This is a genomic window from Alistipes sp. An66 (assembly GCF_002161445.1).
Classification (GTDB): Bacteria; Bacteroidota; Bacteroidia; order Bacteroidales; family Rikenellaceae; genus Alistipes; species Alistipes cottocaccae.
On the sequence record NZ_NFHT01000007.1, the window covers coordinates 1 to 57,671 of the forward strand.

Consider the following 57,671-nt stretch of genomic DNA (forward strand, 5'->3'; position numbering starts at 1 on the left):
TAACACAAAAAGAAGAACAACACGCCGCGGCGTGTTGTTCTGAAACCAAGAATCGCTATATTTGCATATCTGAAGAATCTGAAGGCACCTCCCCAGACACACTTTTTGAAACACTACCCATTCTCTGGCAGTGGAATAGGTCTCTTCACTCCCGACAGGAACATGCAATGTAACATTATAACAACTTTCAAATGCCACTGCACTCTGTGGTGGAGTGGTTGGTTTGCAATAAATATCGGTAAAACCGGAACAACGGTAAAATGCAGTCTTTTCAATAGTTGTTAAACTTTCCGGGAGAACCAAACATCCAGTCAAACCGGTACAACCGTAAAAAGCACTTTCTTCGATAGTTGTTACACCTTCTGGAATAATCAAATCGCCGGTCAATCCAGAGCAAAGGAGGAATGCCCAACTTTTGATTATTTTCAAGGTTCTTGGGAATTTAACCGTCGTTAGTATTTTATTACTGTTAAATCCACCCAACTCCTCCAAATTGACCTGCTCCATATCCAATACCGAAAGGTTGGGCAAGCCATTCAAAGTACTAATATCACGATTATCCAAATTCCCGACAACTGTCAGTTCCGTAATGGTAGTCTTGTCGTAATCGGCCAGCAGGTCGGCCAGCGTTCCGGGTTCAGCAACAGAGATTGTTGTACCATCGAATTCCTCCTTGCCCGAAACCGAAATGGCAGTCATAATGGTCTGCGTGCCGTCGGAAACCGAAACGATTACCCGGTTGACGGTCGGAATGGCCGCCGCAATCTCGATCGTGCCTTGCGTGGCATCGGTCGGGGTGGTGCGGAGCGTATAGCCGCCGTCGAGGTTCTGCAACTCGGCCTTCACCACATTCTCCGACGTCCCGCCCGTAATGGTGTAGTGTACTGTCTTCGTCTCGTCGACGTCGAATTCCAAGACATTGCCCTCGGTGAATGCGACGGAGAGTGCCTGCCGGCGCGGAATCGTGATGGTCGTCTCGCCGTCGGCCAGCGTGAAGATCACCGCATCGTCCGTCTCCTCCACGCTGGCGAAGATCGAATCGCCGCCCGGGATGCCCGGATCGCCCTTGTCACCCGTAGCCTGCCCCAGCTGCTGCCAGCTCTCACCGTCGTTATAGGAGACATGCCAATAGCCGCCCTCGATTTTGAACTGCGGCGTCGCGCCGGGAGCTCCGTCGTGAGCCGACGCGGGAATCCGGTTGCCGTCGCCGTCGGTCAGCGGTTTGCCGTCGACCGTCCAATAGTAGATTCCGTCAATCTCCTCAACCCCCATCACGGGCGTGGCACCCTTGTCGCCCTGCTCACCCTTCTCTCCGTGATAGATCGTCACGGGCTCGCTCTTGGTAAACGAAATGGTGTAGCCCACCGTTTCGCCGCCCTGCATGACGGGAACAACGCCCGTTACATAGTCGTTCTGCTGCAAGGCCTCCACGAGGGTTTGCAGCGACGAAATGTTGGTGTTCATCCGTTGGCACAGCTCTTCAAGCTGTTCGATCCGATCTTCGAGACCGTCAACACGACCACGCAGGGCCGAATCATCGTAGTCGTCGCCACACGACCCCATCCAAACGACCGCTGCCAGCAGGAAAAAAAGTTTCTTCATACCTTTTTGAAACAGATTTGCCGCCATTCGGCTCCGGATGACGTTTCCGCAAAAAGAAAGTGTGGAGCCGATTTCGCCTATCTTGTTGAAGGTTGTGGAAGGACCCAAGCGAAAATAGACGATGCAATACCCCACACTCGGATAGATATGGGGTATGGGCACCACGTATGGTGCCAACCGCATGATCTAAACAAGCAATGAAGTGCCGTTCGTCGTCCTTTCGCTTTCGAAAACTTCCACATTTTCAACAAAGGACAGTGCGAAAACACTTTCTATGTAAATGCCGGTTGCCCGACACGGCAAAGATAGAAAATAAATTCCACTCGACGAACGGCTTCCACAGGGTACTGCCGAAAAAATTATCGCTTTTTGCTTATCTTTGCCCCATGAAGTTTTCCAGAAAACAAACCATAGGCGAAAACCTCCTCTACGTGATGGTCTGGGCTGCCATCATCCTGGTCCCCGTGCTCAACTCCCAGATGATGTCCGAAATGCACGTCAATCTGGAAAACGTACTCATCGCCTGGCGGCAGATCGCACCCTACCTCATCATCTTCGTCATCCACAACACCGTGCTCGCACCCCGCTACATGCTCCGCCGCAAGTACGGAAAATACCTGTTGAGCGACCTGGCCCTCATCATCGGCGTCTTCTGGCTGGTCCAGATCTACGAGGAACACCTCGCCGACAACCTCGTCGCACAGGCCGACCCGCAACTCTCCGAAGCATACCGACAGGCCTCGTTCTCCAATCTGGAAATCTACTGGAACATCGTCCTCGGATTCTTCATGACCGGAGCCAACACGGGCATCAAGCTCATCTACCAGTCCATGCGCGACGAACAGAAGATGGAGGCCCTCAAACGACAGAACCTCCAGGCCGAAATGGACTACCTGAAATACCAGATCAACCCGCACTTCTTCATGAACACGCTCAACAACATCCACGCGCTGATCGACATCGACGCGGAGTCGGCCAAAAGCGCCGTGATCGAGCTCTCGAAGATGATGCGCTACGTCCTCTACGAATCGGGCCGCGAGCTCATCTCGCTCAACCGCGACGTGCAGTTCCTGCGGAACTACATCGAACTGATGCGCATCCGCTACACCGACGACGTGGACATCCGCGTGGAGTACCCGGGCAATCTGCCCGAACAGGTCACGATCCCGCCGCTGCTGCTGATCGTCTTCGTCGAAAACGCCTTCAAGCACGGCGTGAGCTACAACCACCCGTCGTTCATCCGCATCCGCATCGACTACGCCGACGGAAAGGTTGCGGCAACCATCGAGAACAGCCGCCACGCCGCTCCCGACAAACGCCACGAAGCCGGAATCGGTCTCGAAAACGTCCGCAAACGACTCGCCCTGATCTACGGCGAAAAGGGGTTCTCGATGGAGATCCTCGAAGCCGAAAAGACCTATACCGTGAAACTCGAAATCCCGACACTCCATGCTTAAATGTATCGCCGTCGACGACGAACCGCTGGCCCTGCGACAGATCGCGGGCTACATCGGCAAGATCCCCTATCTGGAACTCGCCGCGCGATTCAACAATGCCCTCGATGCGCAGCAATGGCTCGCCGCAGAGAAGGCCGACCTGATCTTCGTGGACATCAACATGCCCGACCTGAACGGTGTGGATTTCGTCCGCGGACTGGTCGACCGGCCGATGGTCGTCTTCACGACCGCCTACTCGGAGTACGCCGTCGATGGATTCAAACTCGACGCCGTGGACTACCTGCTCAAACCGTTCAGCTTCGCGGATTTCAGCCGCGCGGCCGCCAAGGCCAACTCGCTCTACGAACTGCGCCACAACCAGCGCGTCCAGGAGCCCGAATCGGAGGCCCTGCCCCGCGACCGGGAGTACCTCTCGGTGAAGGCCGACTACAAGGTCTCGCTCGTGAAGATCGCCGACATCGTCTACATCGAAAGCGAAGGGGAGTACGTGCGGCTGCACCTCGCCGACGGATCGGCCATCACCACGCTCTTCCGGCTCAAAAACATGGAGACGGCCCTGCCCGCGGACTCCTTCATGCGCGTACACCGCTCCTATATCGTCAACCTGCGCGCCATACGATCCTACATCAAGGGGCGCATCTATCTGAACGACACGGAGTACGTGCCGATCGGAGAAATGTACAAGGAGGCGTTTCTCTCCTACATCAAAAAGAATTTCCGCAATCTTTGAGGTCGGGGAAGCCCGGAAGCCGGCGGTAGGCGCCGTCGCGGTATTCGCAGCAATAGTGGCACAGGCCGTTGGTCAGCACAACGTAGCGCGCCCCCACCACCGAGTTGTAACGCACGGCCTGCGCCAGCGTCTTCGCGTCGATCCGGACAGCCGGGGCCTTGCATTCGGCGATCAGCAGCGGTCGGGCCCGGTCGTCCACGACCACCACGTCGGCACGCTGTGGCTGCCCGTTGAGCGGCACGGCGTACTCCTGCACGATGCGCGTGGGGTGCGCCCCGCAGCGGGAGATCAGACACGCGATCAGATGCTGCCGAACCCACTCCTCGGGCGTCAGCACGAGGTAGATGCCCCGCAGCGCATCCCACACCTCGACGCTCCCCTCCCGGCGGCGGGCCCGGAGGTGAATGGGCGGAAAATTGAGTTTGGGCAGCTCATTCATCGCAGAGTCGAAAAAAATCTCTATCTTTACCGGGTACAAATATACGAACTTATGCGGACGATCCTTTCAACGATAGCGCTTTTTTCCCTCTGCGGACTCTGGGCGCAGGAGTACACCCCCTCGTACGGGCGGGAGCTCCCGCGGGGCGAAATCCTCGCCTGCCCCTCGGCCGAAGCCGCCGCAGCCGCCGACGGCGGCGACCACCGCTACTTCACACGGCTGACGGAGTGGACGCTCGACGGAAACAGCTTCTCGACGCCCTTCACCGTGCCGTTCGCCTGGGCCAACCGCCAGGTGCTGCTGCACGTGGGACAGGCTTCGGGCGACTACGAGGTGCTGATCAACGGCGAGCCGAAAGCCTATGTCGCCGACGGGAACGCCCCCGCGGAGTTCAACATCACGCGGGAGGTCCGCGAAGGCCGCAATACGGTCGAGATCCGGGTCGCAACGCCCGCTCCGACCGCGGCGCTCGAAAGCTGGAAGGAGGCCCCGGCGCCGATGCTCGGCAGAGTATGGCTCCAAAGCCAGCCGACGCTGCGGCTCCGGGACGTGCTGGTCACGACGCGGCTCAACGAGAACGGGAATGGCATGGCCGAAGTGGCGCTGGTCATCAAGAGCGAGGCGCTCAATCCGCGGACCTCGCGCATCCACTACCAGCTGCTCACCCCGGCGGGCGAAGATGCCGCAGCCGGGCACAAGGAGATCACGCTGTCCATGCGCGGTGAGGATACGCTGCGCTTTCTGGCCCGGATTCCGGCCAACATGCTGTGGAGCCCCGAACTGCCCACCCGCTACACGCTGCGGGTCAGAACCCAGCACGAGGGGCGCTACGTGGAGTACGAAGAGTTGCGGGTGGGGTTCCGCGCAGTGGAGATGCGGGGCGACACGCTGCTGCTGAACGGGCGTCCGATGCAGCTCCGGGTCCGGGAGGTTCCCGCCACCATCCCGGAGAACGAAATCGCCCTGCTGCGCGAACAGGGGTACAATACGTTGAAACTCCTGCCGGGACCCGTCGGGGAATCGGTTCTGAATTTCTGCGACGGGCAGGGGCTCTGCGTCATCGCGCAGGCTCCGATCGACACGCGGCGCAGCGGCGATTCACGGCGTCGGGGCGGGAATCCGTCGAACGACCCGGCGTGGCTGGAGGCCTATATCGAACGCACGGAGAACAGTTACCACACGACCAAACGCCATCCGTCGGTGATCGCCTTTTCGCTGGCCCGTCAATCGGCAAACGGGATCAATCTGTACGAGAGCTATCTGCACATGAAGCGTTTCGGGGATTCGCGCCCGTTCATCTACCCGGAAGCGGCGGGAGAATGGAACAGCGACGCCCTGCGGCTGGAATAGCCGGCCGGAGCAGGCGCGCACGAGAGGGGGGGGGTAAATAAAAAAATTCACTTTTTTTGAAATATTTTTTGGAATTACGGAAATTATCGCTATCTTTGCACTCGCAATCGGATAAAGATTGATGCCTCTTTAGCTCAGTTGGTAGAGCACGACACTCTTAATGTTGGGGTCCAGGGTTCGAGCCCCTGAGGGGGTACAGAAGCGAGAATCGGAAGGTTCTCGCTTTTTTGTTGTAACTCACCAAGTTTTGTTTTCTCCTATCGACAATCTAAAATCAAAAAATCAAAAGGATACGTCCGTAACAAATCTTTTTGCTTACTTTTGTAAGTAATATTCAAACCGACTCATGAACGCTTCAAAATCACACGGGCGCATCTATACTCCGGACTATTTGGTCAAAACCATATTGGATTATGCGGGATACAATACACCCGAAAATATTCTCTCCAAACATGTAATTGATAACAGTTGCGGAGACGGCGCATTCTTGACCGAGATTGTCAAACGATATGCAGAAGCCTTCGCCCAAAGCCCCATCCCTTCCACCGAAACGCTGAAACAACATCTGGAAACATATATACACGGAATCGAAATCGACAGACAGGAGTGTTTGAAATGTCGGGAAAACCTCGATCAACTGGTTGCACAATTCGGTATTGACAAGGTTAAATGGGACATCATTTGCGCAAATACGCTGACGGTCCATAGATTCGACGGAAAAATCGACTATATTGTCGGCAATCCGCCCTATGTTCGCGTGCACAATCTGGACCAAAATTACAACGCCGTCAAGCAGTTCAGATTTGCCCAAGGAGGGATGACCGATCTATATGTCGTCTTCTTTGAAATTGGATTCAGAATGATGGCTCCAAACGCCGTCATGTGTCTTATTACACCCAGCTCTTGGTTGTCAAGTGTTGCAGGAGGCGTTTTGCGAAAATACATTTTGACCAAACAATGCCTCAATGGAGTAATTGACTTGGCACATTTTCAACCCTTCAAAGCCACGACATACACACTGATTTCACGTTTTGCAAATCGCAGAAGTGAAGAAATAGAATACAACACATTCAACCAAACAACTCTTTCAAGCGTTTTCAAGTGCAATATTCCTTTTACAGAGATAGCCATTGGTAAAGCGTTTTATCTGGCCGACAGACAAACGCTTAACAGTCTCCGAAAAATCAGGACGGAAGCCTGCCCTCAAAGGGTCCGGGTCAAAAACGGATTCGCAACATTAGCCGACAGCATCTTCATAGGCAACTGGAATTTCAGCGGAATGACTATCGATGTCGTCAAATCATCAACGGGAAAATGGTACAAATGTATTTTCCCCTACAACTCCCATGCAAAGCCCATACCTCTGGAAACAATCGAAAAAGAATATCCTGACGTATATGCTTATTATCGGAAACACGAATCCGCTCTACGCAAAGAAGATTCGAGCAAAATTGGATCAAAACGCCACGACCAGAGTATAGAAAATAATTCATGGTATCTTTTCGGTCGATCACAAGCCATCAAGGATGTTTGGAATGACAAAATAGCAATCAATGCCGTCATCAAAGACGTAAACAGTATCAAACTTACTCCAGCAACAAAAGGAACAGGAGTATATGGAGGTCTCTACATACTTACCAACGTCGACTACCCAAAAATTGAGGAAATCATCCGGAGCCAAGAATACGTGTCATACATCGCCACACTTAAGAATTACAAAAGCGGAGGATACTACACATGCTCGGCAAAGGACATCGAACTGTATATCAACTATAAACTCGCCCAGAACAATGACTAATGACGAACTGCTGGCCACGTTGAAACAGGCCTTTGATACCTTCCTGCGAACCGGATCCCGCAGCAACCAGAAATTGAAAGTGCTCCATCCGAAAATTGCCAATGACATCCTCTCTCTGTTAGGAGAGGAATATTCCGTACAATCGCTAGGGATCAGAGACGGACGAGAAGCACAGATGCCCGGGAGATACTTCGACAAAAAAGTCGACATCACATTCTACAAGGGAGACCAACCCGTAGCAGGACTCGGCGTCAAAATGGTCATGCAGAATTATGCACAGAATGCCAACAATTACTTCGAGAACATGCTAGGTGAGACGGCCAATCTGAGAAGCAACACTATCCCCTACTTTCAGTTATTTGCCATACCGGACAGACTCCCCCACTACAACAACAAAAATCACATCATCGGATGGGAGGTCATGGACGAGCACTACATAAACAAATATTTCATTATGTCCCAGGATGATCCGGGAAGTTTCATGCACACCCCCACGAAGACCCTGCTTTTCGTGTACCACATACCGGATGCGCCTGTCGAGCCGACCACCAAGCAGGAATATCAGGACTACTATTTGCAGCATCTTCCGAATCTGGATCTGACATTGAGTCCGCAGCGCCATGCCGCATTCGGTTCCACGGTGATTTTCAATGATTACCGGGCCTTTATCGAAAAAGTCGCCCACTACATCCTGTCTATCTGACCACACCGCCAAAGGCTCCATCCGTTCCCGTTGGCAATCTACGGCCAACAACCAATGCATAACTCACAAAACCGAAGGCAACTTATATCCAATCACAAACCCGATTGTTACATTTCAGTGTCATTGTCCCCCGAAATGTCGTTCCAATCAAAATTTTTCCTATCTTTGTTATTATTTTTCCCAACAGATCTTTCCCGTGAACACCGAAGCAAAACTCCTGACCCGGCTCTCACAAGGCGAGAAAAATGCCTTCGAAGAGATATTCCGCCGCTATTACGGGAAGGTGTTCCGATTCATCCGCGCCATTCTCCACGGCCACGGCATCGCCGAAGATCTTACCCAGAACGTCTTTCTCAAACTTTGGAGCAGCCGCCGTTCCCTCGCCGAAATCAGATCTCTCGACGCCTTCCTCTTCACCGTCGCCCGCAACGAGACCTGCGACTACCTCCGCCGCAAACAAACCGGACTGAAATACCGAGTCGCCGAACTTGAACGGCAAAATCGAGGCTATGACATGCCGTACAGCTGCGATACCGAACGAATCGAACGGATCATCGCGGAAACAATCGACCAAATGCCCGCCCAACGGCAACTCGTCTACAAACTCAGCCGCGAAGAGCATCTCTCCAATCCGGAGATCGCTGAACGCCTCAACCTCTCGAAACGAACCGTCGAACGACATCTTTCACTCGCACTCAACGATATCAGACAGGCCATCGCCCCGCTGGTGTCGGGATTGACACTTTTTTTCTTCTCCCATTGGGTGTGAAACCCCGCGCATGCGTCTATTCTAAAAACGCACACGCAAAATGGACAATCCGAAATACGACCGAATCCGGGAATACCTCAATGGCAAAAGAGATCCCAAAACCGATGAGGAGATCCGTGAATGGCTCTGCCGGGAACCTCTGCATGACGAAGCCGAACAGGCTCTGCGCGATTTCTGGAAGCAACTCCCCGAAGAGAGCGACCTGCCGCAAAGCCGGGCCGCATTCGATGACTTCTGCCGGAACATAGGCAGTTTCGGAGAGCCGCGCAGGCCCTGGGCGATCCGCTGGGGACGCCGTGTGCGGAACATCGCCGCCATGCTGCTCATTCCGGCAGCCGCACTCTGCGTGTTGCTGTTACAACGGCCGGCCGCATCCAATGTCGAGTGGTGCGAATTCGCCGTTGCACAAGGGCACACCGATTCGCTGACCCTGCCCGACAACAGCCGGGTATGGCTCAACGCCGGATCGCATCTGATCTATCCCCGCAGTTTCGACGGCCGCATCCGCAAGGTTTTTCTCTCCGGCGAAGCCTATTTCGACGTCGCCAAAGATGCGGGCCACCCGTTCATCATCAAAGCCGGCGATGTCCAGGTCCGGGTATTGGGGACCCAATTCAACGTCACCTCCTACGAGAACATGGAATCCGTATCCGTCTGTCTGGTCGAAGGCTCCGTCAGTATGGACATCGATGGCGACGGGCTGAAACGGAACATCCTGCTGATCCCGGGTGATGTCGTACGCTATGACAAAATATCCGGGGCGGTCGAGCAGCGCCGCTCTCCGGTCGAAGCCTATCTCTCGTGGCGCAACGGTGGGTTCTATTTCAACAATCAGCCTCTGAACGAGATCGCCGCGCAGTTCGAACGTGTTTTCAACGTGAAGATCTTCATCGCGGACCCCCAGGCGGGCGAGACCCCCTACACGCTGGCCTTCGTCAACGGTGAAAGCCTCGACCGCATGCTCGAGGCCATCGCCGGCAACGATCTGCGCATAAACCGTGAGGAGAACATGATCGTAATCCGCAAAAAATAAAACAAGACTTTGCCTATGAAGAAAAACCAACCTGCATGAAAAACGAATCGGAGAGTTGCGACCTCCCCGATTCTCAGTTTAGCCCATTAAATCGAATCTTAATAACCTAAACTTCACAAAAGTATGAAAAGTGATCCTATTTCAAAATTTATCAAGCAATTTTTTGAGGGATCGACCTTGCTGTTGCTGGTTTTCACGCTGCTGATCGAACCGGCAACTGCCCGAACACCCGACGACGGAGGGGACCAACCGATCACCCTCTCCCTGAAAAACGTCCCGATCGAACAGATCATCGAACATCTTCGCAGCCAATACGGCTATTCGTTCGTTTACAAGCCCCAGGAGGTGGACGTACAACGCCGCGTGACGGTCGAGGTCCAGCAGCAGCCCATCGATCGGATTCTCGACATCATTTTGGCCGCCCAACCCGTCAGCTACGAGGTGAAGAACAAAATCATCCACATCAACCGACAGCAGGCCGTCGCTGAAAATGCCGAAACCGGCAGATACGTCGACGGTGTGGTCGTCGACGAAAACGGAGTGCCGATCGTCGGGGCCGCCGTGATCGTCAAGGGAACCTCACGAGGCGTCAGTTCCGGCGTGAACGGTGATTTCCGAATCGGAGAGCTTCCCGAAAAAGCCGTATTGAGCATTTCCGCACTGGGGTATGCCGCTGCCGACATCCCCGTCGGGAGCCGCACCTCGCTGCGTATTGTTCTCAAAGAGGACGCACAGACGCTGGACGACGTAGTGATCGTCGGCTACGGCTCGCAGAAGAAAGTCAACCTCACGGGAGCCGTCGAAAGCGTCTCTTCGGATGTCTTCGAGAACCGGCCCGTGGCCAACGTCACCCAGATGTTGCAGGGCGCCGTCCCCAACCTCAACATCTCGCTGGCCGACGGAAAGCCGAACAGGTCAGCCTCCTACAACATCCGCGGCACCACCTCGATCGGTGCGGGCGGCAGCGCCCTGGTGCTCATCGACGGCGTGGAGGGCGATCCGGCCATGCTCAACCCCAACGACATCGAAAGCGTATCGGTGCTGAAAGACGCCGCGTCGGCCGCCATCTACGGATCCCGTGCGCCCTACGGCGTGGTGCTCATCACCACCAAGGATCCCGCCAAGCAGAAGGAATCTTTCACGATCAACTACACCGGAAACTTCTCGATCGAACGACCCTTCGCCGTTCCCGACATCGTCAGTGACGGATACGTGTACGCCTACATGGCCCGGCAGGCCGACATCAGCCACCGCGGAACGGACACGTTCAACAAACTCAACAAATCCCAGGATTTCACCGCCTATCCGGGCGGCATGCAGGGATGGCTTGAGGATTTCCGGGTACGCAACAACGGCGGGAAGGGGAATCCGCTGGAAACCGTCGTCGACCAGAACGGTAACTACATCTACTTCGGAAACACGGACTATTACGACGCACTCTACAAGGATACAACCTTCGCCCAATCACACAACATATCCATCAGCGGCTCGAACGGAAAGATCAGCCACTACCTCTCGGGACGTATCTACGACTACGACGGTCTGTTCAACTACTCGCCCGACACCTACCGCACGATGAATCTCCGTTCGAAGGTCGCCGCGCAGGTGCTCCGATGGCTGAAAGTCAGCAACAACTTCGAGTACACGTACGACAAGTACCACATGCCGTCGAGCGGCAAGAACTCCGACGGCGGAGGCACCAACGGCGACGGCGTCGTATGGCGCGGCATCAACGGCGAGGGACACCCCTCCTCCCCGATCTTCAATCCCGACGGAACGCTGACCCTCTCGGCCGCCTATTCGCTCGGCGGCCTGCTGACCGGCAACAACTGGCTCGACCAGACGACCAAAACCCTGAAAAACACCACCACGGTCAACCTGTCGTTCTTCGAGAACAAGCTCCGCCTGACCGGCGACTTCACGTTCCGCACCAAAGACTACATCCAGGACAAGAAGGACACCGCAATCCCGTACAGCACGAAGGAGGGCGAGATCAACTACCTGGGAATCCCCGAAACAGGCGACTACATCGCCACGACCACCCAGTCGACGACCTATCTGGCCACCAACGCCTACGCCGAATACGAGAATACCTTTGCCGAAAAACACCATATCAAACTCCTGGGCGGCTACAACTACGAACAGCAAGACTACCGGGCCCTCACGGCCCAGAGCTACGGACTGCTGATGCCCGACCTGGACAACATCGCCTTCGCACAGGCCGACGAAGGAAAATCGATATCCAGTTCCGCCAATCGCTGGCGTTATGTCGGCGCCTTCTTCCGGATCAATTACAGTTACGACGACCGCTATCTCTTTGAGATCAACGGCCGCTACGACGGCTCCTCGAAATTCCCCAACAACTCCCAGTGGGGCTTCTTTCCCTCGGCATCAGCCGCCTGGCGCGTCTCCGAGGAGCCCTTCTGGAACGTGAATCCCAAAGCGATCTCGAACCTGAAAATCCGCGCCTCGTACGGTGCCCTGGGCAACAGCAACGTCAGCCCCTACACCTATCTCGAAAAATTCTCGCTGAACAACCACTACTCCAAAGGCGTGGGCGGAGGAAGCAACCGCTATCTCAACGGCCAACCCCTCACCTCCTACGTGTCGAGTCCCAACCAGATCCCCGACAACATCGGCTGGGAGACATCGAAGACCATCGACGGAGGCATCGATATCGGCTTCTGGGAAAACCGGATCCAGCTGACCGCAGACTACTACCTGCGCCGTACGATGGACATGTACACCGTCGGGCCGACACTGCCCAGCACCTACGGAACTTCGGCACCGAAGGGAAACTATGCCGACATGAGCACCTACGGATACGAGATTTCGCTCTCCTACAACGACTCGTTCAAGGTCGGCGGCAAACCCTTCAACTTCGGCATCAAGGCCACGCTTGCCGACTACTACTCGGTCATCGACCGCTACAACAACCCCACGCGCAAACTCTCCGACTACTACGAAGGGCAGCGCATCGGCGAAATCTGGGGTTACGTCTGCACGGGACTCTTCCAGTCGACCGAGGAGATCGCCACCGCATTCAACGGGCAGCCCTACAAGAACTCGCTGATGGAGATCCCCAAGGACCACAACGCCCGACCGGGCGACATGCGCTTCGCCGACCTGAACAACAACGGAGACATCGATAACGGCGGAGATACGGTAGACAACCCCGGCGACCGGAAAATCATCGGAAACTCCGAACCGCGCTACATGTACACCATCTCACTCAATGCCGACTGGAACGGGATCTTTCTCTCCGCCATGTTCGACGGCGTGGGTAAGCAGGACTGGTATCCCAGTGCGGAGAGCACTTTCTGGGGACAATACAACCGTCCCTACAACCAACTCCCGACCTGGCACATCGGAAACTACTGGACCGAGGAGAACCGCGGAGCCTATCTGCCGCGCTACACGGCCTACTATCCGCCCTTCTACAAGGGGCTGGCCAACACGCGCTACCTGCAGGATGTCTCCTATATCCGGCTGAAAAACTTCCAGATCGGCTACAACCTGCCCAAAAAGTGGATTTCGAAACTCGGGCTCTCGAAGGTCTCCGTCTACTTCTCGGGCGAGAACCTCTGGTCCTGGTCGCCGCTCTACCGCCACACGACCGACTACGACGTATTGACCGCCTCCAAAGGCTCCGATACGGATCTTTCGGGCTCGAACGTGAACAAGGGTGACGCCATGAACTACCCGACGATGCGGATTCTCAGTTTCGGAATTTCCATTACCTATTAAAACGACACGACCATGAAGACTCAAAATATCCTGTTACGCATCCTGTTGTTCGGCTGTTTGAGTGCCGCCGCGAGCAGTTGCGACCTGACGGAAAGCATGCAGACCGAAGCCGACCGCACGATTATCTTCGGCAAAGAGTCGGGACTGGAACTCTATGCCAACTCCTTCTACAAGAACCTGCCCACACTCACCAGCGTCTACCAGCAGGATGCCATGTGCGACATTGCCGCCGTACAGGGGGTCAACCAGTTTCTCACCAGCGGATACTCGGCCGAAACCTCGACCAGTTGGAGCTGGGGCACGCTGCGCAACATCAACTATTTCATCGACGGCTGCTACTCGGACGACTGCACGGTGGAGACCTCGGCCCGCGACCACTACGTCGGCATCGCCCGCTGGTTCCGCGCCTGGTTCTACTACACGAAACTGCGCCAGTACGGCGGCGTGCCCTGGTTCGAGCACCAGTTGCAACCCGACGAAAAGGACCTCATGTACAAGGACCGCGATTCGCGCGACGTGATCATCCGCAACATCATCGCCGACCTCGATTTCGCCTACGAGCACATCTCGACCACCTCCTCGATCGGGAACTCACTGGTCTCGAAGTATGCCGCCGCGGCGTTGAAATCCCGGATCTGCCTCTTCGAGGCGTCGTTCCGCAAATACCACGCCGATGAACCGGAGATCGCCGCCCTGAAAGAGTACACGCCCGAGGATCTCTACACGGAGGCCGCCAACGCCGCCCGCAAGGTCATCGACAGCAGAATCTATTCGCTCAACACGACCGGCGAGACGCCCTATCGCGACCTCTTCACCCGCGAAGACCCGCTCACGAACGAAAACATTCTCGTACTCTGCGCCAGCGGGACCGAAGGGTTCCTCGGGACGGCGAACTGGTGGTTCAACGTGGCGACCTACGGCAAGATGTGGAGCCCCGTCCGCTCGTTCGTCAACACCTATCTCAACACCGACGGAACCCGCTTCACGGATCAGGCCGATTACGGCCGGAAAACCTTTGCCGAGGAGCTGGTCGGGCGCGACAAACGGCTTGAACAGTGCATCCGCGGGCTGAACTACCTCTATGACGGAGAGGTCACCGTGGCACAGCTCGGCATCTCCAACCTGACGGGCTACCACTTCATCAAGTTCTCGCAGGACGGCAAGCAGTACGAGAACGGCAACAACACCAACAGCATTCCGCTCATCCGCTATGCAGAGGTGCTGCTCAATTACGCCGAAGCGCAGGCCGAACTCGCGGGCGGACAGCTCACGAGCAGCGACTGGGCCCTCACGATCGGGGCGCTGCGCGACCGGGCCGGCGTATCGTCCGTCCAGCCGACGACCGTCGACACTTATCTCCAAACGACATTCTACCCCGAACTGTCGAGCGTCGACCTGTTGGAGATCCGGCGCGAACGGGCCATCGAACTCCTCTGCGAGGGGTTCCGCTTCGACGACCTGCGCCGCTGGAAATGCGGGGAGCTGCTGATTTCGCTGCCCTGGAACGGAATCCATGTCCCGGCCCTCGACACGCCTCACGACCTGAACGGAGACGGCACGACCGATGTCTGCATCCTCAAACCGGAATCGAGCGCTCCGGGCGGTTTCAAGGGAACAACCGTATCGCTGACGGTCGTCTTCGACTCCGCGGAAGCGGTGTCGACGAATGCCTTCAAGGAGAACGGAACGCTCAAAGCCGCCTACTATGCTGTCGGAGACGACACGAACGGATATGATCTCTACTGGTTCCCGGGCGAGGAGCGGATCTGGTACGACGACGGACGCCAGTACCTCTATCCGATCCCTGCGCAAGAGATCCGCAACTACATGGCCGAGGGTTATACGCTGACACAGAACCCTGGATGGTCGAACTAACTTGTAAACTTACAACACCATGATCATCAACAAATTTCTGTTTTCACTGATATTCGGAACGATCCTGACCGCCGGCTGCGGCAGTTCCGAACCCGATCTTTCGGAGTTCTACAAGGGCCCCGAAACCGAAGAGCCCGACACCCCTGAGGAACCCACCGACCCGGATGCCACCGAAATGACCGTCAAGGCCATGTCGTTCAACATCCGTTACGCCAGATACGACAATCCGGAGTTGGACGGCGAGAACTGCTGGGACAACCGCAAGGTGGCCTTCCAGCCCATGATCGAGGAGCAGCAGCCCACGGTCATCGGCATCCAGGAGGCGCGTCCCGTGCAACTGGACTACCTCGAAACCGCCTGGGCCGACTACCAATGGCTGGGCGTCGGGCGCAACAACAACGGTGCTCTAAACGACGAGTTCGTGCCTATCTTCTACAATACCAAAGAGGTGGAACCGGCAGCAGGGAAGGTTCTCAACAAGGACTGGGGCTATTTCTGGCTCTCCGACACGCCCTCCACGCCTTCGGCATACGAAGGTTCGGCAAGTTTCCGCATCGCCACCTGGGTGATCCTGCGGCACAAGGAGAGCGGAGCGCGCTTTTTCTTCATCAATACCCACATCGACGTCAACGGAACCGACGAGCAGGTACCCGTCAAACAGATGATCGTGCTGAAAGAGCAGATTGACAAGCTCAACACGGAACATCTTCCACTCATCCTGACCGGGGACTTCAACAAAACACTCGACGCCCAACCCTATATCTTCGAACCGGTGGAGGAGATGACCAACGTACGGACCTATCTCAACAGCATCGACGGAGGTGTAAATTCCGACAATTCGCCAACCTATCAAGGATTCGGCTCCTCTTCGGGGCTGATCGTCGACCACATCTTCTGCACGGAATTCACGCCCGAGAAATACAGCGTTATCAAAAAGGAATACGAGGGGGTGAAATACATCTCCGACCATTACCCCATCCTCGGCACCCTGACTCATAAAATCGAACAGGAACAATGAAACGGATTTTCAACATAGCAATCACTTGCGCGGCCGCATGGTTGGCCGCTGGGTGTACGCCCGATGCCGAAATTCGGGCGCACGCCGGATTCACGACAGACAAGGAAGAATACCGTACCGGCGACCTCGTGACGATCACCAACACGGCATCGGCCGAGAATGCCGAAATCGCCGTCTGCAAGTGGGAGTACATGGGGCAGACGCTCTACGATCTGGGCGCTCCCGAACCCTTCTATGTCGACGAAGGTGGCGATTTCCTGATCCGCCAGACCGTAACGACGAATCGCGGATCGCAGAAGGATGTCTTTGAGAAGACCATCCGGGTCATCGACGACAACACGCCGCCCGTCGCCGACTTCACCTGGAAGGTGAACGGGGTCGAGCAGGCAGAGATCCAGGCCGACCAGGAGGTCGAGTTCATCGACCGGTCGACCGATCCGGACGAGGACGGCGCGATCGTGGCCTGGGAGTGGTCGTTCGGCGGCGACATCAAGAGTTTCACGGAGGCCGCGGAGGCCGCTTCGGTCAAATACACCTTCCAGTCCCACGGCAAGATCGAGGTAAAACTGACCGTCACCGACAACCGTCGCGCCAAAACGACGAAGAGCGTGACGATCGACGTGGCGAAGAGCCCCACGAGCATGGGGCTCTGGTGGTCCTATCCGTATGACACAAACGGTACGGTCCAGGGATCGTCGCCGGCCGTGAGCCCCGACGGGCAATACGTCTACGTGCTCTCTTCGGGCTACCATCTGGTCGGGGTCAAGGCCGGATCCGAAGGCGGCACGGAGAGCTACAAACTCAACCTGAATCCGGATGCGTACACGGCGGATCCCTTCACGCTGACGCCCTCGGTCGACGAGGACGGAACGGTCTATGCCGTCGGCTACAAGAAGATCGACGATGCCGACCACTCCGTTCTCTACATCATCCAGAACGGCAAAACCCTGCGGACCGCCGATGCCGGATCGATCAATAAAAACGAGCACTACTTCTTCGGTTCGCCGGCCATTCTGAACTACAACGGTCGGAAATACGTGATCATCGCCGTGAAGAACATCACGAACAACAACGAAAACATGAACGGCGGCAGCGCCCACGTACAGATTTTCGACCCGGAATCCGGAACGGGCGTTGTCGGACTGCACGCCAACTCGGGATCCTACGGAAGTCCCGTGGCCTTGAAAAGCGGAATCATCCTGGCCAGCGGAGGCGGCGACTACGGCACTCGCATCTACCTGCCGACCGGAGACTCCTGGGCCTTCAACCGTCCGGAAAGCAGCAACGACAATACCGGAAACCTCGGTGCAAACAGCAACCGGATCGCCCAATACGGCAGTTCGATCGCCGTGGGCAAAGACGGCAAAACCGTCTACATCGTTGGCATGAAGAAGGACAAGAGTTCCGCCACGATCCAATGCTACGACGTATCCACGATTCTGGCATCCCCGAACACGATCAAGCCCTCGCCGCTGTGGACCAAGGATCTCAAAGGAACGGTCGTCGCAAAGAAACAGGCCGGCGGTGTCGTCGTCGGCGAAGACGGCACGGTGTACGCTTCAAGTTGTGCACCCGGCTACATCACGGCGATCTCGGCCGACGGTTCGCAGGTCCTTTGGGAGCATGCCGCAACCGGCGACATCAACGGAACCCCGGCGCTGGGCAACGACAATGCGGTCTATTACAACGACTGCTCGGCCGGCAACCTCGTCAAACTCGATGCCGAAACCGGCGAACAGTTGGTTTCGTTTCACTTGGCCGACAACCTGAACTCCTCGCCGACGATCGGCCCCGACGGTGTGATCTACTGCAACGGAGTGTTGAACGGGAAACCGACGCTCTTCGCTGTGGATGCCACATCGACGGCTCCGGCGGATTCCTGGTCGCAGATGGCAGGCTCGCCGAGCAAGAGCGCATGCCTGTACTGACCTTCCCCGGTCCAAAAACAACGCGAAAAGGCACCGACCACTGTTGATCGGTGCCTTTTCGCGTTCCAGCCATTTCGAACGACAGGACCGGCGGGCACACCCCGCCGCACAGCGCCCCGCGTTATACGTCCGAACCCGGTCAGACCTCAGCCACGAAATCTTCCAACGCCGCAAGATCGACCGCCAGCGGATCCGAATGCTGCGGACGCTGCGTCAGAACCGACAGCCGCTCCGGCAACGGAACCCGGCTCCCCGTCACCGACGCAATCACCTCCCCGAACTTCGCCGGATGAGCCGTCGAGAGGTAGAAGCCCGGCTTCCCCACCGCCATCGACGCCGCATACCCCACCGCACTGTGCGGATCCGAAAAGTAACCGTAACGTTCGTACAGCTCGTCGATCGTCCGACGGATCCCCGCATTGTCGCACCGGAAACCTTCCAGCTCCGACCGCAGTCGCTCCGGATCCCCGCCGCACAACCACAACATCCGCTCGAAATTGCTCGGTGCCCCCACGTCCATCGCACTGGCCGGCGTCTGGACCGAAGGCCGCGGGCGGTAAACGCCCGTACGCAGAAACTCCGGAACCACGTCGTTCAGATTCGACGCCGCCACGAAACCGCCGACCGGAAGTCCCATCCGCTGCGCCAGCATGCCCGCCGCCAGGTTGCCGAAATTCCCGCTCGGCACGACGATCGTCGGGAGGTCGCCGCCCGTCTCCCGCCGCCAGCTGAAATAGCCGTAGAAGTAATAGAACGCCTGGGGAATCCACCGCAGCAGGTTGATCGAGTTGGCCGAGGTCACGCGGCGCCGGCGCCGGAACGACTCGTCGGCAAAGAGCTCCTTCACGAGCCGCTGGCAGTCGTCGAACGTCCCCGCCACACGCAGCGGATGGATGTTGCCGCCGAGCGCCGTCATCTGGCACTCCTGCAAACGGCTGATCTTCCCCTCGGGGTAGAGCACCACCACGTCGACCCCCGGCACGTTGTAGAAGCCGTGCGCCACGGCGCTGCCCGTATCCCCGGAGGTGGCTGTCAGGATCACCAGCCGCTCCCCGGCAGCCCCCAGCAACCCGACGGCACGCCCCATGAAGCCCGCACCGAAGTCCTTGAAGGCGCACGTCGGCCCGTGGAAGAGTTCGAGCGTATAGCGACCCCGCCCCACCCGGCGTAGCGGAACCGGGTAGTCATACAGCGTCGCCAACTCACGGCGCAACGCCTCCGTATCGAGATCGTCGCCGAAAAACAGCCCGGCCAGATAGCCCGCCAGCGCGGCATACGATTCGCCGGCCAGCCGTTCCGCCTCGTCCAGATCCGCCTGCGGGATCCGTTCCGGAACGAACAGCCCGCCATCGGGTGCAAGGCCCATCATCGCCGCTTCACGGAGCGTACAGGCCTGTTTCCGCTCCCGGTCCCGTGTGCTGTAAAAGTTCATGTCTCTGCGTTTTTGTTATCCGACAACCCGTGCTCCGGCATTCGACACCCGGCCGGCATAGGTCCGGCATCCGATGTTCCGCGCCGCGAAGTGCGCCTTCATGCGGTCGGCGACCCGGCAGGCCTCGGCATAATCCGCCGTCAGGGCGAAAACCGACGGGCCCGACCCGGCGATGTTCAGCGCCAGGGCCCCCTCGTCGAGCGCCGCAGCTTTCAGCTCATCGTAATCCGGAATGAAGCCCTTGCGATAGGGTTCCACCACCACGTCCTGCATCGAGCGGCCGATCAACGCCACGTCGCGCAGCGCAAAACCGGCAACCAGCCCCCCGACATTGCCCCACTGCGTCACGGCCTTCGAGAGGGGAATCTCGCGCGGAAGCACCTCGCGGGCCATCTTCGTGCTGACCACGATGTCGGGGTGCACCACAGCATAGAAAAAGTTGTCGGGAACCGGCAGGCGCACGATGTCGAAGGGTTCGTAACCGCGGATCAGCACCACACCGCCCAGCAGCGCCGGGCCCACATTGTCGGCATGTGCCGTACCGCCCAACAGCGCCTCGCCCTGCATGGCGAACTCCACGAGCCGTTTGCCCGAAAAGGGGCGTCCCAACAACTCGTTGATGCCGTAGACGGCCGCTGCCGACGATGCGGCGCTCGATCCGATGCCGCTGCCCGGGACGATCTTTTCGAGCAGCCGGATCTCAACCCGCACGGGACGTCCGTAGGCTTCGAGCATCGCCCGCACGGCCGGCGTAACCACGTTCTCCTTCACATCGTCGGGGAGCGAGACCCCGCTCTCGTTGCGGATCGAGAGTCCTTCGGCGCCCGGTTCGACCCCGACCTCCATCAGGTCGCCCACGCCGTCGAGCGTCAGGCCCATAACATCGAACCCGCACCCGAGATTCGCCACCGTACCCGGGGCAAAAACTTTGATATGTTTCATGATTTGATTCTTTTTTTCGTTCGACAACCGCTCCGTCGGGGAGCTTTCCGGATCCGAAGGTCCGAGGGCCCGAGCTCCCGCCGACATCGGGCATAGGAAGATACCGGGAAGGTCGGCTGCAAAACTGAAACCGCCTGCGGATTCGGGATTTCGGAAACGTTCGGATTTTTGACGCGCTTTGTTTTCCGCTCCGGCAGCCTGGGCCGGGAATAGATGCATACGGTGATGCTACGGAATAAGAACTACCTGACCCCCACAGGGGTGGTAGTCGTCGCGGTTGTCGCGGTCAGCGCGAAAACGGTTGCATGCGAACCGCCGGAAACGCCGTAAGACAGGCGTTCCGAAACGAATGTTCTATGGTACCGTTGCTGCATCATGGAGACAAATGTAAGTCAAAAAATCCGAACTTCCAAATTTCCTTACAGATTGTAAGCAAAAAAAATTTAAAAACTCCTCCACACCTCTTTATATAAAAAGAACAAGACTCCGGCACCCCTGCCATCCGGCCGCAAACAGCCATGCGACAGGGCTTCACAAATTCCCGAATCCGGCACAACCGCCCCAAAGCACGGTTTCAGATTGTAAGCAGGACACCCTTTCACAAAGCGGATCATAAAGAGATCGCCGCGCTTCGATTTCAGATCGGCACAATATTAATTTTTTTTAGTAAATTATTTGGGCGTCCGGCGAAATATCCCTATATTTGAAACCGAAAAGATAGAAAAACGGGATTTGTCCATGACTGCCCTCCATTCGAATATCAACGTCATTAATCTGCTGCTCGTCGTCATTGCATGATTACGGGAGAAAGGTGACAGTCATATTCGAATGAAATCTCAAAAACCTTTCTCCTGCCCGGGAGAGAGGTTTTCTGATTTTCAGAGCCCGGTCGGATCCCTCCAAAACTTGAAACACACGAGCATGAAACACGCACTCAAAAGCGAAATCACCACCTCGGGACGACGCATGGCCGGCGCCCGGAGTCTCTGGCGCGCCAACGGCATGCGCGAAGAGCAGTTCGGACGCCCGGTTATCGGCATCGCCAACTCCTTCACGCAGTTCGTCCCCGGACATGTCCACCTGCACGAAATCGGACAGCAGGTCAAGCAGCGCATCGAAAACCTCGGATGCTTCGCCGCCGAATTCGACACCATCGCCATCGACGACGGAATCGCCATGGGACACGACGGCATGCTCTACTCGCTGCCCTCGCGCGAAATCATCGCCGACAGCGTCGAATACATGGCCAACGCCCACAAGATCGACGCCCTGGTCTGCATCTCCAACTGCGACAAGATCACCCCCGGCATGCTGATGGCCGCCATGCGGCTCAACATCCCGACGATCTTCGTCTCCGGAGGCCCGATGGAGGCCGGGCGCTTCGGCGACCGCCACCTCGACCTGATCGACGCCATGGTGATGTCCGCCGACCCGAAATACTCCGACGAGCAGATCGCCGAAATCGAGCGCTGCGCCTGCCCCGGCTGCGGCTCCTGCTCGGGGATGTTCACCGCCAACTCGATGAACTGTCTCACGGAGGCCCTGGGCCTCTCGCTCCCGGGCAACGGCACGATCGTCGCCACGCACGCCAACCGACGCCAACTCTTCGAGGATGCCGCCGCCATCATCGTGCGCAATGCCGAACGCTACTACTTCGAGGGCGACGAGAGCGTCCTGCCCCGTTCGATCGCCACGAAGGCCGCCTTCGAGAACGCCATGTCGCTCGACATCGCCATGGGCGGCTCGACCAACACGGTGCTGCACCTGCTGGCCGTGGCTCACGAAGCCGGCGTGGACTTCACGATGCAGGACATCGACCGCCTCTCGCGGCGCGTGCCGGTGCTCTGCAAGGTGGCGCCCAACTCCCACTACCACATTCAGGACGTCAACCGCGCAGGCGGCATCTTCGCCATCCTCGGCGAACTCGACCGCGGCGGGCTGCTCGACACGTCGGTCCGCCGCGTCGAAGGGCGCTCGCTGGCCGAGGCGATCGCCGCATGCGACATCCTCGCCCCGACGGCCACGGATGCCGCACGCCGCCGCGCATTGAGCGCCCCGGCCGGCCATTACAGCCGCGAACTGGGGTCGCAGCACTGCTACTACGACGCACCCGACACGGACCGCGCCGAAGGGTGCATCCGCGACATCGACCACGCCTACTTCCGCGACGGAGGACTGGCCGTGCTGACGGGCAATATCGCCCGCTCGGGCTGCGTGGTGAAGACCGCGGGCGTCGACGAACGGCTCTTCGTCTTCCGCGGACGCGCCCGCGTCTACGAATCGCAGGAGCAGGCCATGCACGGCATCCTCGACGACGAGGTGCAGCCCGGCGAGGTGGTGGTCATCCGCTACGAGGGCCCGAAGGGCGGCCCGGGGATGCAGGAGATGCTCTACCCGACGTCGTACCTCAAATCGAAGCACCTCGACAAGGTCTGCGCGCTGATCACCGACGGACGCTTCTCGGGCGGCACCTCGGGGCTCTCGATCGGCCACGTATCGCCGGAGGCCGCCGCAGGAGGCGAGATCGCCGTCGTCCGCACGGGCGACGAGATCGAAATCGACATCCCGCAGCGTTCGATCCGCCTGCTCGTCGACGACGCGGAGATCGCCGCGCGCATGGCTGCACAGGAGCGCTTCCGCCCGGCGGCCCGCGAACGTCAGGTTCCGAAATCGCTCCGCGCCTACGCCCGGCTGGTCAGCTCGGCGGACCGGGGCGCCGTGCGGATCCTCGACGACGAAGAGTAATCACCCGAAAAACACGACCCAACCATGAATACCACCCCATCCGATGCGCGACAAACGGCCTCCGGACCCGTGATGACGGGTTCGCAGGCCCTGCTCGAATCGTTCCTGATCGAAGGCGTCGACACCCTCTTCGGCTACCCGGGCGGCGCCATCATCCCGGTCTACGACGCGCTGTACGACTACCGCGACCGGCTGCGCCACATCCTCGTGCGTCACGAACAGGGAGCCGTGCACGCCGCCCAGGGCTACGCCCGGGTGAGCGGGCGCGTGGGCGTCTGCCTGGTCACCTCGGGACCCGGCGCCACAAACACCGTCACGGGACTCGCCGATGCGCTGATGGACTCCACGCCGCTGGTGCTCGTCACCGGACAGGTCGGCTCGTCGCTGCTCGGCACCGACGCCTTCCAGGAGACCAACTTCGTCGGCATCACGCAGGCCGTCACGAAGTGGAACTGCCAGGTCAAGCGCACGGAAGACATTCCGGCGGCCATGGCCAAGGCCTTCTACGTGGCCCGTTCGGGACGCCCCGGCCCGGTGGTCGTCGACATCACGAAGGACGCCCAGTGCGGCACGGCGCCGTTCCGTTACGAGAAACTCGTCTCGATCCGCAGCTACGTCCCCGTCCCGGAGCCCGACCCGGCCCGTCTCGACGAGGCCGCACGGCTGATCGACGAGGCGCGCCATCCGCTGGTGATGGTGGGACAGGGCGTTATCCTCGGGAACGCCGAGGCCGAATTGAAGGCCTTCCTCGACCGAAGCGGCATGCCCGTAGCCTCGACCCTGCTGGGGCTGTCGGCCGTACCGACCGACTCGCCGCAGTACGTCGGCATGCTCGGCATGCACGGCAACTACGGGCCCAACATCAAGAACCGCGACTGCGACCTGCTCGTCGCCGTCGGAATGCGCTTCGACGACCGCGTGACGGGGAATCCGGCGCACTTCGGCGAAAACGCCCGGGTGATCCATCTGGAAATCGACCCCGCGGAGATCGGCAAAATCGTCCCGGCGGACGTCCCCGTGGCGGGCGACGTGCGGCAGACGCTGCCGATGCTCACCGAACGCATCCGGAAGCGCGACCACAGCGGCTGGATCGCGGAGTTCCGCGCCTGCGACCGCATCGAGGCCGAGCGGGTGATCCGTCCTGCGACCCGTCCCGACGGCGGAGGCATCCGCATGGGCGAGGCGGTCGATACGGTGGCCCGCGCCTATGCGAACGACGCCGTGGTGGTGACCGACGTCGGGCAGCAGCAGATGTTCGCCGCCCGTTACTTCGGATTCCGCCGCACGCGGAGCCTCGTCACCTCGGGCGGTCTCGGAACAATGGGATTCGGACTCCCGGCCGCCATCGGCGCCAAGCTCGGCGCCCCGGAGCGCGACGTGGTGCTGTTCGTCGGCGACGGCGGCTTGCAGATGACCATTCAGGAGTTAGGCACGATCTTCCAGTCGCGCATTCCCGTGAAGATCGTCCTGCTGAACAACACCTTCCTCGGCATGGTGCGTCAATGGCAGGAGCTTTTCTACGATTCGCGCTACTCCTTCACCGAGTTGGTGAATCCCGACTTCGGACTGATCGCCCGCGCCAACGGACTCGGGTACCGCCGCGTCGAACACCGCGGGGAGCTTGCGGAGGCCGTGGCCGAAATGAAGGCCGCAGCGGGCGCCTTCCTGCTGGAAGTGTGCGTCGAAAGCCAGGAAAACGTCTTCCCGATGGTCCCCGCCGGAGCCCCCGTCGCGGAGATCCGTCTCGAATAAAGCCTACGAATCATGGAAACGGAACAGGAATACATCATCACCGTATTTTCGGAAAACAAGGTCGGTCTGTTGAGCCAGATCACCACGGTTTTCACCTGCCGCAACGTCAACATCGAGAGCCTGACCACCTCGGAGTCGGCCTTGCAGGGCATCCACAAGTTCACGATCGTCGTGCGGACCACACCCGAGAGCGTGGAGAAGGTCGTGCGGCAGGTCGAGAAGAAGATCGACGTGCTGAAAACCTTCGTCTACACCCCCGACGAGGTCGTGCAGCAGGAGATCGCCCTCTACAAGGTGACGCGCAGCAGCAGCGTCGAACAGCTCGTCCGCAGGCACAACGTCCGGATCCTGGAGGTCGACGCCGACTACATCGTCGTCGAGAAGACCGGCCACAAGAGCGAAACCCAGGAGCTGTTCCGCCTGTTGCAGCCCTACGGCGTGCAGCAGTTCGTGCGCAGCGGCACGGTGGCCGTCATCAAATCGCGGCGCGAGTTGCTGAACGAGTATCTCGAAGAGTTGGAGAAGATGCGGAAAAACCCGGAGCAGGTGCTCCGGCAGGAGGAGTGAATCCTGCCCCGGACCACAGGTGACGGGCCACGGACAACAAATTCCACCTCCCCCGAAACAGACATTCACAAACAAACCAAAACGTATAGAACTATGGCACAGATCAATTTCGGCGGCGTCGAAGAGAACGTCGTAACCCGTGAAGAGTTTCCTCTGGAAAAAGCACGCGAGGTCCTCAAGGACGAAACCATTGCCGTCATCGGCTACGGCGTGCAGGGCCCCGGGCAGTCGCTCAACCTGCGCGACAACGGCTTCCGCGTGATCGTCGGACAGCGCAAGGGCTCGAAGAGCTGGGACAAGGCCGTCGCCGACGGCTGGGTGCCGGGCGAGACGCTCTTCGAGATCGAAGAGGCCGCCGAGCGCGGTACGATCATCCAGTACCTGCTCTCCGACGCCGGGCAGATCGCCGTATGGCCCACGATCAAGAAGCACCTCACCCCGGGCAAGGCGCTCTACTTCTCGCACGGATTCGGCATCACCTACAAGGAGCGCACGGGCATCGTCCCGCCGGCCGACGTCGACGTCATCCTGATCGCCCCGAAGGGCTCGGGCACGTCGCTGCGCCGCATGTTCCTCCAGGGCCGCGGTCTGAATTCCAGCTACGCCGTCTTCCAGGACGCCACGGGACGCGCCATGGAGCGTGTGATCGCCCTCGGCATCGGCGTCGGCTCGGGCTACCTCTTCGAGACCGACTTCCAGCGCGAGGTCTACTCCGACCTCACGGGTGAGCGCGGCACGCTGATGGGCGCCATCCAGGGCATCTTCGCCGCCCAGTACGACACGCTGCGCGCTCACGGACACACCCCCTCGGAGGCCTTCAACGAGACCATCGAGGAGCTCACGCAGTCGCTCATGCCGCTCGTCGCCGAGAACGGAATGGACTGGATGTACGCCAACTGCTCGACTACGGCGCAGCGCGGCGCCCTCGACTGGTGGAAGCGCTTCCGCGACGCCACGAAGCCCGTCTTCGAGGAGCTCTACGAGAGCGTCCGCAGCGGCAACGAGGCCCAAATCTCGATCGACTCCAACAGCAAGCCCGACTACCGCACGAAGCTCAACGAGGAGCTGCGCGAGATGCGCGAAAGCGAGATGTGGCAGGCCGGAGCCGTCGTCCGCAAACTCCGTCCCGAGAACAACTGAACAGCTAACAACCGATAACGTATGTGTGGATTCGTAGGATTGTTCGACATCCGGCAACCGTCGGATGCGTTGCGCACCCAGGTGCTGAAAATGTCGAAGCAGATTCGCCACCGCGGCCCCGACTGGTCGGGAATCTACTGCGGCGAGCGGGCGATTCTTTCGCACGAACGGCTCTCGATCGTCGACCCCCAGTCGGGGCGTCAACCCCTGTACAGCCGCGACGGAAAACTCGTCCTGGCCGTCAACGGGGAGATTTACAACCATCAGGAGATCCGCGCCGAACTGGCCGGAGCGTACGAATTCCTGACCGGATCCGACTGTGAGGTCATCCTCCCGCTCTACCAGAAACTCGGAATCGGACTGCTCGAAAGGATCAGCGGCATCTTCGCCTTCGCGCTCTACGACATCGAGCGCGACGAGTACCTGATCGCCCGCGACCCGATCGGCGTCATCCCGCTCTACATCGGCTGGGACCGCGACGAGCAGTTCTACGTCGCCTCGGAGTTGAAGGCCCTCGAAGGGGTCTGCACCACGATCCAGCCCTTCCTGCCGGGACACTACTGGTCGTCGAAGGAGGGGCGGATGATCCGCTGGTACCAGCGCGACTGGTTCGAATACGACGCCGTGAAGGAGAACCCGGCCGACATCGCCGCGCTCCGCACGGCGCTCGAAGAGGCCGTGAAGCGGCAGCTGATGTCCGACGTCCCGTACGGCGTGCTGTTGTCGGGAGGTCTCGACTCGTCGATCATCTCGGCCGTGGCCAAGAAGTTCGCCGACCGCCGCGTCGAGAGCGGCGGCCGCGAGGAGGCCTGGTGGCCGCAGCTGCACTCCTTCGCCGTGGGGCTGGCCGGATCGCCCGACCTGGCCGCGGCGCGCAAGGTCGCCGACCACATCGGAACGGTCCACCACGAGATCCACTACACGATTCAGGAGGGTCTGGACGCCATCCGCGACGTGATCTACTACATCGAGACCTACGACGTGACCACGGTCCGCGCCTCGACGCCGATGTACCTGCTGGCGCGGGTCATCAAGTCGATGGGCATCAAGATGGTCCTCTCGGGCGAGGGCGCCGACGAGATCTTCGGCGGCTACCTCTACTTCCACAAGGCGCCCGATGCACGGGCCTTCCACGAGGAGACCGTACGCAAGATCGGACGGCTGCACCTCTACGACTGCCTCCGCGCAAACAAGTCGCTCGCCGCATGGGGCGTCGAGGGGCGCGTGCCGTTCCTCGACAAGGAGTTCCTCGACGTGGCCATGCGCCTGAACCCCGCGGCGAAGATGGCCGGAAAGGGCCGCATCGAGAAGTGGGTGCTCCGCAAGGTCTTCGAGGAGATGCTCCCCGAAGAGATCGTCTGGCGGCAGAAGGAGCAGTTCTCCGACGGCGTGGGTTACGGCTGGATCGACACCTTGAAGCGGATCACCTCCGAGGCGGTTTCGGACCGCGAGATGGAGCATGCCGCCGAGCGGTTCCCCGTCAACCCGCCGCAGAACAAGGAGGAGTACTACTACCGTTCGATCTTCGAGGAGCACTTCCCCTCGCAGACCGCCGCGGCGTGCGTGCCCTCGGTGCCGTCGGTGGCGTGCAGCACGGCCGAGGCGCTGGCCTGGGACCAGTCGTTCGCCAACTGCAACGACCCCTCGGGACGCGCCGTGCTGGGCGTGCACAACACCGACCTCACGCACGAAATCTGACCCTCACAGAAGAGCCGGGAGCGAACGATCCCTCCCCAAAAAAGGCCGACGGTATCCATCCCGCCGGCCTTCTCTTTTGCTCCGCCACGCCGCCTCGCCGCCACGTCATGTTCCGCCCTCCCTGTTCCACGACACCACCCGCCTTGCCTCGCAACACCCCGCCACGTTCCGCGGAGGTCGGCAAACCCGCACTTGCGCCCTTTTCGGATTGCCAATGCCGGAAAAATCGTTATCTTTGCAGGATAGGAACCCCGAACAATCCAACCACAACCTGATATGTACAGTCACGACAACCGGGTGGTCATCACCCTCGACGCCGGCGGCACGAACTTCGTATTCGGTGCCATGCAGGCCAACCAGTTCATCGTCGAACCCATCACCATGCCCTCGCATGCCGACAATCTGGACGAGTGTCTCGCCACGATGGTCGACGGATTCCGGCAGGTCATCGCCCGGCTCCCGGAGAAGCCCGTCGCCATCAGCTTCGCGTTCCCCGGTCCGGCCGACTATCCGAACGGCATCATCGGCGGCTATCTGCCTAACTTCCCGTCGTTCCGCGACGGCGTGGCCCTGGGCCCGTTCCTCGAAGCGACGTTCGGCATCCCGGTCTTCATCAACAACGACGGCGACCTGTTCGCCTACGGCGAGGCCCTGGGCGGCGCCCTGCCCGAGGTCAATGCCCGGCTCGAAGCCCTCAACAGCCCGAAACGCTACAAAAACCTGCTGGGCTACACCTTCGGAACGGGATTCGGCATCGGCATCGTGGTCGATAACCGACTGAACCGCGGCGACAACTCGTGCGTCGAGACCTTCTGTCTGAAACACAAGAAATTTCCCGATGTGATCGTCGAGGATGGCGTGGCCGTGCGGGCCATCAAGCGAGTCTACGGCGAACGGAGCGGCAACCCCGACCACGGGCTCGAACCGAAGGATATCTGCGAAATCGCCGACGGCACGCGCCCCGGAGATCAGGAGGCCGCACGGCAGGCCTTTGCGGAGTTCGGCGAGGTGGCCGGCGACGCCATGGCCACGGCCGTGACGCTCATCGACGGGCTGATCGTCATCGGCGGCGGTATCACGGCGGCCCGGAAGTGGATCATGCCGAGCCTGTTCAAGGAGCTGCGGTCGAAGATCCGCCAGCTCAACGGAAACGAACTCAACCGCGTGCAGATGAAGGTCTACGATCTGGACGACGAGTCGGAGTTCCGCGCATTCGCACGCGGAGACCGCCGCACGCTGAAAGTCTACGGCACGGACCGCTATGTGGCCTACGACCCGCAGAAACGCATCGGCGTGACGATCTCCAAACTGGGCGCCAGCCGGGCCATCTCGGTCGGCGCCTATGCCTTCGCATTGAGTCAACTGGACGCACAAAACGCATAACGAACCATGTACAAGTTCCAACCGATTCTGAAATCCCTGATCTGGGGCGGCGAGAAGATCGCCCCCTACAAGGAGATCGCCACCGCACAGCACAACATCGGCGAGAGCTGGGAGCTTTCGGGCGTCGAGGGCAACGAGTCCGTCGTGGCCGGGGGCCCCGAGGCGGGGACGAAACTCCCCGACCTGCTGGCCCGTCACGGCGCCGCGCTGCTGGGCAAAGCCAACTACGAACGTTTCGGCAACGAATTCCCGCTGCTGATCAAGTTCATCGACGCGCGTCAGGACCTCTCGATCCAGGTGCATCCGAACGATGCGCTGGCATGGGAGCGCCACCGCTCGAAGGGCAAGACCGAGATGTGGTATGTCGTCTCGACCGACGAGGGTGCCCACCTGCTGTCGGGCTTCGCGAAGCAGGTAACCCCCGAAGAGTACGAAGCGAGCGTTGCGGACAACACCATCACCGACCTGCTGGCCCGGTATGCCATCCGTCCGGGGGATGTCTTCTACCTGCCGGCGGGGCGCGTGCACGCCATCGGCTCGGGGTCGTTCATCGCCGAGATCCAGCAGACCTCGAACATCACCTACCGAATCTATGACTACGGGCGGGTGGGCGCCGACGGCAAGCCCCGCGAACTGCACACCGAGCAGGCCAAAGGGGCCATCGACTACACCGTGCTGCCCGACTACCGGACGCACTACACGCCGTGCCGCGACACGCGGGTCGAACTGGTTGCGTGCCCCTACTTCACGACGTCGCTCTACGACCTGACCCGCGAGCAGACGCTCGACCTCTCGGCGCGGGATTCGTTCGTGGTGGTGATGTGCCTCGAAGGTCGCGGCACGCTGACCGACGAGCGCGGCGAGAGCGTTCCGGTGCATCAGGGCGAGACGGTGCTGGTTCCGGCCGCGGCACAGTCGCTGCGCATGACGCCCGACGGGAAGATGAAGCTCCTGACGAGCTGGATCGACTGACAACCGCCCCTTTAAGAAAGGGGTTTTAGGGGCGATGGAACGTTAAGGGGTTTCCGAATCAGTTCTGCGCTTCGACCGTCGTATGCGGGTAAAGGCTGCGGAAACCGCTAATGGTTCAGCCGCACATAAAAAGCCCCTTTAAAAAAGGGGCTTTTTGCATCGTCAAAAAGCCCCGCAAAAACCGACCGGCTTAAAAAGCCGGATTTAGGGGCGAAGGCCGGCTGAAAGGCCCGGATTCGGTTCTGCGCTCCCGGTCCCGGAACAAACAATAAAGGCTGCCCACCGCGGGGCAGCCTTTATTCGTATCAGCACGTCCGGTTATTGAAGCGTCGAGCCGTAACCGGCATACGACGATCCGGGGATAAAGGTTCCGGTTTCCAAACTGAATGTACCACCGGCAAAAGGATCAGTCGATTCTCGGGTAACAGTAACAGTTGTTGAGCATGAAGTATCTTTATGATACATAGCCCAAGAATCATCGCTCTTCAAGCCATAGAAAATATTATTAGTAACATTCATTGCACTTGGCACTTCTGTTATCACATAGAAGCGGAACATATAGGCCGTTACACTATACCCATCTTGTGCCCAGAAAATATTATTCTGTACATCAAGTTGCTGGGCACCAGTCAGATTGATAAAACCGTTAGGTTGACCAATATAGTTAACAAACGTGTTATTAACCACACTTACCGACAGCTGGCTTGTCGAAGTTCCGCTCGTAGGCATAAAAATCAACGTTCCATTCGCCACATACTGCGGAGCATAAATATTATTATTCTCAACAATAATGCTTTGAGTATTAGCAGCAGCAGTAGCATTGAAGTTAATCAACCGGGTTGCGCCGGCATCTTTCGATACCGAGAGTGAAATACGATTGTTCCTCACAAGGATATTTTTCACACTACTTGCTCCATTGCTAAAATACGACAATACCTTGTCAGCCACAGTATGCGAGATGTTGCAATCTTCCAACACCCAATTTGCATACTCTCCTGTCGTACTACCATAATTAAATACATAATTACCAGTCGATGCCGTAATATCGAGATTCTTGAAGATATAACCTACACCCGAAGCACCATTGAAGGATTGAATACCCGTAATTTCGAGTTTAGGTTTCACATTGCTGTAACGGCCGATGATAACCAAATCCGAGGTAGCGAGTTTCGGCAATGTAACAACAACATTCCCGTCTTTGGGATCAAGGAAATAAACGCCTTTGGTTGAAATAGTCGAAGTCTCCGTGATCAACTGAACATCAGGGGTAGTGCTGCTGTAAGTTACACCGCCAACCTCATATCCGGTTGTATAGTAGTCCACGGGAGCTACCAGCGTCCGGTTCTGCGCGGAAACAACATCGCTCACGCGGTCATCCAGGTAGGCCACCGCATAGATCGTATAGTCCGTTTCGCCGTCCAGATCCGAAACCGTTACGGTCGTACCCGAGCCTTCCGTACCGTCATCCAAGATCTCTTGGGCCGTCGGTGCCGATTCGTTCGACGGCCGGCAGATATACTTCCATGTCGTCGTATTCACAAGTTCCACATCAAACGTCAGTGTCGAGTGGGTTGCAGGCACATCCGTCGAGTTGTTTATCGTAATTCGCGGAGCCGTAGGATCAATACCCGTGCTCTCGACCTGAATCTTCGCAATGCACGAATACTTGCCCGAGGAGGCCAGAATCGACACATCCTTCGCCGTGCTGGCCGTAGCCCGCGTAGGCGCCGGCGACGTAACGCTCAACGTGGCCGTCTTCATGTCATCCGCACCGGCTACCGGCTCCGACAACTCGACCGTCCAGCCTTCGGGAGCCGTCAGAATCCAGGTCTCCACACCGCGCATGTTGACCGTAAACTCCTTCGTTACGCCCATATCAAAGGACTGAACGTCTGTAATGACATTGCCCTCGCCATCCACGATCTGGCAGAGGAAGCCCTTCACGATCGGGACATCCAGCACCTCGCCGTTCTGCATCACGATATGGAGCGAGTCGCCCACGACTTCCACCGTCTGGAAAAACTTGTCTTCGGTCGGCGTGTCCGTAATGGCGCTGACTTTGCTGCCATCGGCATAGGTCACATCGCGCCAGCCCTGGCCGTCGCCCAGATCCACCTGCCAGGAACCGTCGTCCGCAACCTGGAACGTCGGCGTCTTGCCATCCTCGGCTACCGCCTTCACATTCAGCGACTGCGGCTCGCCTCCGCCGATCGAATACTGCCACATTCCCGTCTCCTCATTGATCGAGACCACCGGCACCAATGCGTCGATATCGCTGACCAGCGTCAACTTCTTGCCGTCGGTCAGCGTGATGGTGCATTTGCCGTCTTCATTCTTCACCTCGGAGACCGTCGCACCCGCATAGAGCGTCTGCAAGGCCTTGACATTGTCGTTCAGGGCATTGACCTGCGTTTCGAGGGCCTGCACCCGACTTTTCAGATCGTCGATCGCATCCCACAGGTCATCGTTGTTGTCGCACGACTGGAAAACGGCAGCCGCCGCGACGAATAACAGAATCAGATACTTTTTCATGGTCTATTGTGTGTTGTTATTTATTTCAAGGAGTTCAGCCACCCGGGAACATAGCCCAGACGTTCGCGCAGCTGCGCTTCGTAGAGCGACTGCGGCTCGACGGCCTGTCCGTTGCTTTCGAGGTATTCCAGTTGTTTCTCGCCATTCTCATCCGTCAGGGCGAAATTGACCTGCCCGCCGTGGAAGCCCACGATGATCGGCGGCATGATCTTCCACCAGTCGTTGGCCGTCAGCCACCATTTGAAGACGTCGGCACCGAAATCATGTTTGACATTCGTGGCATTGAGGTTCCAGATCGTCAGGTCGCGCAGGTGGTTCGGGACGTTCGAGACGTCGCCGCCGAAACGCCACTGTACGAAACCGCCCGTACAACGGTCCACCAGCGTGGCCCGCGGCTGCTTGGAGTGCGACTCGAACAGGGCGTCGTTACCCCACGTATTGTTCCACAGCACCGTGCCCATCGACTGGTTCGAAACCCCCGAAGCATGGTACTGACCGGCATTCTCCATGAAGGCTCCGCCCGGAAGACCGCTCGACGTGGTACATTCGTAACCGCTCGTGCGGTCGATGACCTTGCCGATGAAGACCCGCGAGGAGGCCTGCGAACGCACGGCCGAATGTCCGCGGTTGCCCGTGATGTTGATATCGTAGGCCGAGCAGTTCGCCGTGGCCGAGAAGGTCAGCGCCTCGCTCACGCTCTCGAAATCCACGCGACGCACCCACGAGTTCGTCAGACGCATCATGTTCAGCGGTTTGAACGCCCCGTCGTCCTCCCACGACACGTGGTGTCCGAAATTCGTCTTGGCGTTGCCCACGAACGTCAGGTCCTCGATGCCCACATTCTCATAGTGCGGGAATTCGCGGATCTGCCAGCCGTATTTCGCCTCGACTTCGTGCATGATCGGCTCGCAGAAGGTCACCGTATTGCCGCTGATGGACTTCACCTGGTGGTAGTCGTAGACGCAGATCGTCTGGATGTCGGTCATCGCCGGCTTGTCCACGGTTTTCGGATCCAGTTCCTTGGCCACCAGCTCCGCGTCCTTGCTTTGCAGGTAGAGCATCACCCAGTCGCCCGTCGATATGCCGGCCGTCGAACCGACCTCCACCGAGAAGGAGCCCTTCGCCGCATCGCCCGTGACCGTCGTCAGCGCCGAATAGCTGTCGCCGATCCGCGTTTGGTTGTTCTTGATGTTGAGCATCACGGGCGACGACCACAGGTCGCTTGTCGCCGGGTAGTTCTTCGTCTTCATGATCAGGCGCGTCTTGTCGCGGCCCGCACCCTTGATGACGAAGTTGCCGCCCAGAATGATGATGTCCGAACTCGAATATTCCGCCACGACATTGCCCGAATCGTCATAAAGCGGCGTGTCGCGTTTCACGTCGTCCGACTCGTCGTGCAGCACGTAGTCGCCCTCCGGGAAGTAGAGGATCGCACGTGCGCTGGCATTCGCCAGATTGCCGCCCGAATCATTCTTTCCCGTCAGTTTCAATGTTTTCAGCAGATCGATGAAGGCCTGTCGCGACGACGTCTTGCCCGTGGGGTCCAGACCGTATTTGGTCACGTCGTAGACCGTATAGCCCAGTCCCCAGACATCCGGAGGAGCTACTTCTCCGTGTTTGTATCCGGCGTACGAGAAATCGAGCAGTACGTTCTCGTCGTTCCGGAGTTTAAAATTTCGCCACGCTTCGCAGGCGCTGGCATCCCACGTTTCATTCAGAAGCGTCAGCTTCATGGGGATGATTTTCAGGTAGCCCTCCTCCGAAGTGGCGACGAGCGAGAGCGTGAACTCCGACTGTGCCGGCATCTGCGCCGGGGAGGTGATCTTCAAGGTCGTCTCTTCGAGTTCGGCGCTCCACCCCTTGGGGGCCTGGATCATCACCTCGGCGACATTCGTCTGCACGACCTCGAACTCCCGCGTCTCGCCCAGGAAAAAAGTCTCGTTCTCCCCGGCGTTGATCGTCAGGCCGAAGGTGTCGACAACGGGCAGCGTCAGCGTCCCGCCGGAGACGAGTTCGACGACCAGCTGGCCGTTCTCCTCCTTGTAGGTCACCGACTTGAAGCTCGTGCTGTAACCCACGTTTTCACCCACGGCATTGACCGCCTCTCCGTCCTGCAACAGCGGGTTCCACGAACTTCCGCCGTCGAGGCTTACCTCCCACATGCCGTCGGCCGAAACCCGCAGCTGTGGAGTCACGCCCTCGGCATCGGGCTGATGCTCGCCCCCGGCAACGGGCCATGCCGAAACCGGCTCGCCGTTGGATTCGATCCGCGTGGAGGTGGCTCCGCCGTCGAGGCTGATCGTCCAATAACCCTCGTCGTCGATACCCAGCGCAGGGGTCACCGCACCCTGAATCTCCTCGGCATTGATCACCGGGCAGGAGGTGCCGTCGCTGAACTTGACCTCATATCCGACACCGTTCTCGGCAGGCTCGACGCCCACGATCACCAGCGATTCGTCCATCAGTTTGTGGAGAGCCACGATACTGGTATTCACGTCGCCGACCTTCGCCTCCAACGCGGCCACCCGGTCGCGCAGCGAGTCGATCTCGTCCTGAATACCGTCGGTTTTTTGACACGATTGCAGCACAAAGGCCGAAGCCGCCGCAATCCATAAAAACAGTTTATTCATATTCTAACTCCAAATTAGTTATTCATGTCATAGGGAATCACCTCCGCCAGCACGCGCTCGCGATACCACACATCATCGTTCTCGCGCAGCAACTCGCCCAGTTCGCCGCACAGCGACGCGAAGAGTTCCGGGCAGGCGGCCGGATCGAGACTCCGCAACTGGTAGGGATCCTGCACGTCGTCATACAGCAGCACCCGTTTCAACGCTCCGTCGCGGTCGATGCACAACTCCATCGTGTGGGTGGCGGTCTTCAAGCCCCGCGCTTCGGGGAAGAACCCGCGCACCTGCCCCTCGGCATCGCGCTCGCCGTCGAGGTTGCGCATGTAGAGCGCCGCACGCGGACGTTCGGGCTGCACCTCGTCCTGCCGCAGGATCGGCGAGAAGTCCCGCCCCTCGACGCTCGCCGGAATCCGGTCGCCCAGACCCGCCAGCCCCAGCACCGTGGGCATGATGTCGGGCGTCGAAAGCAGCAGGTCGTCCACCCGGTGCTGCAACCGGCCCGGGTAGCGGACCAGGAAGGGAATGTTCAGCGACTCGCGCCAGATCGAGTTCTTCGGGTCGGTAACCGAATGGCTCGTCATCGTCTCGCCGTGGTCCGACGCGAAGACGACGATCGTATTGTCGGCCAGCCCCATATCGTCCAGCGTCTTCAACAGGCGTCCGAACTCCCGGTCGATGCCGCTCACGTTGGCGAAGTAGTAGCGCGCCGCAGCCGCCTTGGCCATCGTCGTGTCGGCATTCCCGCGCACGAGCAGGTCCGTCAGCGACTTGTCCTTGTAGAGTTCGTAGCCTTCCAGATCGCAGTCGTCGGTCGAGGCGTAGGGCGAATGCGGCGGGTTGATGCCCACCATCATGAAGAACGGCTTCCGGGAATCGCGCTGTGCATCCCGGTTTTCGATATACTCGATCGCCTTCGAGATCTCGTGCTGCGGCGACCACTCGTCCACGTCGTGGCGGTTGCCCTCCGTATCCCAGTAATGGGGATGCTTGTGCACGTCGTAGGTCCCGTAGGAGTACCAGTAGTTGAAACCGTGGCGCCGTTCGGGCGGCGTATAGGCATCCCATTCGGGCACCATGTCGCTCACGTAGGTCCCCGGACGCTGCGGGTTGTTCTTCGTCGGGTGGTCGACGTGCAGCTTGCCGATGTAGGCGCAGTCGTAGCCCGCCGCCGAGAAGACGTCGCCGATGCACTCGGCATCCTCACGCAGCGTACTCTCCGGACGCTCCGACATGCAGTTCAGCACCACGCCGTTGCGCTCGGGATACATCCCCGACAGGAGCATCCCGCGGTGGGGACTGCTCACCGGGAAGTTGCTCACGGCCTCGCTCAACACCACGGCCTCACGGGCGAAGCGGTCGAGGTTCGGGGTCGAAACCGGGTCGCCCTGCCAGGCCACCTGCGAGGCGAATTCCGGATCGGACCAGAAACCCAGCGAGGAGTTGCGGTACTGGTCCGGAAATACATAGATCACGTTGGGGCGCTCGGCCGCCGACGGCCCGCAGGCGGTCAGGGCGAGGCCCGCAAACGGAATCACACTCTTGATTTTAACCATATTCGTCTTATTTCTGTTCAGTCAGTTTCACTTCGCGCGTCGCGCCTTCGCGGCAGGTAAAGGTCAGCACCGTCCGGTCGCCGTCCACCGCCGCCCGGCAGTACTCCGATCCGCCGTCCAGCGTCCAGCGGCCCCGGATCGTCACCTGCACTTCGGAGGCTCGCGAAGGATCGTCGATCCACGTCCGCGAATAGATGCTCCGTTCGACCCGCTTGCCGTCGGCATCGAACACCTCGTCGCTCGGGCCCTCGTAGAAACGCAGGTCCGGATCGGCCACGCTGACCGTCAGCGACGTCCCGTCGCCGCCGATCATCACCAGCGCGGGCTGCGAAACCCGCTCCAACAGGCCTTCGTTCACCTCCCCGCCGCAGAAGAGCGCATAGCCCACGATCCCCGTCGGGAGATCACGCACGATATGCGCCGTCGAATCGCGCCGCAGCACCTCGTAGGGAAGCGTCCCGGCATAGCGCGCCGCCTCGTCCTCCGAAGCGTGCACGACCATCAGGTATTCGTACCCCTGGCCCTCGACCGCACCCGCGCCGTGGTCGATCCACGCCGTGGCGAAGTCGTTCTCGGTCGGCGCGTCGGTCTCCTCGTGCAGCGAGTGCTGGCGGCTCTTCTTCACGAAGACCGTCCCGGCCGGAATCACGTAGAGGTTCCGCAGGTTGTCGCGCAGCACGCCGCCCTGCGGCAGCGTCGCCTCATAGGGGAACGCCGTAACCGGCTCGCCGTCCACCGTAACCGGATCGGCGGCCTTTTCCAGAAAATTCTGGAACAGCGTCGTATGCACGCCGCCCTCGGCCCGGTTCCCGATGTCCGACCCCAGGCAGACCACCCGGTTGTCGAAGAGGAAGAACGTCTTCCGGGCCCGCAGCGTACCGTTGTACTTGTCGTGGTCGTGGAGCTGCATGGCGAAGAGGCCGTTGCGCCCCTCGTGGCTCACGCCCCCGACGAACGCCTCGTCCGACAACAGCATCTCCTCGTACCCCGAGAAGGTGTCCACGTTGCGGATGTCGGCCTTCATCTGCTCCATCGGGATGGCAAGGGCCGTCGTGCCGGGGATGTGGCACCAGTCCCAGCCCTCCTGTCGGAACCCGCTGCCGAAGGCGCTCACCGGATCGCCGTCGCCCAACAGTTGCAGGCTGCCGTTCGTCAGGTAGCGTCCGTAGTGGTTGCAGCCCTGGTAGATCTCCGCAGCCCAGAGGTAACGGCTGTGTCCGGCCGCCGTGACGAGCCAGTCGCCGCGCCGGTGCGCCAGCGAGGCGTTGTAGCCGTAGACGCGGGTCCCTTCGGGCGAAGGCTCCGCCACGATCCCCTGCTCCGCGAAGAGACGCGTGTAACGGTCCTCTCCGTCACAGAGCCGCAGGTAGGCGGCCGCCAGCTCCGGGTCGATCTCCTGCCGTCCGTCCGGGGATCCGGCTACGGCCAGCCGCGCGTAATGCCACGGGATCAAGGCACCCTTCCCGTCGGGATGGCGGCCCGAAAGAGCCAGCGGGAACGACCGCAGATTGCAGTAGAAGCGCATTTCGAGCAGGGCCCGTTTCAGAATGGCGTGGCTCTCTTCGCTCACCGCGAAGCGCGTCTTCGACAGCAGCCACACCGCATTCACGCCCCCGCCGCTCAACCCGTCGACAGCATAGGCCGGATAGTGGTGGCGGTGGTGGAAGACCGTGCCGTCGCTCTTGAAGCAGGGACCCGTCCCCTCGGTCACCTTGTACCCGTTGTCGACCCACCGCGAGAAGGCCGTCAGGTAGGCCGCCTTCTGCGGCGAATCGGGCAGTAGCACGATGCTCGCCAAACGCCCGATCAGCGAGGTGTTGAAGGCGTCGATGTCCATCCCGGGCACCGAGGGCGGGAGCTTCACCTCCCCCACGCCCGAAAACCACTCCATGGCCTGCTGCACGTCGTGTTCCAGCCCGGCCCCGCGCAGCACCTCGCGCATGATGACCGGAGCCGTATAGAAGTTGCGCATGCTGTAACCCAGATGGTGCAGGGTCCCCAATGCGCTGCCCGCCGCAAAGCCCTGATCCAGCAGGTGGCGCGTCAGCAGGATGTACATCCGTTCGAGTTCGGAACGTTCGGCAGGGTCCTGCGCGGCGTCGTGCGCCACGGCGATCTGGAACAGGAAGTCGTTGTATCCCCGCAGCAGCTGTCCGTTGTCGGCGAAGAGCTTCGCCACCGACGGATGCCCGAGGTTGATGTAGGTCTCGGCATAGCGCACGAACCAGATCGGTTTCCCGCGCAGCGTCCCGTCCGCATTCTCCGTAATGCCGTACGACGCGAAACGCTTGCGCAAGGTCTCCATCGGCAGGGGCTTCTTCCCTTCGAGGAGCAGTTCGCGAAGACGGCTCTCCACGGTCTTCATGTCGCGCCGCGTTGTCTCGTCGATCGACGCCGGAGCCTCGGGAATCGGATGGCGCCACGACTGCAACAGCACGAGCCAGTGGCTCGTCGTCCCGGCGTTGATGAACGGCGCCTGGAAATCCGCCGTGTGGTGCCGCACGTCCTGGAACGACGAGAGGATCCAGTGGTCGAAGAAGAGCTCGCCCCTGCGGACCCCATTGACCGTGACCACCACCTCGTCCATTCCCTCCTCGGGCGTTCCCTGCATGTCGCGGTCGAAGGCCACCCAGGCTCCGCGCCAGCCCGTGAACGAAAGGCCGTAGTCGAACCAGGCACAGGTCCGGCCCTCCTTGCGGAACTCGAAGCGCAGCGACCCGTCGAGCGCCTTCGGGGCATAGACCCAGAAGACGAAGGTCGAGACCGACGTTTCGCGCGGATTGGGGTTCTTGGCCAGGTAGCCGACCGGGGCGTCGATACGCAGCTGCGCACCCGGACGCGACCATTGCCACCGCACCGAACGGGTGCCGTGCTTGTAGTGGTCGCCGGAGCACTCCAACGAGGAGCCGCGCGACGCCTCGAATGGCGCCGCGGACCCCTCGAACGAGAGGATCCGGTCGTCGACAACCTCCTCCGGGGCCTGTGCCGATGCGGTCAGGGACCACACCGCCGCCGCGGCGAGAAAAATCAGGTTACGCATCTGTCTTTCCTTCCTTATCGTTTCAGAACAACGGCTCCCCCTTCTCGATGTGGCCCTTGCGGATCAGCGCTTCGAGGAAGTAGTAGTCGGCGTAGTTCAGCGGTACGTCGATGTTGCTGCCGTGCGGGATGCTGCCCACGGAGTGCATCAGCAGGAAGCCTCCGTTCTCGCCCACCGGAGCCCGGTAGGCGGGCGACGAGAGCGATTCGATCATCCGGTCGGCCTTCTCGCGGTAGAGTTCGTTGTTCGTATAGGTGTACATTTCGTAGAGCGCCGAAGCCAGCACGGCGGCCGTCGAGGCGTCGCGCGGCTCGTCCGGGATGTTCGGGGCGTCGTAGTCCCAGTAGGGCACCAGATCCTCGGGCATGTTCTTGTCGTTGAGCATGAAGCCGGCCACCTTCTCCGCATGGTCCAGATAGCGTTTGTCGCCCGTATAGCGGTAGCAGGTCGTATAACCATAGACGGCCCATGCCTGCCCGCGGGCCCACGCCGAGTCGTCGGCATACCCCTGTGCCGTGCAGCGGCCCCGGACATGGCCGTCCGTGAGGTCGTAGTCCACGACATGGTAGCAGCTGTAATCGTCGCGGAAGTGCTCCTGCATCGTGCGGTCGGCGTGCTTCACGGCGATGTTGTAGAAGGTGCTGTCGCCCGAGAACTCCGTGGCCTTGAACATCAGTTCGAGATTCATCATGTTGTCGATGATCACCGGGCACTGCCACCCGCGCTCGCCCTGCCATCCGCGGTCGGCGTCCCACGACTGGATCACGCCCGGCACCTCGCGGAAGCGCGTCGACAGCGACCTGGCGGTCTGCACGATCACGTCGCGGTACTCCGGGATGTTCTTCAAGCGCAGTCCGTTGCCGTAGCTGTCGTAGATCATGAAGCCCACGTCGTGGTGCCATTGCAGGTACTGGATCGAATCGAGGATCTCGGTATGCTTGCGCGCACGCTCGGCCCACGCCTCGTCGCCCGTCAGCTCATACATGTACCAGAGGTTTCCGGCAAAGAAGCCGCTCACCCAGTCGTCGGTCGGCACGTAGTCGATGCGGCCGTTCTTGTAGGTCGAGGGGATACGGATCGTACCGGTCATTTCGCTCGAATCGGCCAGCATGGAGAGCTGCTGCTTGGCAACGACGACATTCTCGTCGATGATCGAAGTCGTCTTCGGAGCCTGCGAACAGGCGACGGCGCCTCCGGCAGCCAGCACGGCGATCGCACATTTGGACAGAAAAGTCATAAATTCGGTTTTGAGGATCATAGTAATTAAATATTTGCAATATGAAACGACAGGCAACCTCGTTTTATGATTTCCGAGGCTACCAAACCGCACTTTCCGTACAAAGATAAAATAATTTCTCGACTTCCACTACTTTTTAAGAATTTTTTCGGTGTAAATATAAATTTTTACTATTTTCCCCGTTATAAATTTTGTATGTCCGAATTCTTTCATTATTTTTGAACAAATTGAATGGTATGAAAAAATTCTTATTATACGCTACATCAGCCGTTTTAGGGCTGTTTTCGGCCCTCTGGCAACAGCCCGTACAGGCCGCAATCGATGCCAAAATCACCTTCGAAACGGAAATCCCCAAAGCTTTCGTATGCGGCAACGACAGCCGGATCGAATTGAGCGGGAAACACTTCAAGGACGGACGGCAGTCCCTGTGCTGGACCTGGAACGCACCTTCGACCCTCCAATACAACGACTTCGGACAGCTCATCCGCTCGTTCCGCGTCAAACAGGCGGGCGTCATGCTCTGGATCTACAACCCCAGGGCTGTCGACGCCGACCTGCACTTCGCCTTCGAAACCCCCACGGGCGAAATCTCCTACTATTTCGACTTCCACCTCGACTTCACGGGGTGGCGCGCCTGCTGGATCAAGTACAACGACATGCCCGGCGACCACGCCTCGCAACAGATCTCGCGCCTGACGATCTCCACCCCGGAGGGCGTGCAGAGCGGCGAACTCTATATCGACCGCCTGACCTTCGCCGAAACCCGCCTCCACGACCAGATCACCCCCGACCAGCAGATCCCCGACAACAACTGCAACCTCAAACGCGCCCTCTGGCACTGGGCCCGGCTCTGGGAGTGGGAACAGTACGAATACGACGAACCGCTGCGTGAACTCACCGCCGACGAGAAAAAACAGCTCGATCTGGTGAAATCCCGCATCAACTCCATCGTCGAGGCCAACATGTCGAGCGGAAACTACATCAACGGCACGATCATCCCGCGGGCGTTGAAGACCTTCGAGGCGGCCCAGATCCGCCGCACCGACGACGGCGGCGTCATCGGCGCCCCGCTGCTCTCGAACGACGAGTGCAACCGTCCGAAGGGCGAACTGCGGCTCGACGACATCGAGAACATGCTCAACGCCTTCGCCCTGAACAGCTACGTCAACCGCGACCCGAAATACGACGACAACTTCTTCCTGGTCATGGACCACGCCATCGACCAGGGATTCGCCTTCGGACACGGAAACGGCACCAACCACCACTACGGCTACAACGTGCGCAAGATCTACGACGCCATGTGGCTCATGCGCGACAAAATCGCCCAGCGCGGCAAGACCGACGAGTACGTCCGCGTGCTGGCCTATTGGAGCGGCCTGGCCGAAACGCGCAAACCCTACGTCTACGGCCGCGACGAACTGCTCGACTCGTGGCACACGCTGCTGATGCCGAAGCTCATCAGCGCCCTGATGCTGCCCACCGAGGCCGAACAGTACCGCGCCATGAAGGGGCTCTCGCGCTGGATGTCCGGCAGTCTGGACTTCACGCCCGGAACCATCGGCGGCATCAAGATCGACGGCACGACTTTCCACCACGGCGGCCTCTATCCGGCCTACTCGACCGGCGCCTTCGCCACGATCGGATACTACTGCAAGGCTGTCCGAGACACCGACTTCAACCTCACGGAGGAGGCCCGCAAATGCTTCAAGCTGGCCCTGCTGACCATGGCCAACTACACCAACCTGCGCGACTGGGGCCTCGGCATCGCCGGCCGCCACCCGCTGAACAAGAACGGCCGCATCCCCGATGCCGACGTGAACGCCTTCGGCCACCTGGCCGCACTGGGCGACCTGACGGGCAGCGGCAAGGCCGTGGATCCCGAACTGGCCGGCGCCTACCTGCGGCTGAAAGGGACCGACAGGGAGCTCAACAGCCTCTTCAAGAAGGAGGGCATCTCCGCCGGTCCCACCCCCTCGGGATTCTTCGTCTATAACTACGGCGCACTGGGCATCCACCGCCGCAACGACTGGATGGTAACCCTGAAAGCCTTCAATACGGATGTCTGGGGTTCGGAAATCTACACCCGCGACAACCGCTACGGCCGTTATCAGAGCTATGGCTCGGCCCCGATCATCGGGTCGGGCAACCCCGTCACGGCCGCCGCCAGCGGATTCGTGCAGAACGGCTGGGACTGGAACCGCGTGCCGGGCGCCACGACCATCCACCTGCCGTGGCCCGAGCTCAACAACCCGCTCCCCGGAACCCTCATGGAACGCAACCCCGAACGCTTCTCGGGCGCATCGTCGCTCGAAGGGCAGAACGGCGTGCTGGCCCTCCACTTCGTCGAGGGCAGCCGCAAGAACTTCACCCCCGGGGCCACGGCCTACAAAACGATCTTCTGCTTCGACAACCGCCTGGTCTTCCTCGGCAGCGGCATCGACAACAACAACACGACCTACCCCACCGAAACGACGCTCTTCCAGCTTCAACTGGCCGACCGCGGCGAAGCGCTGGAAGTCGACGGCGAGATCTACGACACGTTCCCGCTCCAACTCTCGAAAGGCGGCGAACGCCTGGCGATCTCGGACACGAAGGGCAACTTCTACATGGTGAAGAACGCCGGCGTGCTGAACGTCACCAAGCAGGAGCAGTCGTCGCCCAACGACAAGACCCACGCCATGCAGACGGGCGATTTCGCCACGGCGTGGATCGACCACGGCCGCGCCCCGAAACAGGCCGGATACGAATACGTGGTCTACATCCAGCCCACGAACAAGGAGATCAACCGCCTGCTCAAAAAGGATGAATACGAAGTGCTGCGCAGGGACAACACGGCCCACGTGGTGAAGGACCTCCCGACCGGCATCACGGGCTACGTCTGCTTCGGCGCCTACGAGGGCGACGGACTCGTGCGCCGGGTGTCCGAAGAGACGATCGTCATGGAGCGCACGCTCGCCGACGGACAGGTCGTCATGAGCGTCTGCACCCCCGATCTCGGCCTCACCGAAAAGACCTACACCACGCGCCAGGAGAGCCAGCCCATCGAAAAGGAGGTTCTGGTCGGCGACGGCTGGGAACTCGCCGCCCCGATTCCGGGCGTGGAGGCCTCGGCATCCGACGCAGGCACGCTGCTGAAAGTAACCTGCCGCCACGGACAGCCCGTGGAATTCCGGCTCAAAAAGAAATAAACCTATTTACCCCACAACCTACTGTCTGTATTTATGAAAAAAGCACTGAAACGAATGGCTGCGGCCGTGCTGCTCACCCTGTCGGTCCTGCTGACCGGGGAGGCTTTCGCACAGAACACCGTAGTCGGACGTGTGGTTGACGCCAACAACACTCCGTTGATCGGCGTCAATGTCGTGGTCAAGGGTACGACCACGGGTACGACAACCGGTATCGACGGCAATTACTCGATCAAGGTCGCCGAGAACCAGACGCTGGTCTTCTCCTATCTGGGCTACACGACCGTCGAGGAGATCGTCGGCAAACGCACGGCCATCAACGTCAAGATGAACGAGGAGGCCACGCAGCTGGGAGCCGTCGAGATCGTCAACATCGGTTACGGCACCACGACGCGCCGCGACCTCACGGGATCGGTCGCCAAAGCCGACCTGGGCACCATGATGAAATCCAACGTCACCAACTTCGACCAGGCGCTGAACGGCCGTATCGCGGGCGTGGTCGTCACCACGGGCGACGGATCGCTGGGCGCCGAAGCCAACATCACCATCCGCGGCAACAACTCCCTCACGCAGAGCAACGCCCCGCTCTACATCATCGACGGATTCCCCTCCGAGGGATCGTTCGCCACGTCGATCAACCCCGCCGACATCGAGTCGATCGACGTGCTGAAAGACGCCTCGGCCACGGCCATCTACGGAGCCCGCGGCGCCAACGGCGTCATCGTCATCAACACCAAACGCGGTACCGAGGGCAAACCGACGGTGAATTTCAGCGCTTCGTTCTCGTTGAGCCACATCGCCAACAAGATCGACCTGATGGACTCCTACGAATTCGTGCGCTTGCAGGAGGAACTCGTCACCGACACCTCGATGGCCAGCTCCTACTACGGATACAGCGAAGAGTACGGCCGCAACCTCACCCTCGAGGACTACCGGAACATCAAGGGCATCGACTGGCAGGATGAACTCTACCGCACGGCCTTCCAGCAGAACTACAACATTTCGCTCTCGGGCGGCAACAAGGAGGGTCTGCGTTACAACGTCGGTTTCTCGGCCCTCGATCAGGACGGTATCATCATCCGGTCGAACTTCCAGCGTTACCAGGGCAAGGCGAACTTCACGCTTCCGATCACCAAGAAGCTGACGCTCAACGTGAACGCCAACTATTCGCGCACGGCGACCAACGGCGTGAACCCCACGACGGCCGAAACGACCTCCTCGTCGTCGGGCTGGCTGATGTATTCGGTCTGGGGCTACCGTCCGGTGACGGCCCCCGGGCAGGACATCCTCGACTCAATTATCGACGAGTCGGTCGACGGATCGAACGACTACCGCTTCAACCCCGTGAAGACGGCCAAGAACGAATACCGCAAGACGTTGGTCGACTACCTGAACTCGAACATCGCGCTGACGTGGAAGATCACCCCCGAGCTGACCTTCAAGACCACGGGCGGCTACGTGATGAACAAGCGGCGCCGCGAGGAGTTCAACGGCACGGAGACCTATACGGGCTATCCGGGCTCGCCGAGCGGCAAGGGCGTCAACGGCGCCATCTACTGGACCGACCAGACGAACTGGACGAACGAGAACACGCTCAACTACAAGCGCCGCTTCGGCCGCAGCCACAACGTCGACCTCATGGCGGGTCTTTCGTTGCAGGGTCAGAAAAACACCTATGAAGGCGTCTCGGCCACGCAGATCACCTCCGAGGAGCTGGGTATCGCCGGCATCCACACGGGAAACTACCAGAGCGTCCCGAGCAACTACTACGACTGGCGGATGATGTCGATGTTCCTGCGCGCGAACTACAACTTCCGCTACAAGTACTACCTGACCTTCTCGTTCCGCGCCGACGGATCGTCGAAATTCCCGTCGGACAACCGCTGGGGCTACTTCCCTTCGGTGGGCGCCTCGTGGAACTTCAACCGCGAGAACCTCTTCAAGAATTCGGAGTGGCTCAACAACGGAAAACTCCGCTTCTCGTGGGGCCTCACGGGTAACAACCGCACGCAGACCCCCTACGACTTCTACTCGCAGATCACCGTCACGCCGGGGTCCGGAAACTCGTTCGACTACGTCTTCGACGGCACGCGCGTCCCGGGCTACTACTTCTCGAACATGGCCAACGACAAGCTCAAATGGGAAACCACCGAGCAGTGGAACGTCGGTATCGACCTGGGCTTCTTCGAGGACCGGCTCAAAGTGACGGCCGACTGGTACGACAAGGTGACGCACGACCTGCTGCTCTACGCCCTGCTGCCCGCATCGAGCGGCTACGAACAGGGCATGCTCAACATCGGCAGCATCCGCAACCGGGGCTTCGAGTTCACGCTCGAAACGGTCAACATCAAGACGCGGCAGTTCCAGTGGTCGACGTCGTTCAACATCGCCTTCAACCGCAACCGCATCCTGGGACTGGTCGACAACCAGAACACGCTCCAAAGTTCCGTGTCGTGGGAGACGCACTTCAACTCGCAGTTCCCCTACATCTCGCAGGTGGGCAAACCCACGGGCATGATGTACGGATTCATCTATGAGGGCACCTACAAACCGGAGGATTTCGACGCCAACGGGAACCTGAAAAGCGGAATCCCCGCCTACAAGGGCAACAAGATGCAGCCCGGCGACCTGAAATACCGCGACCTGAACGGCGACGGCAAGATCGACGACTACGACCGCACGATCATCGGCTGCGGACAGCCGCTGCACACGGGCGGTTTCAGCAACAACTTCAACTGGAAGAACTTCGACCTGAACATCTTCTTCTCGTGGAGCTACGGCAACGACATCCTGAACGCCAACCGGCTGATCTTCGAGTCGGGCTGGAAGGCCCAGACCAACCAGCTGGCCTCCTATGCCGGACGCTGGACCCCGGACAACCCAACGTCGGACATCCCGCGCGCCGGAGCCACGGGCAGCGAGGAGTATTCGTCGCGCGTGATCGAGGACGGCTCGTTCCTGCGCTTGAAGAACGTCTCGCTGGGTTATACGATTCCGAGCCGTCAGCTCCGCAAGGCGGGCATCAGTTCGCTGCGCGTCTACGTCTCGGCCGACAACATCTGGACGCTGACCAATTACAGCGGTCCGGACCCCGAGGTCTCGACCCGCAATTCGGTGCTGACCCCCGGCTTCGACTGGTCGGCATACCCCCGCGCCTATGGCTTCACGGCCGGCGTAAATATCACGTTCTAACGCCCAAAAGCACGATTACACCATGAAAATAAAGAACATATACAAATTGGGGGCCCTGATGATGTTCGGAACGGCACTCTCGGCATGCACGTTCCTGGACACCGACCCGCAGATCATCCCCGGCGAAGGCTATTATACGAGCGAAAAGAAGCTGCAATACGGACTGGCGGGCGTGTACGGTTCGCTGAACAGCGAGGCGCTCTACGGCCACTACTATTCGTTGCAGATCAGCAATGCCGACGACCTCTGCTATTACGCCAACTACAACAGCACCGATACGCGCCCCGACCGCTACAACCACACGGCCGGCACGGCCGTCATCTACGACACCTGGCTGCAACTCTACAAGGGCATCAAGAACGCCAACGAATACATCAAGGGCGTCGAAGCCTCGACGATCGCCCCCGAAGATCTGTCGGTCGGCAAGGAGCGCTATCTGGCCGAAGCACGGTTCCTGCGGGCCTACTACCACTTCCTGCTGGCGCAGGCGTGGGGCGACGTGCCCCTGCGCGTGGAGTCGGCCACCTCGCCCAATCCCGAGGACGTACAGCTGGCCGCAACGCCGCAGGAGGAGGTGCTCAAATGGTGCGTCGATGAGATCGAGTCGATCGTCGACGACCTCAACGAGGAGGTCGACGAAACGCCGTCGCGCGTCAGCAAGACCGTGGCCGAAGGCATCCTGGCCCGCATCTATCTCTTCATGGCCGGCGAAACCGTAGCCGAGGTCGACGGCCTCCCGAAGCAGGAGATGTACAAAAAGGCCGCCGAATGGGCCTACGCCGTGATCGAGTCGAAGAAACACGACCTGAACCCCAGCTATGACCAGGTCTTCATCAACATGATTCAGGACAAGTACGACGAGCAGTACCACGAGTCGATGTGGGAGGCCGAATTCCTCGGCGACCGCACGAGCGCCGACAAGTGGACCAACGGCCGTATCGGCGACCTGATCGGACTGAAATCGCAGGGCGGAAGCAACTATTCGGAGTGGGCCTGCAACTACTCCTACGGCTACTACAACGGGTCGTACTCCCTGTGGCAGCTCTATTCGGAGGAGGACCGCGTGAAGGACGACACCTACAAGGAGGGCGATGAGAACGAAGGCGGCTACAACATCGCGGGAGAGCTGGTCATCGACAAACGCCGTCTGTGGAACCTCCCGGGGTACAACTACCGCGGATTCGGCGACACCGGGACAGGGAAAGGTCAGTCGATCACCTACAAGCAGGGCGACGCCAACGTCACGCGCGTGCTGCTCCAGGAGAAGAGCATGTACAAAACGCCGTGGGTCTACCAGAACAAGTTTGCCATGCCGGAGGTCGAAGGCCTCGACCAGACTGTCGAAAATGCCTACAACCCGGGCACGGATGCCGGCCAGGACGATTTCATCTATGAACCGAACGTCATGTGCGCGATCCGCAATGCGGGCAAGTGGCGCCGCGAAACCATCTACGAGAAGCAGATGTCGGCCAAGAACCTCTACACGACGATCAACTTCCCGATCCTGCGCTATTCGGACGTGCTGCTGATGTTCGCCGAGGCGGTGAACGAATGTCCGGACATCCAGGGACTCTACCTGGCGAGAGCGAAGGAGGAATTCATGAAAGTCCGCGAGCGCGCCGGCATCGAAACCGACCAGACACAGCTGGACGATCCGCAGGCGTTCCGCGCACTGATCCGCAACGAGCGGGGCCGTGAACTGGCCTTCGAGGGGCTGCGCAAATACGACCTGATCCGCTGGGGCATCTTCGTAGACAAGATGCGACAGGCCGGAAACAACATTCCGCGGGACAACGACGGCTATTACAACAAGACCTACACGAATTTTGCGGCCATCAGCTACGGCAACGTCTCCGAGCGGCACATCTACCTGCCGATCCCGACCAAGGAGCTGGCCGTGAACCACGCCCTCACACAGAATCCCTTATGGTAACACGCACAACAGCAGCACTGACTATGAAGACACAACGAATCACATATCTGGCAGCGGCGCTCACGCTCGCAATGGCGGGGAGCTCCTGCGAGCACGACGAGATCTACGAGCCGCTGGAATTCGCGGTGCAGCTCTCCCCGACGAACACCTACAAGGCCGGAGATCCCGTGGTGTTCAATTTCAGCGGCAATGCCGACTTCATCACGATCTGGAACGGCGACACGGGACACGAATACCGCTATCGGGAGCGCACCGTGCTGGATGCCCCCGACCGTCTCGAAGCCTGCGAGCTGAATCTGGAATTCTCGCGCCGTTCGGGCGCCAACGTGGGTGATGTCCAGTTCTATGTCACGGACCGGTTCGGAGGCCTGACCGGCAGCGACGCCGCCACGGACAAGGCGCGGATCGAAGCGATCGAAAGCGGGAATTTCGACGGATGGATTCCGCTCGAAATCGAGGAACCGAGCTCGTCGGGAAAATGGTCGCTCACGACGCACGACCTGCTCGACGTCGACGGAAACGGCACGTCCGTGAACGACAACTTCTGCCTGCTGATGCGCTGGCATCCGGCCTCCGCCGCAGCCCAACGCAACTACTACATCAACGCCTCCGTGAAGGTTCAGTTCAAGGATTACAGCGCCACGACGATGAAAATCACGGAGCTGGACCCCATCTGCTTCAACCGTCCGGACGAAATGGCCGGCAAGGAGTATGAGACCTACACCGCCTCCTCCACGGGCTCGAAGCTCGGCTACCTGCAAACAGGCGGCAACTACGACATGATACTCAACGGCACCGAGAGCAGCGTGGTCTGCCCCTATCTGATCGACACGTGGTACGTCACGACACCGCTCAAACTCAACATGATCCCGAGCGACACGGGCCAGAGCATCAAGGGCGTGACCGACGATGTGAAGAACTACTCGCACATCTACAACGAACCGGGCACCTACACGGCGACGATCCTCGCGGGCAACGGCAACTACCAGGGGGAATCGGGCATCCGGACCTACGAGGTGACCTTCACGGTCGTCGAAAAGATCGGAGGCGAATAAAGCCGCAACGTAGAGCGAAAGCCTGCTTTTCTTTCGGGAAAAAGCAGGCTTTTTCGCACGATCGGGTTGCAAATCCGCGTTATTTTCAATATCTTTGAATGTGCAACCGGGCCCTTTTGCCCGAAGCGCCACCTGAAACCGAAACAGAACCTACGTATGAAGGCTGAATTACAGAACATAGCTTCGCACTTCGCACTCGAAGGCGACATCGCCGCGATCGACTCGCTGGGCGACGGATTCATCAACGACACGTTCATCATCCGCACGTCCGGCGACGCCCCGGACTACATCCTGCAACGCAAGAACAAGAACATCTTCCCCGACGTGCCGGGCATGATGGAGAACATCCGCAAGGTCACCGAACACATCCGCCGCCGGGTCATCGCCGAAGGAGGAGACCCGATGCGGGAGGCCATGACCGTGGTCCCGACCCACGACGGGAAACTCTACCACATCGATCCGCAGGGCGAATACTGGGCCGTGACGGTCTTCATCGCCGACACCATCGCCTACAACAAGGCCGACTCGCCGGAACTCGCCCGCAAGGGCGGCGAAGGCATCGGGAAGTTCCAGGCCCAGCTGGCCGACTTCACGGAGCCGCTGGCCGAGACGATCAAGGGCTTCCACAATATCCGCCACCGCTTCGTGCAGTGGGACGAAGCGCTCAAACGCGATGCCGCCGACCGCGTGAAGGATCTCACGACGGAGATCGGATGGATCGAATCGCGCCGCGGGGAGATGCTCGACTTCTGGTCGAAGGTCGAGGACGGCACGATCCCCACGCGGGTGACGCACAACGACACGAAGATCAACAACATCCTCTTCAACCAGCAGGGCGAGGTGCTCTGTGCCATCGACCTCGACACGGTGATGAACTCCACGTCGCTCAACGACTTCGGCGACGCCATCCGCTCCTACACCAACACGGGCGACGAGGATGACCGCGACCTCGCGCGCGTGGGGATGTCGATCGAGATGTTCCGCGCCTACACCGAGGGCTACCTCTCGCAACGGGCCGCACAGCTGACCCAGCCCGAAATCGACTACCTGGCCTTCTCGGCCCGCTACATCACCTACGAACAGGTGCTGCGCTTCCTGATGGACTACATCGACGGCGACACCTACTACAAGATCAAATACCCGGAGCACAACCTCGTGCGCACACACGCCCAGTACAAACTCCTGCAATCCATGGAGGAGCAATACCCGGCGATGTGCGAAATCGTGCGCGAAACGGTTGCCAAATACAAATAGTCATGGAAATCCGCAAGATTACGGGGGTGGATCCCGAGAACAGGGCGGCCGTCGAGGCGGCGTTCGCCGGCATCGAACCGCAGGCGATCGCCTGCTGCAACTGGCCGGAGGAGTTCCCCTACGCACCGGAGGTTTCGTTCCGGATGTTCCACACGGGCGAGTGGCTGCTGCTGCGCTTCGACGTCAGGGAGCGCTACACCGCGGCGCGGGTCACCGCGGACAACGGCGAAGTCTGGACCGATTCGTGCGTGGAGTTCTTCCTCTCGCCCGACGGCCGAAAGTACTACAACTTCGAAACCACCTGCATCGGACGTATGCTGCTGGCGGCCCGGACTTCGCGCCACGATGCCGATCCGGCCGGTCCCGAGGTGCTGGCACAGGTAAAACGCTGCACGACGCTGCCCTTCGGCGAGCCGTTCGGGGAGCGCGAGGGAGACAACCGCTGGTCGCTGACGCTGGCCATCCCGCCGCAGGCGCTCTTCCGCCACGAGATCACGGATTGGAGCGGTCTCCGGGCCCGCATGAACCTCTACAAGTGCGGCGACCGGCTCTCGCATCCGCACTTCCTGTCGTGGCAGCCCATCCGGACCGAGAAACCCGATTTCCACCGTCCGGAATTCTTCGGCGAGGTGACCTTCGCCGAATAAACCGACAACAAGGACAAACGCAATACACAAAAATATGAACAACAAGTATTCCTTACCGAAAGACGGCGGACTGATCGCCGAATCGGCCCCGCGTGACATCATCCATCGCTACGAAAAGATTCACACGAAGGTCTATGAAAACGAATACAAGGGCGTGCAGTACGTGGCCGACGCCATTGTGAAGGCCATCCGCACGTACAACGAGATCCACAGCTCGAACGAGGTCTACGAAGAGCCGCAGCCGTTCGTGCTGGGTCTTACGACGGGCCGCACCCCGCTGGGTCTCTACCGGGAGCTGGTCAAGCGCCATCAGGAGGGAAGCATCAGCTTCCGCAACGTGGCCGTTTACAGCCTCGACGAGTTCTACCCGATCAAGTCGACCGAGCAGCAGAGCCGCAACTACCGCATCCACGAGGAGTTCCTCAACCACATCGACATCCTGCCGGAGAACGTCCACATTCCCAACGGCACGATCGCCGAGGACCGCGTCTCGGAGTACTGCGCCTCGTACGACCATGCCGTGCGCCACATCGACCTGATGATCATCGGCGTGGGAGAGGACGGCCAGATCGGCTTCAACGAACCGGGCTCCTACGTGCGTTCGCGCACGCGCCTCGTGCAGCTCACCTACAACACGCGCAAGATCCAGTCGGGCGCCTTCTACGGGTTGGAAAACACCCCCAAGATGGCCATCACGATGGGTATCGACACGATCATGCGCGCCGACCGCATCATCCTGATGGCCTGGGGCGAGAACAAGGCGCAGATCATCCAGAAGGTCGTCGAGGGCGAGATCACCAACCAGGTCCCGGCATCGTACCTCCAAGGGCACTCGAACATCGAGGTGGTGATCGACGAAAACGCCGCACAACTGCTCACCCGCGAGCAGACGCCGTGGATGGTCGGTCCCTGCGAATGGACCCCGAAATTCGTCCGCAAGGCCGTCGTATGGCTCTGCGGCGTGGTGAAGAAGCCGATCCTGAAACTCACCTACAAGGACTACATCGAGAACTCGCTGGGCGAACTGCTCGAACAGGGCCGGACCTTCGACCAGATCAACATCGACGTCTTCAACGACCTGCAACACACCATCTCGGGGTGGCCGGGCGGCAAACCCAACGCCGACGATTCGACGCGCCCCGTTCCGTCGACGCCGTTCCCGAAACGCGTGGTGATCTTCTCGCCGCACCCCGATGACGACGTGATCTCGATGGGCGGTACGTTCATCCGGCTCGTCCAGCAGGGGCACGACGTACACGTGGCCTACGAGACATCGGGCAACGTGGCCGTCCACGACGATGTGGTGCTTCAAAACATCGACACGGCCCGCGAACTGGGTTACGGCGACCACTATGCCGAGGTCGAAAAGATCATCGCCAACAAGAAGAAGGGCGAACCCGAACCGCGCGAACTTCTCAACCTGAAAGGCTCGATCCGCCGTGCCGAGGCCCGTGCCGCCGTGCGGTCGTTCGGCCTGAACCCCGACACGAACGCCCACTTCCTGAACCTTCCGTTCTACGAGACGGGCGGCATCAAGAAGGGCCAGCTCTCGGAGAAGGACACCGAAATCATCGTGAAGCTGCTGCGCGAGGTCAAGCCGCACCAGATCTACGCCGCCGGCGACCTGGCCGACCCGCACGGCACACACCGCACCTGCATGGAGGCGGTTCTGAATGCGCTGGAAGTGGTCAAGGACGACGAGTGGATGAAGGATTGCCACCTGTGGCTCTACCGCGGCGCCTGGATGGAGTGGGATCTCGGCATGGTGGATATGGCCGTGCCCCTGTCACCGGACGAGCTGATCATGAAGCGTCACGCCATCTACCGCCACCTCTCGCAGAAGGACATCATGCCCTTCCCGGGCGATGACCCGCGCGAGTTCTGGCAGCGGGCCGAGGAGCGCACGCAGAATACCGCGAAACTCTACGACCAGCTGGGCATGGCGGAGTACCAGGCCATCGAGGTCTTCGTCCGCATGTTCTAAATCCGATTCCGGAGGGGAGGGGCCGCAGTTCCCTCCCCGGCCGTGAATCGACAAAACCGAAAATCATTCAAAAACACAGGCTTATGCGTTTAATCATCGAAAATACCCCGCAGCAGGTCGCCCAATGGGCCGCCAACTACATCATCCAGCAGATCAAGGCCAAGGAGCAGGTGACCAAGTCTCCGTTCGTGCTGGGACTTCCGACGGGCTCGACGCCGCTGGAAACCTACAAGGAGCTGATCCGCCGCCACAAGACGGGCGAAGTGTCGTTCAAGAACGTCATCACGTTCAACATGGACGAGTATGTGGGACTTCCGGAGGAGCACCCCGAGAGCTACCATTCGTTCATGTGGAACAACTTCTTCAAGCACATCGACATCAAGCCGGAGAATGTGAACATTCTGGACGGCAATGCCGAGGATCTGGTGAAGGAGTGCGCCGACTACGAAGCGCGGATCGTGGAGGCGGGCGGCATCGATCTCTTCATGGGCGGCGTGGGCGAAGACGGCCACATTGCCTTCAACGAGCCGTTCTCGTCGCTGAACTCCCGCACGCGGATGAAGACGCTGACGCAGGATACGATTCAGGTGAACTCGCGGTTCTTCGGGGGTGACATCACGCTGGTTCCGAAGACGGCGCTGACGGTAGGAGTCGGCACGGTGCTTTCGGCCAAGAAGGTGCTGATCCTGGCCACGGGCCACAAGAAGGCGCGTGCGGTGCGTCACGGTGTCGAAGGGGCATACAACCACCAGTGGACGATCTCGGCGTTGCAGGTTCACCCGAACGGGATTCTGGTCTGCGACGACCCGGCAGCCGAGGAGCTTCGCGTCTCGACGTACCGCTACTTCAAGGACATCGAGCGCGACAACCTGATCTCGAAATAACCGAGAGAGGGGGGGGGCAGCAAAGGGCCGGCAGAAGAGGACCGGCAGAAGAGGACCGGCAGGAGAGGGCACAACAAGACACTCTGCCCGAAGGCTGTTTCTCACGGAGATTGTTCTTCCCGGAATTCCGGAACGCCCACCCACACGAAAAACCCCGCAGGCAGCAAGCCTGCGGGGTTTTTGTTGTAACCGTTTCCAAAAGAGTTATCGGAAAATCACCATGGAGGGATACCAATAGGAAGTGTCCGTATAAGCAATGGTATTTTTCTGCTCGCCCGTTTTACCGTCCACAACATAAATAGTTATGTTGGCACCCCAGTCAGAGGTATAGAACAGATAGAGGTCCCCGGTTTTAGGATCGACATTCAACCCTTTTCCATATACGGAGTAAGTTTCGGGGGCAGCAAAGAACTTTTCGGCGGTATTCGTTGCAACCGAATACTTGTACACATCGGTACCCGATCCCCCTACATCGGACAGGAAGAAAAGTGCATTCCCTTCTTTCGAAACGCTCAATGCACTCGGAGTGTAAGCCCACTTGTTATAATAAACAGACAGTCCGTCGGAGAGAGTTAGCTCCTCATCCGTCAAGGTCGACATATCAATCTTGACCAGTTTATTACCATTCGCGGCCCACAAATAGCCGCCGACCTCGGCAAACCCCGTCGTTGCGGCCGAGAGTTCCTTTACGGATTCAAGGGTTTGAGCATTGTAGACCTTGATTTTATGTTCGGCATTTGCAGTGGTGGTCATGAAGATATAACCGTTCTTCACGCAAACATCTCCCCACAAATCACGACCTTCATAGAAAGCGCTCCCCAGTTTCACGGGATTGAGCGTTACGGAATAAGCCCCGGCACCCGTAGTCAACACACCATGGCTGTCGTCAATCAGTGCCAAAGCGCGGGCCTGCGAGCTCAAGTCGCCCTCGGGAAGCGACGAGCGTTTCAGAAAATCGTCAAAACCGATCTCGGTCAGATACGGAGTCTCCTTCGTCACGACATATAGGAAATCATCGCTATACACAGCCATGGATCCCGTATTGCCGAGGGTTTCATCCGGATTATTCGTCTGAAAGAGGTTCAACGTCCAGCCTCCATCGGGAGTGTAATAATTGATCGAAGCGGGAGTATGCCCAAAGGAACCTTCATTCACGACATAAAAACCTCCCGTATACTTATCCTGGGAGGGGGCAGGAGAAGGGGTTCCTTTGTCCTCGTCGTCCTTCGAGCAGCCGACAAAAGCCAGCGCCGTCACCAGCGCAAGGGCCGAAGCAAATAAAAATTTTTTCATCGTTGTTTGGTTTAAATTAAAATATGTATAAAAACAAAAAATCCGGTCCCGGACCTCCCGAGATCGAATCCTCCGTTCCGACACACCTCCCGAACCACACAACGTCTTTGCAGCAGCCCAAGGCCGACTTCCACGATGCTCCGTTCTCCGCAGATGCGCTCGAAAAAAGATT

At 59.5% G+C, this 57,671-nt stretch carries 36 protein-coding genes and 1 tRNA gene; 27 read left to right on the top strand and 10 right to left on the bottom strand.

Going from position 1 to position 57,671, the window contains the following annotated elements; translation table 11 throughout:
- A partial coding sequence (locus B5G16_RS06325) for a PL29 family lyase N-terminal domain-containing protein (RefSeq protein ID WP_162612031.1) occupies positions 1 to 1,602 on the bottom strand: 1,602 nt, incomplete at its 3' end.
- Between the two features lie 386 nt (positions 1,603 to 1,988).
- Between B5G16_RS06325 and B5G16_RS06330 the strand changes: the two genes are divergently transcribed.
- Positions 1,989 to 3,059, top strand: coding sequence for a sensor histidine kinase (locus B5G16_RS06330; RefSeq protein ID WP_087262361.1), 1,071 nt, complete (start codon positions 1,989 to 1,991; stop codon positions 3,057 to 3,059).
- Positions 3,052 to 3,789 (top strand): LytR/AlgR family response regulator transcription factor, encoded by a 738-nt coding sequence (locus B5G16_RS06335; protein ID WP_087262364.1) that lies wholly within the window; start codon positions 3,052 to 3,054, stop codon positions 3,787 to 3,789. Before B5G16_RS06330 ends, B5G16_RS06335 begins: the two co-directional genes overlap by 8 nt.
- Here B5G16_RS06335 and B5G16_RS06340 read toward each other — a convergent pair.
- Positions 3,764 to 4,228, bottom strand: a complete 465-nt coding sequence (locus tag B5G16_RS06340; RefSeq protein ID WP_087262366.1) for a type I restriction enzyme HsdR N-terminal domain-containing protein — start codon at positions 4,226 to 4,228, stop codon at positions 3,764 to 3,766. The genes B5G16_RS06335 and B5G16_RS06340 overlap by 26 nt on opposite strands.
- A 51-nt stretch (positions 4,229 to 4,279) precedes the next feature.
- On the opposite strand from B5G16_RS06340, the gene B5G16_RS06345 reads away from it, so the two are divergent.
- The 10 genes from B5G16_RS06345 (at position 4,280) to B5G16_RS06390 (ending at position 18,449) form a co-directional block, all read left to right on the top strand.
- Positions 4,280 to 5,578 (top strand): glycoside hydrolase family 2 TIM barrel-domain containing protein, encoded by a 1,299-nt coding sequence (locus B5G16_RS06345; RefSeq protein WP_087262368.1) that lies wholly within the window; start codon positions 4,280 to 4,282, stop codon positions 5,576 to 5,578.
- A 123-nt stretch (positions 5,579 to 5,701) separates the two neighbouring features.
- Positions 5,702 to 5,774 (top strand) — tRNA-Lys (locus tag B5G16_RS06350).
- A gap of 150 nt (positions 5,775 to 5,924) precedes the next feature.
- Positions 5,925 to 7,376: an Eco57I restriction-modification methylase domain-containing protein gene (locus tag B5G16_RS06355; RefSeq protein WP_087262369.1), complete on the top strand. Its 1,452-nt coding sequence runs from the start codon at positions 5,925 to 5,927 to the stop codon at positions 7,374 to 7,376.
- Positions 7,369 to 8,079 (top strand): hypothetical protein, encoded by a 711-nt coding sequence (locus tag B5G16_RS06360; protein ID WP_087262371.1) that lies wholly within the window; start codon positions 7,369 to 7,371, stop codon positions 8,077 to 8,079. Before B5G16_RS06355 ends, B5G16_RS06360 begins: the two co-directional genes overlap by 8 nt.
- A gap of 196 nt (positions 8,080 to 8,275) precedes the next feature.
- Positions 8,276 to 8,848, top strand: a complete 573-nt coding sequence (locus tag B5G16_RS06365) for an RNA polymerase sigma-70 factor (protein WP_162612032.1) — start codon at positions 8,276 to 8,278, stop codon at positions 8,846 to 8,848.
- 40 nt (positions 8,849 to 8,888) lie between these two features.
- Positions 8,889 to 9,881, top strand: coding sequence for a FecR family protein (locus B5G16_RS06370; RefSeq protein ID WP_087262375.1), 993 nt, complete (start codon positions 8,889 to 8,891; stop codon positions 9,879 to 9,881).
- A gap of 123 nt (positions 9,882 to 10,004) precedes the next feature.
- Positions 10,005 to 13,628, top strand: coding sequence for a SusC/RagA family TonB-linked outer membrane protein (locus B5G16_RS06375; RefSeq protein WP_087262378.1), 3,624 nt, complete (start codon positions 10,005 to 10,007; stop codon positions 13,626 to 13,628).
- Between the two features lie 12 nt (positions 13,629 to 13,640).
- A complete protein-coding gene (locus B5G16_RS06380; RefSeq protein WP_087262380.1) occupies positions 13,641 to 15,503 on the top strand; it encodes a RagB/SusD family nutrient uptake outer membrane protein in 1,863 nt (620 codons plus the stop codon).
- Positions 15,504 to 15,522: 19 nt separating this feature from the next.
- Positions 15,523 to 16,521 (top strand): endonuclease/exonuclease/phosphatase family protein, encoded by a 999-nt coding sequence (locus B5G16_RS06385; RefSeq protein ID WP_087262382.1) that lies wholly within the window; start codon positions 15,523 to 15,525, stop codon positions 16,519 to 16,521.
- The gene (locus B5G16_RS06390) at positions 16,518 to 18,449 is read left to right on the top strand and encodes an outer membrane protein assembly factor BamB family protein (protein ID WP_087262384.1); all 1,932 of its coding nucleotides are present in this window, start codon (positions 16,518 to 16,520) and stop codon (positions 18,447 to 18,449) included. The genes B5G16_RS06385 and B5G16_RS06390 overlap by 4 nt, the downstream gene beginning before the upstream one ends.
- A gap of 139 nt (positions 18,450 to 18,588) precedes the next feature.
- Here B5G16_RS06390 and thrC read toward each other — a convergent pair whose 3' ends face one another.
- Both thrC and B5G16_RS06400 read right to left on the bottom strand, forming a co-directional pair.
- Positions 18,589 to 19,881 carry a threonine synthase gene (gene thrC, locus B5G16_RS06395; RefSeq protein ID WP_087262386.1) on the bottom strand — a complete coding sequence of 431 codons (1,293 nt, stop codon included), beginning with the start codon at positions 19,879 to 19,881 and terminating at the stop codon, positions 18,589 to 18,591.
- A gap of 15 nt (positions 19,882 to 19,896) precedes the next feature.
- Entirely contained in the window at positions 19,897 to 20,823 is a 927-nt protein-coding gene (locus tag B5G16_RS06400) for a homoserine kinase (RefSeq protein WP_087262557.1), read from the bottom strand.
- A 921-nt stretch (positions 20,824 to 21,744) separates the two neighbouring features.
- Here B5G16_RS06400 and ilvD point away from each other — a divergent pair.
- The 7 genes from ilvD to B5G16_RS06435 all read left to right on the top strand — a co-directional run bounded on the left by ilvD (position 21,745) and on the right by B5G16_RS06435 (position 31,080).
- On the top strand, positions 21,745 to 23,568 hold the full coding sequence (ilvD, locus tag B5G16_RS06405) for a dihydroxy-acid dehydratase (RefSeq protein WP_087262388.1): 1,824 nt from the start codon (positions 21,745 to 21,747) through the stop codon (positions 23,566 to 23,568).
- 24 nt (positions 23,569 to 23,592) lie between these two features.
- Positions 23,593 to 25,320, top strand: coding sequence for a biosynthetic-type acetolactate synthase large subunit (ilvB, locus tag B5G16_RS06410; RefSeq protein ID WP_087262392.1), 1,728 nt, complete (start codon positions 23,593 to 23,595; stop codon positions 25,318 to 25,320).
- A gap of 12 nt (positions 25,321 to 25,332) precedes the next feature.
- Positions 25,333 to 25,887 (top strand): acetolactate synthase small subunit, encoded by a 555-nt coding sequence (ilvN, locus tag B5G16_RS06415; protein WP_087262394.1) that lies wholly within the window; start codon positions 25,333 to 25,335, stop codon positions 25,885 to 25,887.
- A gap of 93 nt (positions 25,888 to 25,980) precedes the next feature.
- Positions 25,981 to 27,027 carry a ketol-acid reductoisomerase gene (gene ilvC, locus B5G16_RS06420; RefSeq protein ID WP_087262396.1) on the top strand — a complete coding sequence of 349 codons (1,047 nt, stop codon included), beginning with the start codon at positions 25,981 to 25,983 and terminating at the stop codon, positions 27,025 to 27,027.
- A gap of 21 nt (positions 27,028 to 27,048) precedes the next feature.
- The gene (gene asnB / locus B5G16_RS06425; protein ID WP_087262398.1) at positions 27,049 to 28,725 is read left to right on the top strand and encodes an asparagine synthase B; all 1,677 of its coding nucleotides are present in this window, start codon (positions 27,049 to 27,051) and stop codon (positions 28,723 to 28,725) included.
- A gap of 276 nt (positions 28,726 to 29,001) precedes the next feature.
- Positions 29,002 to 30,108, top strand: coding sequence for an ROK family protein (locus tag B5G16_RS06430; RefSeq protein WP_087262400.1), 1,107 nt, complete (start codon positions 29,002 to 29,004; stop codon positions 30,106 to 30,108).
- A gap of 6 nt (positions 30,109 to 30,114) precedes the next feature.
- A complete protein-coding gene (locus B5G16_RS06435) occupies positions 30,115 to 31,080 on the top strand; it encodes a type I phosphomannose isomerase catalytic subunit (RefSeq protein ID WP_087262402.1) in 966 nt (321 codons plus the stop codon).
- Positions 31,081 to 31,398: 318 nt separating this feature from the next.
- On the opposite strand, the gene B5G16_RS06440 is transcribed toward B5G16_RS06435, so the two are convergent.
- Genes B5G16_RS06440 through B5G16_RS06460 form a run of 5 tightly spaced genes read right to left on the bottom strand, consistent with a single transcriptional unit; the run spans position 31,399 to position 42,072 of the window.
- The gene (locus B5G16_RS06440) at positions 31,399 to 33,612 is read right to left on the bottom strand and encodes a PL29 family lyase N-terminal domain-containing protein (protein WP_087262404.1); all 2,214 of its coding nucleotides are present in this window, start codon (positions 33,610 to 33,612) and stop codon (positions 31,399 to 31,401) included.
- 20 nt (positions 33,613 to 33,632) lie between these two features.
- Complete coding sequence (locus B5G16_RS06445; protein WP_087262406.1) at positions 33,633 to 36,242, bottom strand: DUF4955 domain-containing protein; 2,610 nt, start codon at positions 36,240 to 36,242, stop codon at positions 33,633 to 33,635.
- Positions 36,243 to 36,256: 14 nt separating this feature from the next.
- Positions 36,257 to 37,795: a sulfatase family protein gene (locus B5G16_RS06450; protein WP_087262409.1), complete on the bottom strand. Its 1,539-nt coding sequence runs from the start codon at positions 37,793 to 37,795 to the stop codon at positions 36,257 to 36,259.
- A 7-nt stretch (positions 37,796 to 37,802) separates the two neighbouring features.
- Positions 37,803 to 40,835 carry a chondroitinase family polysaccharide lyase gene (locus tag B5G16_RS06455; RefSeq protein ID WP_087262411.1) on the bottom strand — a complete coding sequence of 1,011 codons (3,033 nt, stop codon included), beginning with the start codon at positions 40,833 to 40,835 and terminating at the stop codon, positions 37,803 to 37,805.
- A gap of 22 nt (positions 40,836 to 40,857) precedes the next feature.
- On the bottom strand, positions 40,858 to 42,072 hold the full coding sequence (locus B5G16_RS06460; RefSeq protein ID WP_087262559.1) for a glycoside hydrolase family 88 protein: 1,215 nt from the start codon (positions 42,070 to 42,072) through the stop codon (positions 40,858 to 40,860).
- A gap of 236 nt (positions 42,073 to 42,308) precedes the next feature.
- On the opposite strand from B5G16_RS06460, the gene B5G16_RS06465 reads away from it, so the two are divergent.
- The 8 genes from B5G16_RS06465 to nagB all read left to right on the top strand — a co-directional run bounded on the left by B5G16_RS06465 (position 42,309) and on the right by nagB (position 56,206).
- Positions 42,309 to 45,260 carry a chondroitinase family polysaccharide lyase gene (locus B5G16_RS06465; protein WP_087262413.1) on the top strand — a complete coding sequence of 984 codons (2,952 nt, stop codon included), beginning with the start codon at positions 42,309 to 42,311 and terminating at the stop codon, positions 45,258 to 45,260.
- 33 nt (positions 45,261 to 45,293) lie between these two features.
- Positions 45,294 to 48,449, top strand: coding sequence for a SusC/RagA family TonB-linked outer membrane protein (locus tag B5G16_RS06470; protein WP_087262415.1), 3,156 nt, complete (start codon positions 45,294 to 45,296; stop codon positions 48,447 to 48,449).
- Positions 48,450 to 48,471: 22 nt separating this feature from the next.
- Positions 48,472 to 50,382 (top strand): RagB/SusD family nutrient uptake outer membrane protein, encoded by a 1,911-nt coding sequence (locus B5G16_RS06475; protein WP_087262417.1) that lies wholly within the window; start codon positions 48,472 to 48,474, stop codon positions 50,380 to 50,382.
- A 23-nt stretch (positions 50,383 to 50,405) separates the two neighbouring features.
- Positions 50,406 to 51,437, top strand: coding sequence for a DUF5017 domain-containing protein (locus B5G16_RS06480; protein WP_162612033.1), 1,032 nt, complete (start codon positions 50,406 to 50,408; stop codon positions 51,435 to 51,437).
- 156 nt (positions 51,438 to 51,593) lie between these two features.
- The gene (locus B5G16_RS06485; protein ID WP_087262421.1) at positions 51,594 to 52,691 is read left to right on the top strand and encodes a phosphotransferase enzyme family protein; all 1,098 of its coding nucleotides are present in this window, start codon (positions 51,594 to 51,596) and stop codon (positions 52,689 to 52,691) included.
- A gap of 2 nt (positions 52,692 to 52,693) precedes the next feature.
- Positions 52,694 to 53,338, top strand: coding sequence for a carbohydrate-binding family 9-like protein (locus tag B5G16_RS06490; protein WP_087262424.1), 645 nt, complete (start codon positions 52,694 to 52,696; stop codon positions 53,336 to 53,338).
- Between the two features lie 34 nt (positions 53,339 to 53,372).
- Complete coding sequence (locus tag B5G16_RS06495) at positions 53,373 to 55,322, top strand: 6-phosphogluconolactonase (protein ID WP_087262426.1); 1,950 nt, start codon at positions 53,373 to 53,375, stop codon at positions 55,320 to 55,322.
- Between the two features lie 83 nt (positions 55,323 to 55,405).
- On the top strand, positions 55,406 to 56,206 hold the full coding sequence (gene nagB / locus B5G16_RS06500; RefSeq protein WP_087262428.1) for a glucosamine-6-phosphate deaminase: 801 nt from the start codon (positions 55,406 to 55,408) through the stop codon (positions 56,204 to 56,206).
- A 204-nt stretch (positions 56,207 to 56,410) separates the two neighbouring features.
- Here nagB and B5G16_RS06505 read toward each other — a convergent pair whose 3' ends face one another.
- A complete protein-coding gene (locus B5G16_RS06505; RefSeq protein ID WP_087262430.1) occupies positions 56,411 to 57,499 on the bottom strand; it encodes a DUF5074 domain-containing protein in 1,089 nt (362 codons plus the stop codon).
- Positions 57,500 to 57,671 lie beyond the last annotated feature (172 nt).

What these genes read in the sequence shown, in the direction of transcription:
- B5G16_RS06440 (WP_087262404.1), bottom strand. Translation starts at nt 33,612, where the DNA reads ATGAAAAAGTATCTGATTCTGTTATTCGTCGCGGCGGCTGCCGTTTTC.
- B5G16_RS06450 (WP_087262409.1), bottom strand. Translation starts at nt 37,795, where the DNA reads ATGGTTAAAATCAAGAGTGTGATTCCGTTTGCGGGCCTCGCCCTGACC.
- B5G16_RS06335 (WP_087262364.1), top strand. Translation starts at nt 3,052, where the DNA reads ATGCTTAAATGTATCGCCGTCGACGACGAACCGCTGGCCCTGCGACAG.
- ilvB (WP_087262392.1), top strand. Translation starts at nt 23,593, where the DNA reads ATGAATACCACCCCATCCGATGCGCGACAAACGGCCTCCGGACCCGTG.
- B5G16_RS06340 (WP_087262366.1), bottom strand. Translation starts at nt 4,228, where the DNA reads ATGAATGAGCTGCCCAAACTCAATTTTCCGCCCATTCACCTCCGGGCC.
- B5G16_RS06470 (WP_087262415.1), top strand. Translation starts at nt 45,294, where the DNA reads ATGAAAAAAGCACTGAAACGAATGGCTGCGGCCGTGCTGCTCACCCTG.
- B5G16_RS06380 (WP_087262380.1), top strand. Translation starts at nt 13,641, where the DNA reads ATGAAGACTCAAAATATCCTGTTACGCATCCTGTTGTTCGGCTGTTTG.
- B5G16_RS06360 (WP_087262371.1), top strand. Translation starts at nt 7,369, where the DNA reads ATGACTAATGACGAACTGCTGGCCACGTTGAAACAGGCCTTTGATACC.
- B5G16_RS06330 (WP_087262361.1), top strand. Translation starts at nt 1,989, where the DNA reads ATGAAGTTTTCCAGAAAACAAACCATAGGCGAAAACCTCCTCTACGTG.
- B5G16_RS06455 (WP_087262411.1), bottom strand. Translation starts at nt 40,835, where the DNA reads ATGCGTAACCTGATTTTTCTCGCCGCGGCGGCGGTGTGGTCCCTGACC.
- B5G16_RS06445 (WP_087262406.1), bottom strand. Translation starts at nt 36,242, where the DNA reads ATGAATAAACTGTTTTTATGGATTGCGGCGGCTTCGGCCTTTGTGCTG.
- B5G16_RS06480 (WP_162612033.1), top strand. Translation starts at nt 50,406, where the DNA reads ATGAAGACACAACGAATCACATATCTGGCAGCGGCGCTCACGCTCGCA.
- B5G16_RS06475 (WP_087262417.1), top strand. Translation starts at nt 48,472, where the DNA reads ATGAAAATAAAGAACATATACAAATTGGGGGCCCTGATGATGTTCGGA.
- B5G16_RS06430 (WP_087262400.1), top strand. Translation starts at nt 29,002, where the DNA reads ATGTACAGTCACGACAACCGGGTGGTCATCACCCTCGACGCCGGCGGC.
- B5G16_RS06435 (WP_087262402.1), top strand. Translation starts at nt 30,115, where the DNA reads ATGTACAAGTTCCAACCGATTCTGAAATCCCTGATCTGGGGCGGCGAG.
- B5G16_RS06505 (WP_087262430.1), bottom strand. Translation starts at nt 57,499, where the DNA reads ATGAAAAAATTTTTATTTGCTTCGGCCCTTGCGCTGGTGACGGCGCTG.
- B5G16_RS06490 (WP_087262424.1), top strand. Translation starts at nt 52,694, where the DNA reads ATGGAAATCCGCAAGATTACGGGGGTGGATCCCGAGAACAGGGCGGCC.
- B5G16_RS06460 (WP_087262559.1), bottom strand. Translation starts at nt 42,072, where the DNA reads ATGACTTTTCTGTCCAAATGTGCGATCGCCGTGCTGGCTGCCGGAGGC.
- B5G16_RS06345 (WP_087262368.1), top strand. Translation starts at nt 4,280, where the DNA reads ATGCGGACGATCCTTTCAACGATAGCGCTTTTTTCCCTCTGCGGACTC.
- B5G16_RS06390 (WP_087262384.1), top strand. Translation starts at nt 16,518, where the DNA reads ATGAAACGGATTTTCAACATAGCAATCACTTGCGCGGCCGCATGGTTG.
- ilvC (WP_087262396.1), top strand. Translation starts at nt 25,981, where the DNA reads ATGGCACAGATCAATTTCGGCGGCGTCGAAGAGAACGTCGTAACCCGT.
- B5G16_RS06375 (WP_087262378.1), top strand. Translation starts at nt 10,005, where the DNA reads ATGAAAAGTGATCCTATTTCAAAATTTATCAAGCAATTTTTTGAGGGA.
- thrC (WP_087262386.1), bottom strand. Translation starts at nt 19,881, where the DNA reads ATGAACTTTTACAGCACACGGGACCGGGAGCGGAAACAGGCCTGTACG.
- B5G16_RS06385 (WP_087262382.1), top strand. Translation starts at nt 15,523, where the DNA reads ATGATCATCAACAAATTTCTGTTTTCACTGATATTCGGAACGATCCTG.
- B5G16_RS06370 (WP_087262375.1), top strand. Translation starts at nt 8,889, where the DNA reads ATGGACAATCCGAAATACGACCGAATCCGGGAATACCTCAATGGCAAA.
- B5G16_RS06485 (WP_087262421.1), top strand. Translation starts at nt 51,594, where the DNA reads ATGAAGGCTGAATTACAGAACATAGCTTCGCACTTCGCACTCGAAGGC.
- ilvD (WP_087262388.1), top strand. Translation starts at nt 21,745, where the DNA reads ATGAAACACGCACTCAAAAGCGAAATCACCACCTCGGGACGACGCATG.
- nagB (WP_087262428.1), top strand. Translation starts at nt 55,406, where the DNA reads ATGCGTTTAATCATCGAAAATACCCCGCAGCAGGTCGCCCAATGGGCC.
- B5G16_RS06465 (WP_087262413.1), top strand. Translation starts at nt 42,309, where the DNA reads ATGAAAAAATTCTTATTATACGCTACATCAGCCGTTTTAGGGCTGTTT.
- B5G16_RS06355 (WP_087262369.1), top strand. Translation starts at nt 5,925, where the DNA reads ATGAACGCTTCAAAATCACACGGGCGCATCTATACTCCGGACTATTTG.
- B5G16_RS06400 (WP_087262557.1), bottom strand. Translation starts at nt 20,823, where the DNA reads ATGAAACATATCAAAGTTTTTGCCCCGGGTACGGTGGCGAATCTCGGG.
- asnB (WP_087262398.1), top strand. Translation starts at nt 27,049, where the DNA reads ATGTGTGGATTCGTAGGATTGTTCGACATCCGGCAACCGTCGGATGCG.
- ilvN (WP_087262394.1), top strand. Translation starts at nt 25,333, where the DNA reads ATGGAAACGGAACAGGAATACATCATCACCGTATTTTCGGAAAACAAG.
- B5G16_RS06495 (WP_087262426.1), top strand. Translation starts at nt 53,373, where the DNA reads ATGAACAACAAGTATTCCTTACCGAAAGACGGCGGACTGATCGCCGAA.